The sequence below is a fragment of the Pseudahrensia aquimaris genome, from assembly GCF_042676045.1.
In the GTDB taxonomy this organism is placed as follows: domain Bacteria; phylum Pseudomonadota; class Alphaproteobacteria; order Rhizobiales; family Rhizobiaceae; genus Pseudahrensia; species Pseudahrensia aquimaris.
In genome coordinates this window covers 288358-344321 of sequence record NZ_JBHTJV010000002.1, presented here as the reverse complement: position 1 = coordinate 344321, position 55964 = coordinate 288358, and the positions used below count along the sequence as shown (strand labels likewise).

59 protein-coding genes (2 of these 59 only partly in view) are annotated in these 55964 nt (G+C 56.6%); 26 read left to right on the top strand and 33 right to left on the bottom strand.

From position 1 onward, the window contains the following. Nucleotides 1-583, bottom strand: the 5' portion of a protein-coding gene (locus ACFQ14_RS01490) for a J domain-containing protein (RefSeq protein ID WP_377210926.1). It extends 38 nt beyond the left edge of the window; only the first 583 of its 621 coding nucleotides appear in the window; it begins with the start codon at nt 581-583; its stop codon lies beyond the left edge, outside the window. Between the two features lie 133 nt (nt 584-716). Here ACFQ14_RS01490 and ACFQ14_RS01485 point away from each other — a divergent pair, with 133 nt between their 5' ends. Together ACFQ14_RS01485 and ACFQ14_RS01480 are read left to right on the top strand one after the other, a co-directional pair. Beyond that, entirely contained in the window at nt 717-1016 is a 300-nt protein-coding gene (locus tag ACFQ14_RS01485) for a BolA family protein (protein ID WP_377210925.1), read from the top strand. Beyond that, a complete protein-coding gene (locus ACFQ14_RS01480; RefSeq protein ID WP_377210924.1) occupies nt 1017-1388 on the top strand; it encodes a GFA family protein in 372 nt (123 codons plus the stop codon). Here the strand turns inward: ACFQ14_RS01480 and ACFQ14_RS01475 are convergent. Together ACFQ14_RS01475 and rpmB are read right to left on the bottom strand one after the other, a co-directional pair. After that, complete coding sequence (locus tag ACFQ14_RS01475; RefSeq protein WP_377210923.1) at nt 1385-2062, bottom strand: queuosine precursor transporter; 678 nt, start codon at nt 2060-2062, stop codon at nt 1385-1387. The two genes, ACFQ14_RS01480 and ACFQ14_RS01475, sit on opposite strands and share 4 nt — an antisense overlap. A gap of 152 nt (nt 2063-2214) precedes the next feature. Further along, nucleotides 2215-2508 carry a 50S ribosomal protein L28 gene (gene rpmB / locus ACFQ14_RS01470; RefSeq protein ID WP_377210922.1) on the bottom strand — a complete coding sequence of 98 codons (294 nt, stop codon included), beginning with the start codon at nt 2506-2508 and terminating at the stop codon, nt 2215-2217. A gap of 329 nt (nt 2509-2837) precedes the next feature. Here rpmB and ACFQ14_RS01465 point away from each other — a divergent pair, with 329 nt between their 5' ends. From ACFQ14_RS01465 to ACFQ14_RS01430, 8 genes are all read left to right on the top strand, one after another. After that, the gene (locus ACFQ14_RS01465; RefSeq protein WP_377210921.1) at nt 2838-3650 is read left to right on the top strand and encodes a DUF3108 domain-containing protein; all 813 of its coding nucleotides are present in this window, start codon (nt 2838-2840) and stop codon (nt 3648-3650) included. Nucleotides 3651-3764: 114 nt separating this feature from the next. After that, nucleotides 3765-6632 (top strand): helicase-related protein, encoded by a 2868-nt coding sequence (locus ACFQ14_RS01460; protein WP_377210920.1) that lies wholly within the window; start codon nt 3765-3767, stop codon nt 6630-6632. Then, nucleotides 6625-7071 (top strand): RNA-binding S4 domain-containing protein, encoded by a 447-nt coding sequence (locus tag ACFQ14_RS01455; protein ID WP_377210919.1) that lies wholly within the window; start codon nt 6625-6627, stop codon nt 7069-7071. The genes ACFQ14_RS01460 and ACFQ14_RS01455 overlap by 8 nt, the downstream gene beginning before the upstream one ends. Nucleotides 7072-7192: 121 nt before the next feature. Next, complete coding sequence (gene fdxA / locus ACFQ14_RS01450) at nt 7193-7531, top strand: ferredoxin FdxA (RefSeq protein ID WP_377210918.1); 339 nt, start codon at nt 7193-7195, stop codon at nt 7529-7531. A gap of 420 nt (nt 7532-7951) precedes the next feature. Then, nucleotides 7952-8527, top strand: a complete 576-nt coding sequence (locus tag ACFQ14_RS01445) for a CarD family transcriptional regulator (RefSeq protein WP_377210917.1) — start codon at nt 7952-7954, stop codon at nt 8525-8527. Between the two features lie 24 nt (nt 8528-8551). After that, nucleotides 8552-9535, top strand: coding sequence for a class I SAM-dependent methyltransferase (locus ACFQ14_RS01440; RefSeq protein ID WP_377210916.1), 984 nt, complete (start codon nt 8552-8554; stop codon nt 9533-9535). Between the two features lie 103 nt (nt 9536-9638). After that, a complete protein-coding gene (locus ACFQ14_RS01435; RefSeq protein WP_377210915.1) occupies nt 9639-10592 on the top strand; it encodes an acetyl-CoA carboxylase carboxyltransferase subunit alpha in 954 nt (317 codons plus the stop codon). A 198-nt stretch (nt 10593-10790) separates the two neighbouring features. Next, a complete protein-coding gene (locus ACFQ14_RS01430; protein WP_377210914.1) occupies nt 10791-11861 on the top strand; it encodes a L,D-transpeptidase family protein in 1071 nt (356 codons plus the stop codon). Nucleotides 11862-11937: 76 nt separating this feature from the next. Here the strand turns inward: ACFQ14_RS01430 and ACFQ14_RS01425 are convergent, their stop codons facing one another. The 5 genes from ACFQ14_RS01425 to ACFQ14_RS01405 form a co-directional block, all read right to left on the bottom strand. Then, nucleotides 11938-12267 (bottom strand): hypothetical protein, encoded by a 330-nt coding sequence (locus tag ACFQ14_RS01425; protein ID WP_377210913.1) that lies wholly within the window; start codon nt 12265-12267, stop codon nt 11938-11940. A 77-nt stretch (nt 12268-12344) separates the two neighbouring features. Then, nucleotides 12345-12761 carry a (deoxy)nucleoside triphosphate pyrophosphohydrolase gene (locus ACFQ14_RS01420; protein ID WP_377210912.1) on the bottom strand — a complete coding sequence of 139 codons (417 nt, stop codon included), beginning with the start codon at nt 12759-12761 and terminating at the stop codon, nt 12345-12347. Beyond that, nucleotides 12754-13539 carry a GNAT family N-acetyltransferase gene (locus ACFQ14_RS01415; protein WP_377210911.1) on the bottom strand — a complete coding sequence of 262 codons (786 nt, stop codon included), beginning with the start codon at nt 13537-13539 and terminating at the stop codon, nt 12754-12756. The genes ACFQ14_RS01420 and ACFQ14_RS01415 overlap by 8 nt, the downstream gene beginning before the upstream one ends. Beyond that, on the bottom strand, nt 13539-14771 hold the full coding sequence (argJ, locus tag ACFQ14_RS01410) for a bifunctional glutamate N-acetyltransferase/amino-acid acetyltransferase ArgJ (RefSeq protein WP_377210910.1): 1233 nt from the start codon (nt 14769-14771) through the stop codon (nt 13539-13541). The genes ACFQ14_RS01415 and argJ overlap by 1 nt, the downstream gene beginning before the upstream one ends. Nucleotides 14772-14795: 24 nt before the next feature. Then, complete coding sequence (locus tag ACFQ14_RS01405; RefSeq protein WP_377210909.1) at nt 14796-15635, bottom strand: peptidylprolyl isomerase; 840 nt, start codon at nt 15633-15635, stop codon at nt 14796-14798. A 401-nt stretch (nt 15636-16036) separates the two neighbouring features. On the opposite strand from ACFQ14_RS01405, the gene secA reads away from it, so the two are divergent. Then, complete coding sequence (gene secA / locus ACFQ14_RS01400; RefSeq protein WP_377210908.1) at nt 16037-18781, top strand: preprotein translocase subunit SecA; 2745 nt, start codon at nt 16037-16039, stop codon at nt 18779-18781. A gap of 11 nt (nt 18782-18792) precedes the next feature. Here secA and ACFQ14_RS01395 read toward each other — a convergent pair whose 3' ends face one another. Further along, nucleotides 18793-19644 carry a class I SAM-dependent methyltransferase gene (locus ACFQ14_RS01395; RefSeq protein ID WP_377210907.1) on the bottom strand — a complete coding sequence of 284 codons (852 nt, stop codon included), beginning with the start codon at nt 19642-19644 and terminating at the stop codon, nt 18793-18795. Nucleotides 19645-19744: 100 nt separating this feature from the next. On the opposite strand from ACFQ14_RS01395, the gene ACFQ14_RS01390 reads away from it, so the two are divergent. From ACFQ14_RS01390 to ACFQ14_RS01375, 4 genes are read left to right on the top strand one after another with little or no spacing between them, the layout of a single operon-like run. Continuing rightward, nucleotides 19745-20524 carry a ComF family protein gene (locus ACFQ14_RS01390; protein ID WP_377210906.1) on the top strand — a complete coding sequence of 260 codons (780 nt, stop codon included), beginning with the start codon at nt 19745-19747 and terminating at the stop codon, nt 20522-20524. Nucleotides 20525-20563: 39 nt separating this feature from the next. Continuing rightward, nucleotides 20564-20821, top strand: coding sequence for a glutaredoxin 3 (grxC, locus tag ACFQ14_RS01385; RefSeq protein WP_377210905.1), 258 nt, complete (start codon nt 20564-20566; stop codon nt 20819-20821). Nucleotides 20822-20830: 9 nt separating this feature from the next. Beyond that, nucleotides 20831-21673, top strand: coding sequence for a carbon-nitrogen hydrolase family protein (locus tag ACFQ14_RS01380; RefSeq protein ID WP_377210904.1), 843 nt, complete (start codon nt 20831-20833; stop codon nt 21671-21673). After that, the gene (locus ACFQ14_RS01375) at nt 21670-22098 is read left to right on the top strand and encodes a DUF1178 family protein (protein ID WP_377210903.1); all 429 of its coding nucleotides are present in this window, start codon (nt 21670-21672) and stop codon (nt 22096-22098) included. The genes ACFQ14_RS01380 and ACFQ14_RS01375 overlap by 4 nt, the downstream gene beginning before the upstream one ends. 9 nt (nt 22099-22107) lie before the next feature. On the opposite strand, the gene ACFQ14_RS01370 is transcribed toward ACFQ14_RS01375, so the two are convergent. From ACFQ14_RS01370 to ACFQ14_RS01335, 8 genes are all read right to left on the bottom strand, one after another. Then, a complete protein-coding gene (locus ACFQ14_RS01370) occupies nt 22108-22827 on the bottom strand; it encodes a DUF4167 domain-containing protein (protein WP_377210902.1) in 720 nt (239 codons plus the stop codon). A 393-nt stretch (nt 22828-23220) separates the two neighbouring features. Beyond that, nucleotides 23221-24081, bottom strand: coding sequence for a peptide chain release factor N(5)-glutamine methyltransferase (gene prmC, locus ACFQ14_RS01365; RefSeq protein WP_377210901.1), 861 nt, complete (start codon nt 24079-24081; stop codon nt 23221-23223). Next, the gene (gene prfA, locus ACFQ14_RS01360) at nt 24074-25156 is read right to left on the bottom strand and encodes a peptide chain release factor 1 (RefSeq protein ID WP_377210900.1); all 1083 of its coding nucleotides are present in this window, start codon (nt 25154-25156) and stop codon (nt 24074-24076) included. Before prfA ends, prmC begins: the two co-directional genes overlap by 8 nt. Nucleotides 25157-25174: 18 nt before the next feature. After that, nucleotides 25175-27436 carry a phosphoenolpyruvate--protein phosphotransferase gene (gene ptsP / locus ACFQ14_RS01355; protein ID WP_377210899.1) on the bottom strand — a complete coding sequence of 754 codons (2262 nt, stop codon included), beginning with the start codon at nt 27434-27436 and terminating at the stop codon, nt 25175-25177. A gap of 23 nt (nt 27437-27459) precedes the next feature. Then, a complete protein-coding gene (locus tag ACFQ14_RS01350) occupies nt 27460-28734 on the bottom strand; it encodes an aspartate kinase (RefSeq protein ID WP_377210898.1) in 1275 nt (424 codons plus the stop codon). Nucleotides 28735-28826: 92 nt separating this feature from the next. Next, entirely contained in the window at nt 28827-30080 is a 1254-nt protein-coding gene (locus tag ACFQ14_RS01345; protein ID WP_377210897.1) for an HlyC/CorC family transporter, read from the bottom strand. 87 nt (nt 30081-30167) lie between these two features. Then, the gene (aroB, locus tag ACFQ14_RS01340; protein ID WP_377210896.1) at nt 30168-31304 is read right to left on the bottom strand and encodes a 3-dehydroquinate synthase; all 1137 of its coding nucleotides are present in this window, start codon (nt 31302-31304) and stop codon (nt 30168-30170) included. After that, nucleotides 31301-31918, bottom strand: coding sequence for a shikimate kinase (locus ACFQ14_RS01335; RefSeq protein WP_377210895.1), 618 nt, complete (start codon nt 31916-31918; stop codon nt 31301-31303). Before ACFQ14_RS01335 ends, aroB begins: the two co-directional genes overlap by 4 nt. 305 nt (nt 31919-32223) lie before the next feature. Here ACFQ14_RS01335 and ACFQ14_RS01330 point away from each other — a divergent pair, with 305 nt between their 5' ends. Then, on the top strand, nt 32224-32367 hold the full coding sequence (locus ACFQ14_RS01330; protein ID WP_377210894.1) for a histidine kinase: 144 nt from the start codon (nt 32224-32226) through the stop codon (nt 32365-32367). Nucleotides 32368-32403: 36 nt separating this feature from the next. Beyond that, nucleotides 32404-33324 (top strand): site-specific tyrosine recombinase XerD, encoded by a 921-nt coding sequence (locus tag ACFQ14_RS01325; RefSeq protein ID WP_377210893.1) that lies wholly within the window; start codon nt 32404-32406, stop codon nt 33322-33324. Between the two features lie 86 nt (nt 33325-33410). Here ACFQ14_RS01325 and ACFQ14_RS01320 read toward each other — a convergent pair whose 3' ends face one another. From ACFQ14_RS01320 to ACFQ14_RS01290, 7 genes are all read right to left on the bottom strand, one after another. Further along, nucleotides 33411-34640, bottom strand: a complete 1230-nt coding sequence (locus tag ACFQ14_RS01320; RefSeq protein ID WP_377210892.1) for an aminopeptidase P family protein — start codon at nt 34638-34640, stop codon at nt 33411-33413. A gap of 187 nt (nt 34641-34827) precedes the next feature. Beyond that, nucleotides 34828-36675, bottom strand: coding sequence for a signal recognition particle-docking protein FtsY (ftsY, locus tag ACFQ14_RS01315; protein WP_377210891.1), 1848 nt, complete (start codon nt 36673-36675; stop codon nt 34828-34830). A 9-nt stretch (nt 36676-36684) separates the two neighbouring features. Further along, nucleotides 36685-37980, bottom strand: coding sequence for a tRNA (N(6)-L-threonylcarbamoyladenosine(37)-C(2))-methylthiotransferase MtaB (gene mtaB, locus ACFQ14_RS01310; protein WP_377210890.1), 1296 nt, complete (start codon nt 37978-37980; stop codon nt 36685-36687). After that, a complete protein-coding gene (dapF, locus tag ACFQ14_RS01305) occupies nt 37977-38849 on the bottom strand; it encodes a diaminopimelate epimerase (protein WP_377210889.1) in 873 nt (290 codons plus the stop codon). Before dapF ends, mtaB begins: the two co-directional genes overlap by 4 nt. Nucleotides 38850-38896: 47 nt before the next feature. Further along, on the bottom strand, nt 38897-39562 hold the full coding sequence (locus ACFQ14_RS01300) for a GNAT family N-acetyltransferase (protein WP_377210888.1): 666 nt from the start codon (nt 39560-39562) through the stop codon (nt 38897-38899). Next, nucleotides 39526-40617 carry an MBL fold metallo-hydrolase gene (locus ACFQ14_RS01295; RefSeq protein ID WP_377210887.1) on the bottom strand — a complete coding sequence of 364 codons (1092 nt, stop codon included), beginning with the start codon at nt 40615-40617 and terminating at the stop codon, nt 39526-39528. Before ACFQ14_RS01295 ends, ACFQ14_RS01300 begins: the two co-directional genes overlap by 37 nt. Before the next feature lie 96 nt (nt 40618-40713). After that, a complete protein-coding gene (locus ACFQ14_RS01290) occupies nt 40714-40899 on the bottom strand; it encodes a hypothetical protein (RefSeq protein ID WP_377210886.1) in 186 nt (61 codons plus the stop codon). A gap of 337 nt (nt 40900-41236) precedes the next feature. On the opposite strand from ACFQ14_RS01290, the gene ffh reads away from it, so the two are divergent. The 9 genes from ffh to ACFQ14_RS01245 all read left to right on the top strand — a co-directional run bounded on the left by ffh (nt 41237) and on the right by ACFQ14_RS01245 (nt 46687). Next, entirely contained in the window at nt 41237-42748 is a 1512-nt protein-coding gene (gene ffh / locus ACFQ14_RS01285) for a signal recognition particle protein (RefSeq protein WP_377210885.1), read from the top strand. Beyond that, on the top strand, nt 42745-43296 hold the full coding sequence (locus tag ACFQ14_RS01280; protein ID WP_377210884.1) for a GNAT family N-acetyltransferase: 552 nt from the start codon (nt 42745-42747) through the stop codon (nt 43294-43296). The genes ffh and ACFQ14_RS01280 overlap by 4 nt, the downstream gene beginning before the upstream one ends. 8 nt (nt 43297-43304) lie before the next feature. Then, a complete protein-coding gene (locus ACFQ14_RS01275) occupies nt 43305-43595 on the top strand; it encodes a chorismate mutase (protein ID WP_377210883.1) in 291 nt (96 codons plus the stop codon). A gap of 35 nt (nt 43596-43630) precedes the next feature. Further along, nucleotides 43631-44122, top strand: a complete 492-nt coding sequence (rpsP, locus tag ACFQ14_RS01270; protein WP_377210882.1) for a 30S ribosomal protein S16 — start codon at nt 43631-43633, stop codon at nt 44120-44122. A gap of 94 nt (nt 44123-44216) precedes the next feature. Next, entirely contained in the window at nt 44217-44753 is a 537-nt protein-coding gene (rimM, locus tag ACFQ14_RS01265; RefSeq protein ID WP_377210881.1) for a ribosome maturation factor RimM, read from the top strand. Then, entirely contained in the window at nt 44753-45289 is a 537-nt protein-coding gene (thpR, locus tag ACFQ14_RS01260) for an RNA 2',3'-cyclic phosphodiesterase (protein WP_377210880.1), read from the top strand. The genes rimM and thpR overlap by 1 nt, the downstream gene beginning before the upstream one ends. Before the next feature lie 45 nt (nt 45290-45334). Next, complete coding sequence (locus tag ACFQ14_RS01255) at nt 45335-45649, top strand: 4a-hydroxytetrahydrobiopterin dehydratase (RefSeq protein ID WP_377210879.1); 315 nt, start codon at nt 45335-45337, stop codon at nt 45647-45649. Then, nucleotides 45646-46098: a hypothetical protein gene (locus tag ACFQ14_RS01250; protein WP_377210878.1), complete on the top strand. Its 453-nt coding sequence runs from the start codon at nt 45646-45648 to the stop codon at nt 46096-46098. The genes ACFQ14_RS01255 and ACFQ14_RS01250 overlap by 4 nt, the downstream gene beginning before the upstream one ends. Further along, entirely contained in the window at nt 46079-46687 is a 609-nt protein-coding gene (locus ACFQ14_RS01245; RefSeq protein ID WP_377210877.1) for a tetratricopeptide repeat protein, read from the top strand. The genes ACFQ14_RS01250 and ACFQ14_RS01245 overlap by 20 nt, the downstream gene beginning before the upstream one ends. A 3-nt stretch (nt 46688-46690) precedes the next feature. On the opposite strand, the gene ACFQ14_RS01240 is transcribed toward ACFQ14_RS01245, so the two are convergent. The 9 genes from ACFQ14_RS01240 to ACFQ14_RS01200 form a co-directional block, all read right to left on the bottom strand. Continuing rightward, the gene (locus ACFQ14_RS01240) at nt 46691-47476 is read right to left on the bottom strand and encodes an SDR family NAD(P)-dependent oxidoreductase (RefSeq protein WP_377210876.1); all 786 of its coding nucleotides are present in this window, start codon (nt 47474-47476) and stop codon (nt 46691-46693) included. A 69-nt stretch (nt 47477-47545) separates the two neighbouring features. Next, a complete protein-coding gene (locus ACFQ14_RS01235; protein ID WP_377210875.1) occupies nt 47546-49033 on the bottom strand; it encodes a M48 family metalloprotease in 1488 nt (495 codons plus the stop codon). Beyond that, nucleotides 49005-49535, bottom strand: a complete 531-nt coding sequence (locus tag ACFQ14_RS01230) for a thermonuclease family protein (RefSeq protein WP_377210874.1) — start codon at nt 49533-49535, stop codon at nt 49005-49007. Before ACFQ14_RS01230 ends, ACFQ14_RS01235 begins: the two co-directional genes overlap by 29 nt. A gap of 240 nt (nt 49536-49775) precedes the next feature. Then, a complete protein-coding gene (locus ACFQ14_RS01225; RefSeq protein WP_377210873.1) occupies nt 49776-50402 on the bottom strand; it encodes a 2-dehydro-3-deoxy-6-phosphogalactonate aldolase in 627 nt (208 codons plus the stop codon). Continuing rightward, the gene (locus ACFQ14_RS01220) at nt 50399-51319 is read right to left on the bottom strand and encodes a 2-dehydro-3-deoxygalactonokinase (RefSeq protein WP_377210872.1); all 921 of its coding nucleotides are present in this window, start codon (nt 51317-51319) and stop codon (nt 50399-50401) included. The genes ACFQ14_RS01225 and ACFQ14_RS01220 overlap by 4 nt, the downstream gene beginning before the upstream one ends. After that, on the bottom strand, nt 51319-53466 hold the full coding sequence (locus ACFQ14_RS01215; protein WP_377210871.1) for an alpha-galactosidase: 2148 nt from the start codon (nt 53464-53466) through the stop codon (nt 51319-51321). The genes ACFQ14_RS01220 and ACFQ14_RS01215 overlap by 1 nt, the downstream gene beginning before the upstream one ends. 6 nt (nt 53467-53472) lie before the next feature. Next, on the bottom strand, nt 53473-54339 hold the full coding sequence (locus ACFQ14_RS01210; RefSeq protein ID WP_377210870.1) for a carbohydrate ABC transporter permease: 867 nt from the start codon (nt 54337-54339) through the stop codon (nt 53473-53475). After that, complete coding sequence (locus ACFQ14_RS01205; protein WP_377210869.1) at nt 54339-55340, bottom strand: carbohydrate ABC transporter permease; 1002 nt, start codon at nt 55338-55340, stop codon at nt 54339-54341. The genes ACFQ14_RS01210 and ACFQ14_RS01205 overlap by 1 nt, the downstream gene beginning before the upstream one ends. Before the next feature lie 72 nt (nt 55341-55412). Next, nucleotides 55413-55964: the end of an ABC transporter substrate-binding protein gene (locus ACFQ14_RS01200; RefSeq protein WP_377210868.1), read on the bottom strand. 687 nt of this gene lie beyond the right edge of the window; only the last 552 of its 1239 coding nucleotides appear in the window; its start codon lies off the right edge, out of view; its stop codon occupies nt 55413-55415.

Genomic DNA, 55964 nt, shown 5'->3' with positions numbered 1-55964 from the left:
CCAGAATGACCTGCAGCCGCTGCTCGGAAGAGCGGTCGCCGCCGTTGGCGTCGGGGTGGTTCTGCTTCACCAGCAGCTTGTATTTGCGGGTGACTTCTTCCTTGCTTGCCGATTCCGGCAGGCCAAGGTCGCGCATGGCTTTTGCGTCAAGCCGCTTTAGTTTGCGTGGGCCGGTCGTGCCGGTGGGAATGCGCTTGCCGTCGGGCGTATAGCGAGTGCGCACGTTCTTGTGCCATGTCGGTTTGGCGCGCAAAGTTGATTCGTCCACCTGCTCCCCCACGCGCCGTGTGCTCATCGGCTTGGTCGGGCGGTTCCCGGTGAGGCTCTCTTTTTGGAACTTGGCGATCTGCTCGTCAGAAAGACCGGAGAAATAGTTGAAATTCTTGTTGTAGAGACGAACGTGCTCCAGACAAAAATTGATGTAGTGCCCTTCGCGGTTGCGGCCCATCGGTGCTTTATGGGCACCGGGCTTGTCGCACCCTTCCCAAGCGCACTCATTGGCGGCTTTTTCTTCTTCCTCACGCTTCTTCGCCCCGCGCGGTTTGATGCGTATTTTGTCGAAAATATCGGAATTGGAAGCCATGGGCTGAACAGATGACCTTTACGGATTGCATCCCGGTTGCAGGATGCCCAAATTGGTGTCTTGAAGGGGCGATCATGTTTAGACCACCAACGGCCAAAAGACCAGACCGCAGCCCTCGACATAAGGAGCATTAATGACGCAGCAAGATGCCACCGCGCCAACCAAAGGCCCACTCGTTCTGCAAATGGAGCGCAAGCTAACGGAAGCCTTCGCGCCCACGTCGCTGGAAGTGATCAACGAAAGCCATCTCCATGCGGGCCACCAGCCCGGATTTAACGGCCAAGGCGAGAGCCATCTACGGATTCGAATCGTGGCCGATGCCTTCAACGGCCAAAACCGCGTCGCCACACATCGGGCGATTAATGCACTGATGAAAGAAGAATTCGACGCCGGCCTGCACGCGCTGGCCATCGACGCTAAAGGCACAGCTTAAATGGTACAGGGCGGCTGCGTTTGCGGAGCCGTCCGCTTCACAGCCGACGGCAAGCCCGATCGCGTCGGCCTGTGCCATTGCCTCGATTGCCGAAAACACCACGGCGCGGTTTTCCATGCGTCTGCCGTTTTTGCGCAAGACTTGGTAACAATCGAAGGCAAAACCCATCATCACGAGCAGCGTCACTTCTGCCCGACATGCGGATCATCGGTTTTTTCACGATCGGGCAAAGAGATCGAAATTCATCTTGGCGCTCTTGATGCGCCAGACCAATTCAAGCCCACCTACGAACTGTGGACCATCCGACGTGAATCGTGGCTCAGCCCCTTGCCCGGGGCGCTACAATTCGAGCGCAATAGACCCGAAGACTAGGCTACGGCGGGGCGACGCGCGATGACCCCGTATGGGATGAGCAGCGCCAAACCAACCAGCACCTTCACACCGAAATCACCCACGGCCCAGGAAATCCAGCGCGGTGCTTCGATTGCAAACAGGCCGAGGAACGGTGCGGCTTCCGTCGCAAACTCATCGCCAGCGCCCAAGAAAGCAAAGCTGGTGGCGAAGGCGAGCGAAAAGAACAGAACCGTATCCAGCACTGAACCGACGAAGGTGGAGAACAACGGCGCTTTCCACCACTGGCCGCCGCGCAGGCGGTCAAACACAAACACGTCCAACAATTGCGCAATCAGAAAAGCGGTGCCCGATGCAATCGCGATGCGCAGCAGACGTCCGCTTGTCATTTCAAAGGGAAACAGACCCAGCGAGAACAGCAGCGGCGGAATGGTCGCTGAGCAGATCACAGCAAGCACAAAGCCAAACCCGACAACAATGCGTGCCTTGGAGGGGCCAAAGCGGCGATTGGTCAGATCGTTGACGAGAAACGCGATCGGATAGGTGAAAGCGCCATAGGTCAGCAGGTCAGCAAGATTGTAGGAGCCAATCATCGCCTGCACAGGAAACTGCACAAGCACATTGGAGACAACGACCACGAAGGCCATGGCGGCGATAAATGCAACGAGAGTAGAACGGGAAACGGCTGCGGTCATGGCGCAAAGTCCTTTGCTGTTGGGGTTCGGTTAGGCATTTGCGAAGCCGGTGAGGCGAAAACGCAAATGAGGTCTGTCCAACAAAAAAGGCAGCAATTGCCGCCTTCTCTATGTCTTGTATGGGTCAGGCCAGCATCTGGCCCGAAACCACATTAAGCAGCCTGTTCAGCGGCTTTCTTTTGAACCTGACGGCGCAGAATTTTCGCTTTTGGCGAAAGATCGTCTTCTTTTGCTTTGATCAGGAACGCGTCCAAACCGCCGCGATGCTCAACCGTGCGAAGAGCAGCAGCTGCAACGCGAAGGCGGATGCGCTGGCCCAGCGATTCCGAAAGCAACGTCACATTGACGAGGTTCGGGAGGAAACGGCGGCGCGTCCGGTTGTTAGCGTGGGACACATTGTTACCGGTCATAACGGCTTTGCCGGTCAGTTCACATTTGCGGGACATGATGGTCGTCCTTCGGTTATCGTCTATCAAAAGCACGTGGTCCTGAAAGCCGTTCATGCGTCATTCATATGGCACATGCAATTTTCACGACGATCCTCCAACGCCTCGAGAAAGGCTTTGAACGGCCATCGCGGCCAACAGTTTCGCCAGTGCGGGAAATTGTGGCGCTGTCCTAGGCGCGAAGAGCCATTTCGTCAAGGGCTGACGCGCAATCACAAATGTGACGCAGGCGCAAAAATTGGCACCTTCCTAGTTTCGCCCTATTGCTTGGCGATGTGAATACGGACAACGGCGTGTGTTGCAAACCACAAAAGGCAGAAAGTCCTCCCATGAAACTGATGAAACAAAGGCCAAAACGCTCCGCAGCATCATTGCTCACGGCAGTTCTGGTATCGTCACCCATTATTGCAAATGCAGCGGATGCGAACCTTTCCAGCACGTTTTCAGTCTATTTCAAGGGCATTCCCGTTGCCACAATGAAGAACAAGATCGTAATCAACGGCACGCGCTATAAAATCGACGGCTCTGCACGGACGAACAAGGCGATGGCTATCATTGCGAGTTCCAAGGGCTCAATGAGCGCGAGCGGCAAGATATCAGGCACCAAAGTAATTCCCTCCAGCCAAAATGCATCGTTTCGACGCGGCAAAAAGAAGGGGGAAACGCAGCTTACATTCGCCGGTGCCAATGTCGTGAAAATTGCCTACAGCCCAAAGATCAAAATCAAGCCGGACACGATACCGCTGAAAGACAGCCACTCTAAAAACGTACTGGACCCCGTCAGCGCTCTGATATTCCCCGTGGCAGACGGCGGCAAAACCAACGGCAAAGAGGTCTGCAACCGCAGTGTGCCTGTATTTGACGGGAAAGTGCGCATGAACCTGGAATTCAGCTACAAGGGCGAAGGCACAGACCGCCCTGCTGGATACAATGGACCAGTTTACCGATGCGCAGTAAAATACGTACCTGTCGCTGGCCATCGCAAGTCCAACAAGGGCACTAATTTCCTCAAGACGCGAAAAGACATTGAAGTCCAGATGGGCCGCGTCGGTTCTACCGATGTCTTCAGCCTCGTCGGCTTCAAGGTGCCAACACGCTTCGGCATGATAGAGGGCAACGCCACTAAACTCGCCCTACGCTAAGCGCTTGGTGTTCATCTTTTTGGGGGTGGACCTTTAGGCGCGGTTTGCAATCCGCCACACAATGCTAACACTGGCACTTGAAGCCCCGCGCCTGCGGCGGCAAGGATATTTGCCATGAACCGCAACACCAGACCCGAACTAAAAAGGCGCGAAAGCCGCCTTGGGGCCGGGCGCGGTGTCACCGCCGTTCTCGGGCCGACCAATACAGGCAAAACCCACCTCGCTATTGAACGTATGCTCGGCCACCAATCCGGCATGATCGGCCTGCCCCTGCGCTTGCTGGCGCGAGAGGTTTACAACCGTGTCATCGAACGGGTGCCTGCAAACCAGGTCGCGCTGATAACCGGCGAAGAGAAAATTCGCCCGCCTGGTGCGCGTTTCCACATCTGCACGGTCGAGGCCATGCCGCCGACCACTGATGTTGCCTTTCTCGCCATCGACGAGGTGCAACTGGCTTCCGATCTGTATCGCGGCCACGTCTTTACCGACCGATTGCTTCATTTGCGCGGCACCAACGAGACAATGCTTCTTGGCGCCGCAACGCTGCGCCCTGCGCTGGAGGCCTTGCTGCCCGGCATTAACGTCGTGACACGCCCACGCCTCTCGCAGCTTCAATATGCGGGCCAGAAAAAGATCACCCGCCTGCCTCGCCGTTCCGCAATCGTCGCCTTCTCGGCTGATGAAGTTTACGCCATCGCCGAACTCATCCGCCGACAAAGGGGCGCGGCTGCCGTCGTTCTCGGCTCGCTATCGCCGCGCACCCGCAACGCGCAGGTGGAGCTGTATCAATCAGGTGATGTGGATTTTCTTATCGCGACGGACGCGATTGGCATGGGTCTTAATCTTGACGTTGATCACGTAGCTTTCGCTCAGCAAACGAAATTTGATGGACACCAAATGCGCCGGCTGCACCCTGCGGAATTCGGACAGATCGCTGGCCGCGCCGGACGCCACACCAATGACGGTACGTTCGGAGTAACGGGAAATGTCGATCCGTTCGAAGACGAATTGGTCAGTCGTTTGGAAACCCACGAATTCCCGCCCGTGAAAGTTATGCAATGGCGCAGCCGCGATCTGGACTTTTCATCCATTGAAAGCCTTGTCGTCTCGCTGGAAACCCCATCAAAAGATCCGACCTTGGTCAAAGCCCCGATGGCCATCGACCAACGGGCGTTCACCGCGATGGCGGGGCTGCAAAGTGTCAAAGACAGAGTGCTGGAAGCCGCGCACGTGGAACAACTTTGGCAGGTGGCACAAATACCGGACTACCGCCGCGTCTCGCCGGCAAACCATGCCGATCTGCTGTCGTCTATCTACCTTGATCTGGCAGACAACGGCTATATTGACCCTGACTGGTTTGCCCAGCAAATGAGCCAGTGCGATGATACACGAGGCGAGATTGATGCGCTCTCAAACCGGATTGCACACATTCGCACATGGACCTTCGTCGCGCACCGCGATTCATGGCTGAAAGACGCCACGCATTGGCAAGGAGAAGCCCGCGCCATCGAAGATCGCCTGTCCGATGCCCTGCATGATCGCTTGACGAAACGCTTTGTTGATCGCAGGACATCGGTGTTGATGAAGCGCCTTCGGGAAAACTCTATGCTTGAGGCCGAAATTTCGCCGACCGGAACGGTCACCGTTGAGGGACACCATGTTGGTGAACTCGTCGGTTTTCGATTCACGCGCGACGCGACGGCCGATGGCCCGGACGCGAAAGCCACACGCCTTGCAGCGCAAAAAGCGCTGGCGAGCGAAATCGAAGCCCGTTCCGAACGTCTTGCCGCTGCGCCCAATTCAGACATCATCGCCGACAGCGATGGAACGCTGCGCTGGATTGGCGCCCCCGTAGGCAGGCTTGCCGCCGGAGATGCGGTTCTCAAGCCCCGCGTTATCCTGCTGGCCGACGAACAACTGACCGGCCCAGCGCGCGATAAGGTTGCCGCACGCCTAGAACGCTGGATCGGTTTTCAGATCGAAACTCACCTCAAGCCACTTCTCGATCTTTCCAATGATGAAGGCGTCGACGGTCTCGCTCGTGGCGTCTCCTTCCGCATTGTTGAAAGCATGGGCGTGGTAGACCGTCGTGACATTGCAGACGACGTGCGCGGCCTCGACCAAGACCAACGCGCCCAGCTTCGCCGCAAAGGCGTACGCTTTGGCGCTTATCACATCTTTGTGCCAGCCCTCATCAAGCCTGCACCGGCAGCTCTGTGCGCCAAGCTGTGGGCGCTCAACAACAACAAGATGGAAGCCGCAGGTCGCGAAGAGATTGTCACCGCTCTTGCCGCTGGACGCACGTCCATGCCGGTCGACGAGACATTCGACCAAGCCTTCTACCCGCTCGCCGGTTTCCGCGTGCTGGGCCAAAAGGCCGTGCGTGCCGATATTCTGGAACGTCTGGCAGACCTGATCCGCCCCGCAATTTCGTGGCGTGCCGACAAAACCGAAGCCCGCCCCGGCGGTGCTTGGGACGGGGTTGGATTTTACGTCACCCCGGACATGCTCTCGATCCTCGGCGCAACCCATGAAGATATGGCGGCGGTGCTAAAAGGCTTGGGCTACAAAAACGACAATATGGCGGCTGCCGACGTCGAAGCCAAAGTCGCTCAATGGGACGCTCCGAAAACGCAAGGTGACGCGCCCAAAACGGAAGAAGCAACCCCAGAGGCTGAAATTGTTCCCGCTGAAGCGTCTTCTGCCGAAGCAACCTCTGAAGAGCCTGAAGAAGAAAAACGCATCGACATTTGGCGGCCCGTTCGAGCCGGCGGCAGGGGGAAACCGCGCGGCGCAGAGCAAAATGCCCCGCGCAAAGGCCGTTCTGATCGGACGAAACAGGCCAGAGGCCAAGGTAAAGACCCCAAAGCAGGCGGCAAACCGGCCCCCAAGCGCCAAGAAAAGCCAAAAGTCGCCGATCCGGACTCGCCTTTTGCAGCTTTGGCCGCGCTGAAAAATTCGCTCAAAGGTGGAAATGGCTGACGACGAAGAAGAACCACCGATCCTGCCGGAAATTGTCGGCGATCCGACCTCCAAGATGCGGGTCGACAAATGGTTGTGGTACACACGCACAGTCAAAACCCGCTCGCTCGCTCAATCCCTCGTCAAATCGGGCAAAATCCGCATCAACACAGTCCGCATAGGCTCACCCAGCCATACTGTCGTGCGCGATGACGTGTTGACGGTCACACTCGACCGGCAAATCAAAATCCTCAAAGTTCGCGCACCTGGAACGCGCCGCGGCCCAGCCCCAGAGGCGCAGTTGCTTTATGAAGACCTTTCCCCACCGCCGGTGAAGCGCGATCCAACCGGAAGACCGCTGAAACAGGCGGTGCGCGAAGAAGGTGCAGGCCGCCCGACCAAGAAAGAGCGTCGCGAATTATCCCGTTTTCGCTCTCAAGCTGGCGAACAATTCGATTGAACACCTGCGCCATTTGAAAGCGGCTTCCAAGCCTTGTCAGCGCCCAAACCACGCGCTACCACATCCCCAAATCTGACTGCATCAAACTGACAGTCGCACCTGTTGAACGGACTTTACATCTATGACCTACCTCGTGCTCGATAACTGCATAAAATGTAAGTACATGGACTGTGTCGAGGTATGCCCAGTCGACTGTTTCTACGAAGGCGAAAACATGCTTGTCATCCACCCGGATGAGTGCATCGATTGCGGTGTATGCGAGCCGGAATGCCCCGCTGAAGCCATCAAACCCGACACCGAACCGGGTCTCGACAAATGGCTAAAGATCAACACCGAATACGCCGAGAAATGGCCCAACATCATCGCCAAAGGCACACCGCCCGAAGATGGCGAAAAATTTGACGGCGAAGAAGGCAAGTTTGAGAAATATTTCTCGCCGGAACCGGGCGAAGGCAGCTAAGCCACTGGCATTAAGGAGCGCAAAAGCACTTCTAACCCCAGAATTCCGCACGAAATCTATCCACGTTGAAAATTGCCCTTTTTTAGTGTATGCTGTCACGATTGAAGCGTTTTGAACGGGGCCAACAGCGAAAAACACATTCGATTATCGCCAAAGGCTTCACACAGTCCTCCTGATACAATGTCTTTCAAGTGCCCCTGCGGGTGGCCTTGGCATTTGTCGGTCTGGCAAACGGGATAGCGGCGGCAATTCAACTGTCCGCGCACTTTCCCTCTAAAGACGCAACGAACCATCCGACCATTGGGTCGATATTAAAAAGCCGGTCTGCTTTCGTGTTCCGGCGATAACAAGAGTTTGTCACCGCGCAACGCAAACAACGCGAGCATAAAGACAGACCACGCAACTAGGAGCGCAGTCCACATGGCAGCCAAAAAAGCAGTTCAACGTCAGGGTTTTAAAACCGGCGAATTCGTTGTTTATCCCGCACACGGCGTTGGCCAGATTGTCGAAATCGAGGAGCAGGAAGTCGCTGGTTTTTCGCTGGAACTGTTCGTCATCAGCTTCGCCAAAGACAAAATGACCCTGCGGGTGCCTGTGCCTAAAATAGAATCCGTTGGCATGCGCAAACTGGCTGAACCTACGCACGTTGAAAAATCGCTCAAGACAGTTCAAGGCCGCGCCCGCGTCAAGCGCACCATGTGGAGCCGCCGCGCACAGGAATACGATGCGAAGATCAATTCGGGCGATCTTATCCAGATTGCAGAAGTTGTCCGCGACCTGTTCCGTTCAGACACGCAGCCCGAACAGTCTTATTCCGAGCGTCAGCTTTATGAAGCTGCTCTGGAGCGCATGGCGCGTGAAATCGCGGTTGTGAACAAAATCAGCGAGACGGAAGCCGTCAACCTGATTGAAGCCAACCTCGCAAAAGGCCCGCGTCGCGGACCGAAGACGGATGAAGAGGACGGCGAGGGCGAAGCGGAAGAAGCCGCCGCCTGATCGCGCGCGCCCGTTTGATACCCCATGGACAGACCGTCCATCAAGACACTGATCCTGCCGTTCCAACGGCAGGATCGCCCCTACCCAGATGCGAGCAAACCGTGGGCCTTTTTCAACGCTCACCCCTTGCCAGATGCATCGAACTGGAAGATTGGCCTTGTATGCCAACAAAGTTTCCGCCCTCTCTATCTCGACCTCACGGATACAGGCTTTGTCACATCGCCAACGCTGGAAAAAGGCGGACTGGCGGGAGCATTGGTCTTAACTGACCGCGCAAAGGCGGTGAACGAACGCAACATCGCTCACGCGCTTTTATCGGTATCAGAAGGGGCGCCCATTTTGGTGTGCGGAGAAAAGAACACCGGCATTGTCCCTTTGAAAAAGTGGGCCGCACGGTTGGGAACGGTCGTCGATACTTTTTCCAAATATCACGCCCAATGCTTCACCCTCATCGCCACAGACATGGCCCGTCGCACGGTCTCGGCCTTGCCTGTGGACGCCAATGCAGGCCTTTTTGCGAAAGGAAAAATCGATCGTGGCTCGGCGGTGCTGGCCGCAACGTTTGATGAGAGCCTCGCAGGCGATTGCGCCGATTTTTGCGCTGGAACAGGCCATCTGGCGCGCGCGCTTACCGAACAATCCAAGCCAAATTCGCTCACCTTGCTTGAGGCTGAATTTCATGCCGTTGAAGCCTCAAAAGCTGCGCTTGACGATATCGCCATCCCAATGTCGTTCCACTGGCTAGACCTGATCCGTGAAGCGCCGCCCGCGCGCTACGACACGATCGTCATGAACCCGCCTTTCCACACCGCCCGCGCAGCAGAGCCGCAGCTTGGACAAGCCCTCATACGCGCCGCCGCCAAGGCCCTGCGTCCCGGCGGTAAGTTGCGCATGGTCGCCAACCGCACGCTGCCTTATGAGCAAACTCTTCAATCCGTTTTCGGCTCGTTTCACGAATTAACAGTCGAAGACGGCTTCAAAGTGCTGCAAGCACGCGCAAATAAGTGAATAGGGCAAGCGCCCGCATTGCGAAGACCGCCTGCGTCACCTAAATGCTGCAAGCCGGAGGTTTTCAGACGGCCGCTTTTTCAATCACGCTCAGGATACGCAGATGCAGGCCTATCTCGAATTTGAAAAGACCGTTTCCGACCTTCAAGGCAAGGCTCGCGAATTGCGCGATATGCAGTCCGCTGACGCCAGCCTCAACGTTGCCGACGAAATCAACAAGCTGGAAGCCAAAGCCGGGCAGACGCTGGACGAGCTATACAAAAAGCTGGACGCTTGGCAGAAGACGCAGGTCGCCCGCCACCCGGATCGCCCCCATTTCAAAGATTTTCGCGAAGCGCTGATCGACGATTTCCAGCCGCTTGCAGGCGACCGTGGCTTTGCTGACGACCACGCTATTCAGTGCGGCCTTGGTCGTTTCGAAGGTCAGTCGGTTGCCGTCATCGGCCACGAAAAAGGTCATGACACACAATCTCGTCTGCATCACAATTTTGGCATGGCGCGACCAGAGGGTTATCGCAAAGCCATCCGATTGATGGAAATGGCCGACCGTTTCGGCCTGCCCGTCATCACACTCATTGATACAGCGGGCGCATATCCCGGCATCGGCGCGGAAGAGCGCGGACAGGCGGAAGCCATAGCGCGCTCGACGGAAGCCTGTTTGAACCTGACAACGCCCATGATCTCGATGGTTATCGGCGAAGGCGGCTCCGGCGGGGCCATCGCCATCGCTTCGGCCAACCGCGTTTTGATGCTCGAACACGCCATCTACAGCGTCATCTCGCCGGAAGGGGCTGCCTCGATCCTCTGGCGCGATTCCACACGGGCCCGCGAAGCGGCAACCAGCATGAAGATCACGGCCCAAGATTTGTTGGCGCTCGGCATCATCGACGAAATCGTGCCGGAACCCAGCGGAGGCGCACACCGTCACCGCAAGGAAACATTCGCAGCCGCTCGTACAAAGCTGAAAGCGAACCTCATTGAGCTTTCGAAGAAATCACCGGACGCGTTAAAGCGCGAACGCCGCGAGAAATTTCTTGCCATCGGGCGCAATCTCTAGGTTCGCGCCGCCAAAACCCCTTCACGCAAGTGTTTCAACAACAACAAACATGTGACTGACAATCGCGTGAACGCACCCACAGCTTGCTTGTGTCAACACAAAGTCAACTTTAACAGTCTATGAACATGAGCGTAGGCGGCGCTTCGTATTTCCCCGCCGCATAGTATCGCGTTCATAAATGTTACGGAGCCGCCCCGCTTGACCGTTCGTTCATCAGCAAAAATGCGCACATTCCGCGCCGGCCTTTTGGGCCTGGCCGCATTTGCGCTCGTAGGATGCCAAAATGTGTTCGACGGCATCGATTCAAACCGTGGCGAAGTTCCACTGCCAACAAAGCTGAAAGCCAAAATGTCGGCTTATGGCATGAAGGCATCATCGCCAATCATGATCAGAATCTTCAAAGACGAGAACGTTCTGGAAGTCTGGAAGCAAAAAGACACGGGCCGTTACGCGCTTCTGTCTGAATATGAAATCTGTAAATGGTCCGGCAAATTCGGCCCAAAATTCAAAGAAGGCGACAAGCAGGCTCCTGAGGGTTTCTACACCGTTGCCAAACATCAGTTGAATCCGAAGTCGCAATATCATCTGTCGTTCAACATGGGCTTCCCTAACGCCTATGACCGCGCCCACGGCCGCACAGGCTCGCACCTGATGGTTCACGGCGCTTGCTCTTCTGCCGGCTGCTATTCAATGACGGATGACCGGGTGGAAGAGATCTATGCACTGGCCCGCGAGGCGCTTCGCGGCGGCCAGAAGGCCTTCCAGATACAAGCCTTCCCTTTCCGCATGACGCCGGAAAACATGCACAAACACCGCGATCACAAGCACGCGGAATTTTGGAACATGCTGAAGGAAGGCTACGACCATTTCGAGATTACCCGCACGCCGCCCAAAGTGGATGTGTGCGGCAAGCGCTATCGCTTTAACACCGTCGGCAGCGGCAAGTTCGTGCCGACACAGGCTTGCCCAACGATGGCGATGCCTGAATCGCTCGCAGTTGCTTACACAAAGCGGCAGGAAGATTTTACCAAACGCTTTGAAGCATTGGTTGCAAAATCCGAAAACCGCGAACCGCGCGCGCTTGCTCCCATGACACCTCAAGAGGCGCTTCCAGGTATCAACATCATCGTGCCCAAGCCCGAAGTCGTAGAACCGCCGAAACAGCCTGAACCGACACAAACCGTAACCACGGCACCCGCAACCGCTCAAAATGCAGTTGCACCAGTCACGGCGACCAGCAACGAGGCAACAGGCACCGTCGCGCAATAGTACTAGCTCTTCCGGGCGTGCTCGGAGACTCAACCCTATACGGGGCGTATTTCAACTCATTTAAGGTCGCTTACCCTCAGCATTCGCCTTCGCGGCGTCCACTGACGTAAATTCTGCAAGAACTATCGCGGCTTTTCTGGAGCACAGAACGTCGCAAGATATAGCGTTTGGGACCAGCTTGCGGGGCGGGTCTAACGCTGGCTGTTGTCATTGGATCGACGGGCCCAAGCCCCGGACCGATGACTTTTGCAACCAGATTGTCAGCAGAAGGCCCAATCGAAAGCGCCAAAACCACTGCTAACGCAGCAAAGCCAAGCGAAAGCCTGACTGCCGCTGAATCCCAAAGCGACGTTTCCCGCAAATTGTTGTCTTCATCCCGCATCGCTTGTGCATCCGTTGCGCCCATCCGAAACCTGTCAGCACGTCTTTGCGCGCCAGCAGTCGGCAATTGTCGTTATGCTTAAGGGAACGTTACCCGCGTGCCTATAAAATTTCGGTTAATGCAGGGATGAGCGGAATGTCGGCATCAGGCATAGGATAGTCCCGCAAGTTTTTTGCCCGCACCCACTTCAACGTCTGCCCTTCCGTGGGCCGCACCACGCCCCACCAACGGCGGCAGACATAGAGCGGCATGAGCAAATGAAAGTCGTCATAGGAATGGCTGGCAAAGGTTAGCGGGGCCAAACAGGTAGCCTTCGTCTCAATGTCCAGTTCTTCGCGCAATTCGCGGATCAAGGCTTCCTCCGGCGTCTCGCCCGGATCAATCTTGCCGCCGGGAAATTCCCAAAGCCCGGCCATTGCCTTACCTTCCGGCCGCTGGGCCAACAGCACGCGCATGTCAGCGTCAATCAACGCACAAGCAACCACTGTAACGATCTTTTTCGGCGCGGGGTCAGCCATTGTGCGCCTCCGGCGGACGGCGATAGGCGTAGCGATAAGCTTCGGTGAAGCCAGTTTCTTCGTAGAGTTTCACGGCGCTCTCATTGTCTGCCACAACTTGAAGCCAAGCCCTTTTGCTGCCCTTTGATTTGGCCCAAGCCATCGCATTGTTGACCAAACGTTTGGCCAAACCTTTGCGCCGATGATCGGGATGGGTGACGACCTCAAACAGGCCAGCAAGGTCGCCAAACCGCACCATCATCGCAGCGCATCGCGCTTCGCCCTCGCGCACATCGCCCAAAAACAGTGCCACTTCGCCGTGCACACGGTCGATCAACTCAGAAAGTCCCGGCTTAACGTCCGGCGCGAACGCTCCCATTGCCATGCACTGATCCAACCAGCGCCCAACATTGCCTACCGGCGCACTGGTCAGATCTCTCGGTGGAACAGTGCCATCAAGATCACGCAGCATGACGATGGTTTCGTCAAACCGCATCCAACCACGGGCATCAAGACGGTTCTCAAGCTCAGCGGGCGCTAGCGGGCTTTGGCGAAACACCAGAGGTCGCCCAAAAGCATCGAAGATGCGGGTGGCACGGGAAATGCGCTCGTCGATATTGTCGTGATCGGCAGGGTCCAGCGGATTGACCGAGTTGAGCCGTTTGGCCGGATGACCGGCGGTGAGCCGTATCGCCCAAGTGCCGTCAAACCGCGTGCTGGCAGCAGGCCAAGAGCGGAAGGAGACAGCTTCCAAGCGCCGCACTTCCGGCAGGCTGATATGAGACTGCGATGGCGTCATCAGCTTCGGTAATCGCCGTTGATCGCCACATATTCCTTTGTCAGATCGCAGGTCCAAACCCGCGCTTGACCGTCGCCCAAGCCGATATCGACACCAATAGTGATTTCATCACGCTTCATGACAGCGGTTGCAGCGTCTTCGGAATAATCCGGGTCACGCTCGCCATCAACCGCCACGCGCACATCGCCAAACCAGATCGCAAGCCGATCGCGGTCCGCAGGCTCGCCGGCTTTGCCGACAGCCATTACCACACGCCCCCAATTGGCATCTTCCCCAGCCACAGCGGTCTTGACCAGTGGTGAATTGGCAATCGAAAGCGCTATGCGCCGCGCAGACGTGTCGCTGTCTGCGCCACGAACATGAATTTCCACCTGTTTGGTGGCACCTTCTCCATCGCGCACAATCTGGATGGCCAAATCGTGCATCACGATTTCCAGCGCACCGCGAAAAGCGCTCGCATCATCGCTGTCGGCAACAACAATCGCCTGATTTCCCGCCGTGGCAGTTGCTGCAAGCAAAACCGTATCGCTGGTCGACGTATCACTATCGACCGTCACTGAATTGTAGGTGGAAGGTGTTAATCCAGACAGCATGGCCTGAAGTACAGGCTGGTCTATGGCCGCGTCTGTTACGATGAAGGAAAGCATGGTCGCCATGTCCGGCGCGATCATGCCAGAGCCCTTCGCAATACCGTTGATCGTCACCCGCTTCACGCCCAGATCAACACTGGCGGTCGCCACTTTCGGATAGGTATCCGTCGTCATGATCGCTTTGGCCGCATCCAACCAGAGATCAGTTTGAGCAGCAGGCGCCATATCAGCCAGCAAGCCTTCGAACCGACTGGCATCGAGCGGTTCGCCGATCACACCGGTTGACGCCAGCAGAATATCGCTCGGATTACAGCTGATAGCCTTGGCGGCAGCTTGCGCAGTCATCTGCGTGGCTGCAGCACCCTTTTTGCCGGTGAAAGCATTTGCATTGCCTGAATTGACCACAAAACCACGGGTCGTCGCCCCGGCGTCTGCCAAAACACTTCGGCACCAATCCACCGGCGCACTGGCGCAGCGGCTGGTCGTGAAAACGCCCGCAACAGCGGCTGGTGCATCAAATACCATAAGCATCAGATCCGCGCGGTCAGCATATTTAATGCCCGCCTTTGCCACAGCGATGCGCACCCCATCAAGCGGCGGCAACACGGTATATTTCTTTGGCGCGAGCGGGGAAATGCCCATGATGTGCCCCCTAACCGACAGCGTTTAATTTTCTTCCGGCAGCTTCAGGCTCTCATCCAGAACCTCAATACCCAACGAAGAGCGTCCGGACTTCACCGCTGCCGCATACGCTTCGGAAAGCAGCAACTGCTCAATCTGACCTTTCGATTGCTCAAAAGTCGGAAGTGCGACATCGCGCACCTCATCAACTTTAAGGACGTGGAACCCGAATTGGGTTTTCACGGGCTCTTTGGAGTATTCCCCAGCCTTCATGGCAAACGCGGCTTGTTCAAATTCGGGGACCATGCGTCCTTTGCCGAAGAAGCCAAGATCACCACCTTGTGGCCCGCTTGGGCCGGTGGACTTGGTCTTGGCCAGCTCAATGAAATCAGCACCACCATCGAGTTCCGCAATGATGGCCTTGGCCTCTTCCTCGGTTTTAACCAGAATATGACGCGCTTTCACCTCTTGCTCAGGGGTAGCGGCAGCGACCTGTTCGTCATAACGGGCTTTGACTTGCTCTTCGGTCACGGAAGGGCGAATTTTGTCGCTGAAATAGGCATTGTGCAGCGCCTGAATGCGCAGATATTCAAGCGTCTTTTTCACAGCATCGGTATCAGCGACACCAGACTTCTCCGCTTCAGCCGCCAGCACGGAAAAATCAATCAAGGCGTCAAGGATACGCGCCCGACGCTGTTCTTCCGGCACATTGGAAAATTGCTGGCCAAGGCGATTGACCGCTTCGTCAAGGTCGGACGTGGTGATCACGCGATCACCCACTTTGGCAACCGGCTTGTCCTCTTGCGCGAAAGCGCTGCCTGCAAGCGAGACAACAACAACACCAGCGGCCAAAAGGCGCGAGAACGGAGAAAGAATGGAGGGCATTTAATTTTCCTTACGACATGCACTTGTGGCCACAACGGGCCTGAACCCTGCATGTGGTGCGCTGAATTTGTTTCACTCTTATCGCCACTTCATTGCAGCGTCCAGCCGCAGCAAAGCGCGCGATGTGTGGTCAGCAAACAGCTTTTTCACGCCTATTGCCCGAACACAAACAAGAAACGCACCCGCAACCGTTGTGGTTTCGCTGCGAAAACGGCAAAACGGGCGCAGACGGCGCAAATCCATGTTGTCTTCGGTCGTTCTTCACGCCTCGGTAAATTCCGCGTTAGGCGGAAATGCGCCGTTGTATCGTGAACATAATGGCATACATGGTAAGGAAAATTTTGACGGTTCGTGGACATTTGGTCCGCAGATCGGACATTTGAGAAAAACGAGAGAATTTCATGGTTAGTTTTGGCGGTATAGCGCGCAAACTCTTCGGCTCCGAAAACGAACGGCAGGTGAAGAAATACCGCCCCCGTGTGGACGAGATAAACGCGCTTGAACCAGAAATCGAAGCGCTTTCTGACGAGGCGCTGAAAGCCAAGACCGACGAGTTCCGTGCGGCGCTGGAAGCTGGCCAAACGCTGGACGATCTTTTGGTGCCTGCCTTTGCCGTGGTCCGCGAAGCCTCGCGCCGCACGCTCGGCATGCGCCCGTTTGATGTGCAGTTGATTGGCGGCATGATTTTGCACGAAGGCAAGATCGCAGAAATGCGCACCGGCGAGGGCAAAACCCTTATGTCCACGCTCGCCTGTTACCTCAACGCCCTTCCCGCCAACGGCGTGCATGTGGTGACGGTCAACGACTATCTGGCCAAGCGCGACTCCGAATGGATGGGCCAGATTTACAGCTTCCTCGGTCTCACCACCGGCGTGATTGTTCACGAGTTGGACGATGACGAACGCCAAGCCGCGTACGATTGCGATATTACCTACGCCACCAACAACGAATTGGGCTTCGACTACCTGCGCGACAACATGAAGCTCGATGTGGAACAGATGGTTCAGCGCGGCCACAATTTCGCAATTGTCGACGAAGTGGACTCAATCCTCATCGACGAAGCCCGCACGCCACTCATCATTTCTGGCCCCGTGGACGACAAGTCCGATCTCTACGTGGCAGTCGATCAGCTGATCCCGCTCATTGCGCCGGAAGACTACAAACTGGATGAAAAACAGCGCACCGTTACCTTCACCGAAGAGGGCAACGAAAAGCTGGAAACGATGTTGGAAGAAGCTGGGCTGCTCAAAGGCGGCTCGCTCTACGATGTAGAAAATGTTTCGGTCGTCCACCACATCAACAACGCGCTGAAAGCCCATAAGCTGTTTGCGCGTGATAAAGACTACATGGTCGTAAATAACGAAGTCGTCATCATCGACGAATTCACGGGCCGCGCCATGCAGGGCCGCCGCTATTCCGATGGCCAGCATCAGGCTTTGGAAGCCAAAGAAGGCGTGCAGATCCAGCCGGAGAACCAGACACTCGCCTCCATCACATTCCAGAACTACTTCCGCATGTACGACAAACTGTCGGGCATGACCGGCACAGCCATGACGGAAGCGGCGGAATTCGGCGATATTTACAAATTGGATGTCGTGGACGTTCCGACAAATAAGCCGGTTGCTCGTATCGACGAAGATGATGAGGTTTATCGCACGGTTGAAGAAAAATACCGTGCTATAATCAACCTCATTAAAGACTGCCGGGAGCGCCGCCAGCCTATTCTCGTTGGCACAACCTCAATCGAAAAGTCAGAATTCTTGGGCGAGAAACTGCGCGAGGCAGGAATCAATGACTTTCAGATCCTCAACGCCCGCTACCACGAACAGGAAGCCTATATCGTTTCGCAAGCCGGTGTGCCTGGTGCGATCACCATTGCAACCAATATGGCAGGCCGGGGCACCGACATTCAGCTCGGCGGCAACCTCGACATGCGCCTTGAGCGCGATCTTGAGGGTCTGAAAGGCAAGGCGCTGGAAAAGAAGCGCGAAGAAATCATCGCCGAACACGCCAAGATGAAAGAAGAAGCGATCGCCGCCGGCGGCCTCTATGTGTTGGCGACAGAACGCCACGAGAGCCGCCGCATCGACAACCAACTGCGCGGCCGTTCGGGCCGTCAGGGCGACCCCGGCAATTCGAAATTCTTCCTGTCCCTGCAAGATGATCTTATGCGGATTTTCGGTTCCGACCGTATGGACGGCATGTTGACGAAACTGGGCCTGAAAGAAGATGAAGCCATCGTCCACCCTTGGATCAACAAGGCGCTTGAAAAAGCCCAGAGCAAGGTGGAAGCCCGCAACTTCGACATTCGCAAGAACCTGCTGAAATACGATGATGTGATGAACGATCAGCGCAAGGTGATCTTCGAACAGCGCATCGAAATGATGCAGTCCGAGGACCTGTCATCCTATATCGACGACATGCGCAGCGAGGTTGTCCAGGGGCTTGTGGCGCAGACCATACCGGAAAAAGCCTATGCTGAGGAATGGAAGCTGGACGAGCTGAAAGCAGGGGTGGAGCAGTATCTTAATCTCGATCTTCCCGTCCACGAATGGGCACTGGAAGAAGGTATCGATGAAAACGACGTCACAGAGCGCTTGATGGAAGCGGCGGACAAAGCAGCCGTTGAGCGCCGTGAGCGCTTCGGCCCGGATGTGACATCATACGTCGAGAAGTCCATTTTGCTGCAAACGCTCGACCATCTGTGGCGTGAACACCTGGAATCACTCGATCATTTGCGTTCCGTGGTCGGTCTGCGCGGCTATGGCCAGCGCGATCCGTTGAACGAATACAAGCAGGAGAGCTTCGCCCTTTTCGAAACCATGCTCGCCAGCATGCGCCAGGCCGTTACAGCCCAAATGATGCGCGTGGAACTGGTCCAGCAGGCGGCAGATGACGACAGCTTCGGCGATCTGCCCGACATGGAAGAGATGCACTTCGATTATGACGAAGACGGCGACATGATCGAATATGAAGACGGTCAGGCAGGCGACTACGGGAGAGCGATTGTCACCCCGCAAAGAGCGCAGGCACAGGAAGAACGTGATCCGCAGAACCCTGAGACCTGGGGCAAGGTCGGCCGCAACGAGCCATGTCCATGCGATTCAGGCAAAAAATACAAACACTGCCACGGCGCTCTCGTTTAAACTCCGCCGAGCTAGAGTTTACGTTCATCGGTCTTGAGCGCGTCCGCCAGACGCGCTTTTGCCGAACCGGGCTTTAGCGGCTTTTGTTGGCTTGCGTCCGGCGCCCATCCGGACAGCGAGACAAGCTGAAACGTAGCCCGAACCCGCCCATCTGCATCGGCAAAATTCTCCGAGTAGTGCGAAATCGCCTGCGCAACGGCCTCGCGATTCAGCCCGGGGCCGCGGCCAGCCGTGGACACACCACTTGCCCCCATGCGCCGTAAATCCGCGATCAACTTCGTCATGTTATCGTAGCGCACGGTGACCGTTTCGCTGTCCAGCACAGGCAAAGCAAAGCCCGCGCGCTGCAAAAGCCCGCCCGCGTCGCGAATATCGGTAAACGCATCCACGCGCTGGGCCGCGCCACCCGTAACCGCGCTTTCCGCCTGCAAAAGGCTAGCGCGCAACTCAGCCAGCGTCTCAGGCCCCGGCAGCATGGCAAGCAACAAACCGTCAGGCCGCAGCGCACGGCGCAGTTGCACAAAGGCACCGGGCAGGTCTTCCAGAAAATGCAGCGACAATGGTGCGACAATCAGATCGAGCGATTGATCGGTCAGACCGAAATCATTCAGATCAGCCAGCGCATCAATCTCCAACCGCGTCACAGAGCCGACCCGTTCATGTGTAGCCAATTGCGAAGCCAAGTATTCTCCGCCTGCAAACAGCGCCAGCGCCTCGCCAAAATGCCGCTCAATACCAGCCAGTCTTTCCAGCATTTCATCAACCGCGAGTCGGACTAGAAAATCATCCCCCTCACGGCAAATGCGCTTCGCCCTGGCCAGCCGAGCTTTAATACGTTGTGTGGCAGTTGAGTTTTCGCTCATGGCTTATGCAAAATCGACCCTGTGACATTCCCAATGGCTTGTGCCACCGATTTCACTTGGTGGCTATCGCCTACACGAATTGTGCGGCAAACTGCCTGCCATGAACACCGCAACCGCCCTATCCAAAGCAAAGCAATCCCTGCGCCGAGCCGCTGGCCGTGTGCAGGACGTTGTGTTGCCACCGGTATGCCTGGCTTGCGAAACAGGCGTCGATGCGCGTGGAACAGTCTGTTCGCAGTGTTGGTCTGGCTTGCGCTTTATTGAACCGCCATTTTGCGCTGTGCTTGGCACGCCTTTCGCCCGCGATTTGGGCACAGGCGCAAAAAGCGCTGCCGCATTGGCTCGACCGCCGTCATTTGATCGCGCCAGAGCAACTGTTTTTTACGATGATGTCGCCCGCCAATTGGTGCAAGCACTGAAATTCTCTGATCGCACAGATCTTGCGCCGTGGATGGCGCAATGGATGGTTGAAAGCCTGCATCGAACCGGCGAGGGGCTGCTGGACGCCAATCCCATCGTCGTCCCCGTTCCGCTCCACCGTCGCCGCCTGATTTCTAGGCGCTTCAACCAATCCGCTGAACTGGCGCGAGCGTTGGCACGAGCCGCACACCTTTCTTACGCACCAGACTTTTTGCACCGCATCCGTCCCACCCGCCAGCAGGTAGGGCTGGATGCCAGCGCACGCCATTCCAACGTGCGCGGCGCGTTCCGTGTGCCCACAGAACACAAACCCCAGTTGGCCCAGAAGCGCGTGCTTTTGATCGATGACGTTCACACAACCGGCGCGACGCTGGAAGCCTGCTCAAGAGCATTGCGGCGAGCGGGAGCTGCGCAGATCGATTGCATAACCTTTGCGCGGGTTGCGCCAGACAAGGTTTGATCCCTATATCCTTGCTGAAATGTCGAACAGGGGGCCAACATGGCTGACACAACCATCTACACCCGCCAAATGTGCGGCTATTGCACAGCGGCCAAAAAACTCTTGGCCAAAAAGGGAGCAAACATCACTGAACACGATGCAACGTTCGACCCTGAACTGCGCAAGCAGATGATCTCGCGCTCAGGCGGTGCATCGACTTTCCCGCAAATCTTCATCGGTGATATCCATGTTGGTGGTTGCGACGACCTATTCGAACTCGACCGTGCGGGAAATCTGGATGCGCTGTTAAACAGTTAGGCCAAGCCCATGTCCCGCTTCACCGCAGCTGTCGTTCAAATGCGCTCCACAGCGCAACCGCACGTTAACATTGCGGCAATGGATGATTTGGTGCGCGCAGCGGCTGCCCAAGGCGCACACTATGTTCAGACGCCGGAAATGACCGGCATTGTGCAACAAAGCCGCAAAGAGTTTTTCTCTACCCTCAAAGACCAGGCTGAAGACCCGGTGGTTGCCCACGCGGCCAATCTGGCAGCAGAATTGGGCATTCATCTGCATATCGGCTCCACGCCCATAGCAGCGGGAGACGGACGCGCCGCCAATCGAGCTTTTGTTTTTGGCCCCGACGGCACACTTCTCACCCGTTACGACAAAATTCACATGTTCGACGTCGATCTCGACAACGGTGAAACATGGCGCGAATCTGCCGTATATCAACCGGGCAACGAGACATGCATCCTAGAAGCACTAGGAGCAAAGTTTGGAATCGCCATCTGTTATGACGTGCGCTTTCCCCATCTTCATGATGCCTATGCCCGCGCTGGCGTGAACGTTCTCACCGGCCCATCGTGTTTCACCCGCCAAACCGGCCAAGCTCATTGGCACGTCTTGCTGCGCTCGCGAGCCATCGAGACAGGTTCCTTCATGATAGCAGCCGCACAGGGCGGCGATCACGAAGATGGGAGGGCTACCTTCGGCCATTCAATCATAGTCGACCCGTGGGGGGTGGTGCTTGCGGAGGTCGCAGGCGAAGAACCAGGCCTTGCACTGGCTGAAATCGACACCACATTGTCGCAAACGGCACGCGCAAAAGTGCCAAACCTTTCAAACAGACGTGATTTTAACCCACCCAAGGCAAAGCAAACGACATGATCCGATTTTCGCTAGTTTGTGAAAATGAACACGACTTTGATGGATGGTTCGGCTCGTCCGAAGATTATGAAACCCAGCGCAAACGCGGGCTTGTGACCTGCCCCTCATGCAGCTCCGCCAAAGTGGAAAAGGCGCTCATGGCACCGCAAGTTTCCACCTCCCGCTCTCGCGAAACGGTGCAGATGGCAAGCCTCGCTTTAGAGCAAAAACAAGCGCTGGCCGAGTTGAAAAAGATGCGCGACGCCATCGTGAACGATTCGGAAAATGTCGGCAAAGGCTTCGCCGAAGAAGCCCGCAAAATTCACTACGGCGAGGCACCAGAACGCGGCATCATTGGTGAAGCCAACCGCGAGGAAGTCGTCGAATTGCTGGAAGAGGGCGTCGAAATCGCCCCCCTTCCCGTATTGCCGGGCGATGCTAACTGATTCTTTAAATCAGTCTTCTGCACCACCAGAAATAAACGCCGGCAATTCTGCCTTTGTCTCGGCCACCGCAGCCGGCACATCGTCTTCGGTGTTCTTGCGCGGACGTCTTGACGCGCGCTTGCGGGGGGCAGGCTTTTCATCATCAGATGAACTGTCAGTGTCCACCGCAGGCTTTTCTCGCAAAGCCACTTCAGCGGGCTCGCCCTCTATGGTCGGCTGAGGGCCGGAACCGTTGGATTTGCGCTGACGGCCCCTGCCACGGTTGTCGTCATCATCGCGATCGTCATCGTCGTCGTTGTCGCTATCGGAATCATCGGATGCTTTACGCTCGCCACGGTTCTGATCACGGTCGCGGTTTCTGTTCTTGTTACGATTGCGACCACCACCCTCGCGGTCATCATCATCGCCCTGCTCATCGTTCTGCTGAGCATTACGGGCTTCGCGCTGAGCTTCAATAGCGGCCTGCGCAGCAGCAATCAGACGGTTATAGTGTTCACAATGCTGCCAATAGCTTTCAGCCGCCACGCTGTCTCCAGCGGACTGCGCATCGCGCGCCAGTGTTTCATACTTTTCCGCAATGTGCGCCGCCGTGCCGCGAATGCGAACATCCGGCCCGTTGCTTTCCATCGAACGGTTTAGGTTATGACGGTTATTGTTGTTATTATTGCGGTTGTTATTGTTGCCGCGGCCGCGCGAACGCTGCCTGTTTTGCGGTTGTCCTTGTCTCATCAAAAACCCTTGGTCTTCTTTTGAAGAGCGGCCTTGCTCGGCCAGCCAGCGCCCTTATGCGGGCAATTTGGAGCGATACGCCCCAGTTCAATCGCGCACCATAGGTGCCTGCGATGGTCTCAATTGTGTAAACACACCCCTGATCATTGGTCCGCCACGCGGCATGAGGCACTTGCCCCGATCATGCCGATTTCCCCACCGGCACAACGCGCCGGAACGATCCGAATAATTTTCCCATCCATGTCGGTTCTACCAACGGTTAAGGACCAAATTTTTCGGAGGCGGAAAGCACTTTTGTGCTGTTCGTACCCAAGAGGTAGCGCAAAGAATGAAAATTGCAAGCTATATTTTCCTTGCTCAATGCAGGACGCCACCCATGCACAGATTTCGCATCTAAGGGCGCGTAAACACCAACGCTCTCTCTCGCTCGCCCAAATCCTGCAATGCCAAAGCGAGAGTCCAGCCATGTTCAAGCCCAAGAAGGGGCACGCTTTCGCGCTGATCGTATCCAATTTCCACTGCCAGAAATCCGCCATTATCGACAAAAGCAGCGCCATCACGCAACAATACACGATAGGCATCAAGGCCATCCTCTCCCCCATCAAGAGCCGCCCGCGGGTCGTGCGCCAGCACCTCACGATCAAGCGAATCAACCGTGCGCGAGGGAATGTAAGGCGGGTTGGAAACGAGAAAATCGAATTTGCCGCAAAGAGGCTCGAACCACGAACCATGTACGGGCTCAAAACGATCACCAAAACCACAAAGCACTGCATTGCGCTGCGCTGTTTTAAGCGCGTCCTGGGAAACATCGCTTGCCACACATGAGGCGTTTGGCAATTCGCTCAAAAGCGCCAGGGCAATGGCTCCACTACCCGTTCCAAGATCAGCAAATCGCACGGACGCAGTGCGATCCTTTATCATCGACAGCACCCCATCCACGAGTGCTTCGGTGTCGTCTCGCGGTTCCAGTGTCTCCGACGATAACTGTAAATTCAAACCATGGAACTCGCGTCCGCCAATAATGCGAAAAACAGGTTTTCCCGCTTCTCGTTGGGCAATCATCGTTTGATAAGCATCGATAACTGACGCATCGGCTATGTCAGCATCACGGACCAGCAGTCCCGCACGATCAAACCCGCTGGCATGTTGAAGCAGCAAGCGCGCCTCTGTGTTGCGTGTGCCATCGTCGCCCAGCGCCTGAACCAAACGCGATGTGGCCGCCTTGAGCAGCACACCATAGCTCAGATCACTCATCTGCCCCATCGCCCAAAGCAGCCAGCTGGCTGGCTTGATAATCGGTCATCAGCGCATCGAACAATTCATCCAACCCCTCGCCCTGAATCATACGATCAAGTTTGTAAAGCGTCAGGTTGATACGGTGGTCGCTCACGCGGCCTTGGGGGAAATTGTAAGTGCGGATGCGCTCTGAACGATCCCCGGAACCCACCTGCCCTTTGCGCGAAGCGGCCCGCTCTTGATCGGCTTTCTGCCGCTCCATGTCGTAGAGCCGCGTGCGCAGCTCTTTCATCGCATTGGCACGGTTCTGGTGCTGCGACTTCTCTGCCGACATGACCACAAGGCCCGAAGGAATGTGTGTAATGCGGACGGCAGAATCGGTCGTGTTGACGTGCTGACCACCCGCACCAGACGCCCGCATGGTATCAATACGTATGTCTTCGTTACGGATTTCGATATCCACATCTTCGGCTTCCGGCAAAACGGCCACGGTTGCCGCCGATGTATGAATACGCCCACCAGACTCCGTCTCTGGCACACGCTGCACGCGGTGAACGCCCGATTCGAATTTCAATCGTGCAAACACGCCGCGACCGTTGATTGCAGCGACGATCTCTTTATAGCCGCCCACTTCGCCCTCGCTGGCAGATAGAATTTCCACCTTCCAGCCGTGGGTCTCTGCGTGGCGCTGATACATGCGGAACAGATCACCGGCAAAAAGCGCTGCTTCAGAGCCGCCTGTGCCCGCACGCACTTCGAGAATCGCGCTTTTGTCGTCGGCTGCATCTTTTGGCAGTAGCAAAAGCTGCAATTCGCTTTCCAGCCCTTCCAGCCGCTCTTTCAAATCGGGCAACTCCGCCTCGGCTATTTCACGCATTTCGCCGTCGACTTCCTTGTCCGCCAGCAATTCTTCCAGATCGGCAATTTCCGACTGCACCGAACGCAAGTCATGAACCTTTGCAACCACGGGGCCGAGCTCGGAAAATTCCGACGCCAGTTTGACGTAAGTTTCAGGGTCAGGGTTCGCCATCATCTGTTGCTCAATGCTTGAATGGCGGTCGAGCAATTGGGTCAGCTTTTCTTGAGGCAGCATGAGGTTTCCTGAAATGGCTTAAAGAGGGATGCCGTGTTGGTCGGCATAGTCGATCAAGATTTCACGCAGGGTCAGCATAGGCTCGGTATCATCCAGCGCATCCCGCACGATTGGAGAAAGCGAACTGACATCGAGCGTGCGCAACATTTCCTTCACCGGCCCGACAGATCCCGGCGGCATGGAAAGCGCGCGATAGCCAATGGCCAGCAAGGCCATCGCGCTCAACGGCTGGCTCGACATTTCACCGCAAAGGTGAAGCGGCGTGTTGTGGCGTTGCGCGGCTTGCACTATCTGCCGCAAAACCCGCAGGAATGGGCGTGACAGGCTGCTGTAGCGGTTAGCAAGATAAGTGTTTCCGCGGTCACTGGCCGAGATGAACTGGAACAGATCATTCGTGCCGACAGATACGAAATCCGATACCCGCATCAATTCATCAAGCTGCCAAAGAAGGCTGGGCACTTCGATCATTGAGCCCATCAGAATTTCTTTAGGCATCGTGTGGCCAAAACGCTTCTGCGTGGCGATTTCACGGTTCAGCAGATGACGCACTTCGACAACTTCAGCGACGGTCGTGACCATCGGCAGTTTGATCCGTAGGGTGCGACCCGCAGCAGCGCGAAGCAACGCACGCAATTGCACGCGCAAAAGGCCGGGCCGGTCGATAGCGATGCGGATAGCCCGCCAGCCCATCGCGGGATTTTCTTCCTTTACGGTTTGCAGATACGGCAGAACCTTATCGCCACCCACGTCTAGCGTTCGGAACGTTACCGGCTTGTCGCCAACCGCCTGCATAACCTCGCGGTAAAACTGCTCCTGCTCGCCCAGCTTCGGCAGTTTGCTGGCAATCATGAATTGCAGCTCTGTGCGGAACAGGCCGATGCCGACCGCTCCACACCGCTCCAATTGCTTTAAATCGATAGCCAAGCCAGCATTGATGAGCAGATCGACAGCAACACCATCACGGCTTTCATTGGGCAATTCGCGCAATTGCTCAAACCGCGCTTCACGCTCGGCCAGCGTGCCAATACGTTCGGAATAACTTTCAGCAAGATCATCCACGGGACGAAGGTGAAGTGAGCCATCATCGCCATCAACGATAATCGCATCGCCGTTCTCAGCCCGCGCCACCGCGCCATCGCATTGAACCACTGCGATGCCAAGCGCGCGGGCGACGATGACCACATGGCTGGATGTGGTAGCCTCTTCCAGCACCAACCCAACAAGATTGTCGCTGTCATAGTCCAGCAGTTCAGCCGCTGTCATGGAGCTGGCAACAACAGCAAATTTGCCGTCAGTGATCTGATGCTCGCCGTCCGGTTTGCCCACGAGCTTGCGCATCAACCGCCGTGCAAGATCGTCAAAATCGTTCAGCCGCTCGCGGATATACGCATTGGGCGAGCGTTGCATACGCGCACGGTTTTCCTGAGCGACTTTTTCCGTAGCCGCTTCCGCTGTCAGCCCATCAGAAATCGCAGCCTCAATACGCCGCACCCAGCCTCGGTCATGGGCAAACATCCGCAGCGTTTCCAGCACATCCACATGGTCGCCGTCGCCCGCCATCTCGCCCCGGTCAACCATCTGGTCAAACGATTCGCGCAAACTTTGAATGGCACTTGCCAGTCTGCGCAACTCGTCCTGCGCATCATCGTTGAACAGCCGCGTTACCAACACACGCGGCTCGTGAAGTACGACGCTCCCGATGCCAATACCACGTGAGAGACCGGTGCCGTGCAGGCTGATCGGGCGGGTCAGATCCAAACCTTTGCCCGATTGTGTCAGGCCAATCAGATCGCCAGACGCCACCAGATCGGACAAAACCATCGCCGCCGTTTCCAGCGCTTCGACTTCCTCGATAGGATACTTCGCGGTCGCCTTGCGTTGCACCACCAACACGCCCATAGGCCGCCCGGCACGCTTCATCGGCACGCCGAGGAAAGCGTGGAATTCGTCCTCGCCCACTTCCGGCAGATAGGTGAAAGCTGGATGTTTGAAGGCATCCTCGACGTTCAAAGGCCGCCCGATGCGGGCGATCTTGCCCACGAGGCCTTGGCCTACCTTCAATTGTGATTGGTGCACCGCATCGGCATTGAGGCCATGGGTGGCGAACAGTTCCAACACGTCATCATCGCGCAGCACGTAGACCGAACACACCTCTGCCGACATCGCGCTAGCAATTTGCTGCACAATACGATCGAGCCGCTCTTGGGGCCCGATGGGTTCCGCCATCGCTTCACGTAGATGTTTTAGCAGAACCCGCGGGCCGGTGGTCACACCTGGCATCGGGTTGTCCTTCTTCAGGTCCGCTAATCTTTATCCAGCCCATAGACCGAATGCAAAGTGCGAACGGCCAGCTCGATATAATCTTCATCGATCAAAATGGAGATTTTGATCTCCGAAGTTGTGATCGCTCGAATGTTGATGCCCTTGGAGGCCAGCGCATTGAACGCCGAAGCCGCAACACCCGCATGGCTGCGCATGCCGATGCCGACGACAGAAACCTTCACCAAACCACCGTCGCTTTGGATGACCTCGTAACCGATCTGTTCCTTCGCGCCTTCCAGCACCTTGGTCGCTTTGTCCAAATCGCTCTGCGGCACGGTGAAGGTCATGTCAGTAACAGAACCGTCTTCAGAAATGTTCTGGACGATCATATCGACGTTCACATGCGCCTCTGCGAGCGGCCCGAACACGGCAGCCGCGACCCCGGGCTTGTCTGCCACACGGCGCAGCGAAATCTGGGCTTCGTCTTTGGCATAGGCGATGCCAGTTACAACCTGCTGTTCCAAAATCTCTTCCTCGTCACAAATCAACGTTCCGACCGGGCTTGCGCCTTCGCTGGAATCGATGGAATCGGGGTCATCAAACGATGACCGCACAAAGGTCGGCACGCCGTGCACCATAGCAAGCTCAACCGACCGCACCTGTAAGACTTTCGCCCCAAGAGACGCCATTTCCAGCATTTCTTCAAAAGCAATTTTGTTCAAACGCCGCGCCGCCGGTGCCATTCGCGGGTCTGTTGTGTAAACGCCATCCACATCGGTATAGATATCGCACCGATCCGCCTTCACCGCCGCCGCCAACGCCACAGCACTGGTATCAGACCCACCACGGCCCAGCGTAGCGACGCGGTTATCAGGGCCAATGCCCTGAAAGCCGGCCACAACGGCGACCTGCCCACGCTCCATGCGCGATATAATGTCAGAGCCGTCCACATCCGCAATCCGCGCTGCGCCGTGGGCACCATCGGTTTTCAGCGGAATCTGCCAACCCTGCCAGGAACGCGCCTCAACGCCCATGCTTTGGAGCGCAATCGCCAGCAGCCCCGCAGTCACCTGTTCACCGGAAGCAACGACAGCGTCGTATTCGCGTGCATCGTAGATTGGCGCATTGGAACCACTAACCTTTGGCATTTCCTGCACCCAACCAACCAATTCGTTTGTGCGCCCTGCCATAGCGGATACGACCACCGCAACCTGATGCCCCGCTGCCGCTTCACGTTTGACGTGACGCGCAACGTTGAAGATGCGGTCAAGATCGGCAACGGAAGTGCCGCCGAATTTCATCACCAATCGGGACATGGATCATAGGGTTCCAGGCAGGCTGCCCAAATGGGCAAAGAGATTGCGCGCCTTTTATGCCAAGCCGCGAAGGGGGGCAAGGTGGTGGTGGCTCATGATCGAATGCGCAGCCGCGTGATGCGGTTGCGATCCCGCGCCAACACGACAAAACGCTTGCCGTGGAAGGTGAAGGTTTGTTTCTCTTCAGGGATCATTTGCGACTCATGAATGACAAGACCCGCAATTGTTGTCGCTTCTTCGTCGGGCAAATCCCAATCCAGCGCACGATTCAAATCGCGTATCGGCAGCGACCCATCCACGATAACGGAACCATCAACCTGCTGTTCCAGCCCCGACAATTCCTCGTCATGTTCATCGGCAATATCACCGACGATTTCTTCCAGAATGTCTTCCAGCGTCACCAGTCCCTGCACTTCGCCATATTCATCCACCGGCAGCGCGATATGCGCTTGACGGCGCAGAAACGCGTTGAGCTGGTCCCGCAGCGACGTCGTTTCCGGGACAAACCAAGGTTCGCTCATCGTCTCGCGAATATCGAACCGTGAAACATCGTAATCAAAGGCAGCCAGCGTTCGCAGCATGTCTTTAGAATGGATAACGCCGATAATATTATCCGTATCCTCTGACCAGACTGGCAGCCGTGTATATGGGCTTGCCAGAATCTCCGCCACGATGGTTTTCGGGTCGTTGTCAGCATTGACCGATACCATCGAAGTTCTGTGTATCATGATGTCGGATATCTCCAACTCGTGAAGGTCCAAGACGCCACCAACACGGTCTCGGTCATGCTTCTCCACCACGCCTTCGCGGTGGAGCACATCGACGGTGCCGCGCAATTCATCATGTGCGCCCAGAGCCGAAACATTGTCGTCCAGATCAACCCCGATGCGGCGCAATAAGAAGCGCACGATGTGGCTAACTGTAGCCGTGATAGGCCCGAACACGATGACAATGATGTTGACTACAGGTGCAACAAAGAGCGCGAATTTATCTGGATTGGAAATCGCCCAGCTTTTTGGAAGCACTTCCGCAAAAATCACAACCAGCACCGTCATTACGATGGTGGCATAGACGACGCCAACTTCCCCGAACGCATTTAAAAACAAGCTGGTGGCCAGAGCAGATGCGAGAATGTTCACAAGATTGTTCGACAGCAGCAGCGCGCCTATCAGCCGTTCCCGAATATCGATGAGATGGGAGACCAGCTTTGCCCGCTTGTTTCCGCTCATTTCCATCGAGTGGATACGCGCTTTCGATACCGCAGTCAGCGCAGTCTCAGAACCTGAGAAAAAACCCGAAAGCATGATGAGAAAGATAATGGCAAGAAGCAAAAGCCAGAGAGACATGGGAAGTTTCCGGTCGGTAATTGAGCAGATTGTTGAGGGTATGCGGGACCTATATAGGGCAGCGCAGACGCAACGACCACCTCATCGCTATCGCGCGGCCAGCTTGTCGCGCAAAAAGGCGGCCACAGCATCGCGAGGCACATCTTTAGAGACAAAAGACTGGCCAATTCCCCGGGTCAAAATGAACGTCAAAGCCCCGCGCTGCACCTTTTTGTCCTGCGCAATTGCGTTCATCAACGTATCGGGATCAAAGTCCGCGCCTGCCACATCCTGCATGCGTGTTGGCAAGCCAACATCCTTCAAATGCGCCACCACACGCTCCGCCGCTTCCGGCCCGCAATGGTTCATCCGGTGCGAAAACTCATGCGCCAGCACCATGCCGATTGCCACGCCTTCACCATGCACCAAACGCGTCGCGTCATAACCGACCGACGCCTCCAGCGCGTGACCGAATGTGTGGCCCAGATTGAGCAAAGCACGAGCGCCGTTTTCGCGTTCATCGGCTTTCACCACATCAGCCTTGGCCCGGCATGAAGTCGCCACCGCATAACGGCGGGCAGCACCACCTGCAAAAACAGCAGCGTGGTTTTTCTCAAGCCAAGAAAAAAACTCGGGCTGATCAATCAATCCATACTTGGCAACTTCAGCATAGCCCGCCCGCATCTCACGCTCGCTCAGCGTATCCAGCAAAGCCGTATCGGCCAGAACCAGGGCCGGTTGGTTGAATAAACCGACAAGATTTTTGCCCTTGGGCGAATTGATGCCTGTCTTGCCGCCAACGGAAGAGTCCACCTGAGCCAACAGACTGGTTGGAATCTGCACGAAGGGCATGCCACGCCGCACGACACCGGCAGCAAAGCCTGCCAGATCACCTACGACGCCACCGCCAAATGCGATCAGAACATCGCCACGCTCCATGCCAGCTTCTAGCACGGCCTCGCAGACCGATTGTAACGTGTCATAGCTTTTGGATTTCTCGCCCGCAGGCACAGCGAATGTGCTTTGAGCAATTCCCGCACTGTCGAGACTGACCCGCAGGGCGTCGCCATGATGGCTGTTTACCGTCTCATCCGTGATGATGATTGCGCGACTGCTCGGCAGCAATTCAGCGATGCGCGTTCCAGCTTGCGCCAACACGCCAGCACCTATCACTATGTCATAGGATCGTTCATCCAAATCAACACGGATGGTCTCAAAGTCATCCGCGCCGTCAGTCGCACTCACTTCCAGCCCCGTGCCTCGGCAATATCTGGCAGCGCTTCAGCCAGTAGATCGACAACTTCCGAAGCGATCACATCACGGCTCACCGTGCGGCTTTCAATTTCTAGGTCAGCCAATGCATAAACCGGATTGCGCTCGTCCAGCAGCGCTTTCATCGTCGCTTCCGGATCTTCGGTTTTCAGCAGCGGACGGTCCGAACGGCGTTGAACGCGCTTCATCAACACGTCGAGATCGGCTTTGAGCCAAATTGAAACACCGCGCTCCTGAATTTCATCGCGCGTTTCTTCGTTCATGAACGCACCACCACCGGTCGCCAGAATTTTCTGCCCTTCATCCAGCAAGCGCCGAATAACCTTTTTCTCGCCAGTGCGAAAAGCTTCCTCGCCAAACTGATCAAAAATATCGGTCACAGACATGCCAGCTGCTTTCTCGATTTCCTTGTCAGCATCGACAAAAGGAATATCAAGATATTGTGAAAGCCGCTTGCCGATTGTGGACTTACCAACGCCCATAATGCCCACCAGAACGATAGAGCGATTGTTGAGCGAGCGGCGGATTGTGCTCGCGCGGTCAGCGATGACGGCGCGGTTCAGTTCCTGAGAGGATGCAATATTCACGAGCTTTGTTTTTTCTGTTTCTTGTTTTGGATCGAATGAATGTCAGTTGCCAGTGCAGCCCCAAACACCGCAAATCGACGCAAACGTCAAGGTTTTGCATGCGCAGTGCGCAACTTTGCGCTCAAACGTCACTGTTGCGCGTTTGCACAAGCGGCAATCCGTCTTCTCTCATCGCCGCTTTCTCTTGCCAATAGATGACAGGTTAGACATAAAAGTTGAGCGCGTGCGGTGGCGCAGGAAAGACTATCAGTTGCGGGGCTGCCCTTTCCAACCATCTATAAAACGCGACGTTCGAGGAGAGTTTTGTGCCAAGTCTTATCCGGTTCCTAGTTTTGTGCGGCGTTCTGGCCGGGCTGGTTTATGGTGGCATGTTCGCACTCGCCACAATGGTAAAGCCCGAAGAGCGCGAAATCACAGTGCGCTTGCCATCAAAAATTCTCGACAAATAACGGTTCCTTCATGGGAGCGCGTCTATTGTGTTGCCCATGCGCGACGATCTTCTCATCGATTCATGGTTGGAAATGCTGAGTGCCGAACGCGGCGCTTCGCAAAACACGCTCGCGGGCTACAGCCGCGATCTGATGACATTCTCAGACCATTGCCGCGCCAACGGCGACCGCCTGCTTGACGCCAGCACCGAGCGTGTTCGCGCTTTCATCATGAGTCTAAGCGTGGCTGGCCTTGCCCCTGCTTCGCAGGCGCGAAAGCTCTCGGCTATTCGACAATTTTATCGCTTCCTCTTCAACGACGGGTTGCGCACTGACGATCCGACCGGCCCCATCGATTCTCCCCGCACCTCTCGCCCCTTGCCAAAAGTCATCAGCGAAGCGGATGTCGACACCCTTCTGCTGCGGGCCGAAGAAGAGGCGACCAACACCAAAGCAAGCAATGCCAAACAACTCAGCGCTGCCCGCACTCATGCCCTGCTGGAGCTACTCTACGCATCCGGTTTGCGCGTATCAGAGCTAGTTTCCCTGCCGACGAACATCACCCACAACGATGAACGATTTTTGATGATTCGGGGCAAAGGTAATAAAGAACGTCTGGTTCCGATCAGCCGAAAGGCGCGGGAGGCGCTGCACCACTACCGCGCCAAGCTAGGCGAGACGGCCTCGCCCTTCCTGTTTCCATCGCGTGGAGACAGCGGCCACATCACGCGCCAACATTTTTCCCGCGACCTTAAGGCGCTTGCCGCCCGCGCTGGCCTGCAAGCCTCGAAACTATCGCCCCACGTGCTGCGCCACGCCTTTGCCAGCCATCTGCTGCAAAACGGGGCAGACCTTCGCGCCGTGCAGCAACTGCTCGGCCATGCCGATATTGCAACGACGCAAATATACACCCATGTGCTGGAAGAGCGCCTGCGCGAACTGGTGGAAACCGCCCACCCGCTCGCGCAAGCATCTTGATACGCGCACAAAGGCGGCGTAGAGCCGCCCGACACCAATGTGTCGCCCCAGCGGAGCGAAGGCAGTAAAACTGCCGACAGCGTGAGCTATAAAGTGTTGTGCTGCGGCCCACAGGGAAAATGCGTGATGTTCTCCGCATCCTTCTCGCCAACCACCAGAATATCATGCTCACGATAACCGCCAGCGCCCGCCATGCCTTCGGGGATGAGCAGCATCGGCTCCATTGAAACCACCATTCCCGCTTCCAGCACCGTGTCCACATCCTCGCGCAGTTCCAGCGCTGCTTCGCGGCCATAATAGTGCGACAGCACACCGAACGAATGGCCATAGCCAAAGGAACGGTATTGCAGAAGGTCGCGCTCGGCGAACATGTCGTTCAACTCGGCCACAATCTCACGGCACACCGCGCCGGGTTTGATGAGTTCAATGCCGCGCTCATGGACAGCTACATTGGCCTCCCAGATTTCCAGCGACCGCGCATCCGGCTCGCCGAGAAACAGCGTGCGCTCCAGCGCCGTGTAGTAGGCGGAAATCATTGGAAACGTGTTGAGCGAGAGAATATCGCCCGTTTCCAGTTGGCGCGTGGTGACGGGATTGTGTGCGCCATCTGTGTTCAAGCCGGACTGAAACCAAACCCATGTGTCGCGGATCTCGCTATCAGGAAAAACGCGGGCGATTTCCAACTCCATTGCATTGCGCCCGGCCATGGCAACATCAACCTCGCGGGCACCGACAGAAATCGCATCGCGGATCGCTTCGCCGCCAAGATCAGCAATCCGAGCGCCTTCTTTGATGAGCGCAATTTCAGCGGCTGACTTGATCATCCGCTGGCGCATGGAAGCGGCGGAACAATCGGTTAGTTCAGCATCCAACGCGTCGCGCATTTTGGCGAACATTTCCATCGACAAATGGTCAAACTCAACGCCCACGCGCCCGCCGGTTCCGATCAGCGAGACGATGGCGCGCAGATAATTGTCGCGCTTCCAATCGGTATAGATGAGGTTATCGCCATAGCAGCGCCGCCAGGGCTGCCCGGCATCAATATTGGCCGAGACAGTCGTGCAGGAATCTTGCGTGACGACGCAGGCATAGGGCCGTCCAAAACTGCAAAACAGAAAGCCGGAATAATAAGCAATCGTCTGCATGGAGGTGAGGACGACAGCACGTTGACCCGCCTGTTCCATAGAGCGGCGCAGGCCGGTAAGACGCGCCTCGTATTCGCTTTCAGAAAACGGCAGCACAGCCTTTTCGCCGTTATGCAGCACGAAATGGTCGACACGGGTGCCGGTGAAGATATTGGGAGTTTGGATGTTCATTTTGCGATCTCCGCTTCCGTCCGGGATCGCAACACGCTTGCCCGGACATCAAAAGAAATCCGGGCGTTCAGGACAAAGCCGGAGAGGATCCGGGCACGACAGGAGTGTCAAACCTCCCCAGACGACGCCATCGCCTGATGAGTGCAAGACGTTGATAGCACGGCTTTTGAAACCGAGAAAGTTCGGTTTACGACAAACCAGCGATCGAACGCGCAAAATCGCGGGCCTCGAACGGCTCAAGATCGTCCACACTCTCGCCAACGCCCAAAAAGTAGACGGGCAATTGGTGCTTGGCCGAAATCGCCACCAGAATGCCGCCCCGCGCCGTGCCGTCGAGTTTGGTCATCACCAAGCCGTTCACGCCAGCAACGTCCTTGAAAATATCCACCTGATTAACGGCGTTCTGGCCCGTGGTCGCGTCGAGTGTCAGCAGAACCGTGTGGGGCGCTGTCGGGTCTTGCTTGCGGAGCACGCGGATGATTTTTTCCAACTCATCCATCAACTCTTTCTTGTTCTGCAAACGTCCCGCTGTATCCATCAGCATCACATCGCGCCCCTCTTCGCGGGCCTGATCGTAAGCATCGAACGCGAGGCCCGCAGCATCGGAACCGAGAGGACGCGAGACAACGGGGGACTGCGTACGCTCACCCCAGATTTTGAGCTGCTCAATGGCCGCAGCGCGGAACGTATCGCCCGCCACCAGCAGAGTAGAGAAGCCCGCGTCATAGAGCTTTTGTGACAACTTACCGATGGTCGTGGTCTTGCCCGAACCGTTCACCCCAACCACCAAAATCACATGCGGCGTGTGATCGAGATCAAGTTCGAGTTCAGCCGCGACGGGTGTCAAAACTGTCTCGATCTCAGCCGCCATAAACTCACGCACTTCCTCGTCGCTCACGTCTTTGCCCATGCGTTGGCTGGCGAGTTTGTCGGTCACGTTCATGGCCGTCTCGACGCCCAGATCCGCCTGAATGAGTATGTCTTCCAGTTCCTGAAGCGTGTCTTCGTCCAGCTTGCGCTTGGTGAAAACCGCCGTGATGTTTTCCGTCAGGCTGGATGAGGATCGCGTCAGCCCGTCCTTGAGGCGCTTGAACCACGTCTTCTTGGGAGCAGGCTCATCGCCCGTTGACGCCGCCACAGGCTCTGGCTCTGGCTCTGGCTCTGGCTCTGGCTCTGGCTCTGGCTCTGGCTCTGAAACAGCCGCATCTTCTGCCTCGGCAGCCAAGCGCTCATTCTCTGCCCGTTCGGCCTCGGCAAGCTCCGCAGCCAAGCGTTCTTCCTCTGCACGCTTGGCCTGTGCCGCCTCCTCGGCTAGACGCGCCTGCTCAGCACGCTCAGCCTCTTGCGCAAGTTTCTCTTCCTCAGCTTTACGTGCCTCTTCCGCCCGCTTCTCTTCAGACAGCTTTTCCTCAGCAGTGCGTTTTGCAGCCTCTTCCTTCTTTGCCTGCGCGCGCTCCAAGCGTTCGGCCTCGTCAGCCTTTTCCTTCTCCGCCTTTTCCTTGGCAGCGTCCTTCTCAGCCTTTTCCTGTTCGGCCTTTGCTTTGGCCGCTTTTTCTTCAGCCGCCTTTTCCTCGGCAACCCGCTTAGCCTCAAGCTTCTCGGCCTCAGCCTTTTTAACAGCAAGACGCTCCGCTTCTTCCTTTGCCCTTTCGTCCGCCTCAGCAGCCGCTTTCTCAGCAGCGGCCTCTTGAGCAGCGAGTTCTTCCTGCGCGATGCGCTCGGCTTCCAGCGCCTGCGCTTCAGCCGCTTCCCGCTCGGCCTTCAGCTTTGCAAGACGTTCCGCCTCGGCAGCAACTTCATCAGGACCGGGAACATCCTTGATCGGCGTGATGCCCGCGTCGCCGGTCAGATCAGCGCCGGCCTCTTCGTCGGTGATGACAGTGCTGGCGGCTTCCGCATGGGCCACCACAGGCTCGTTCGGAGCGGGCGCCAGCGCGGTGTCTGAAGTTGCGTCCTCAACCTCCTGAAGCGGCGGCTCCTCGTCTTCCTTCTTCTTCTTTCCAAACTTGAAGAGCCGTTTAAGAAAACCTGCCATTTTGTCCCCTTACGCCGCTTGTTCGGCGTCGATGATGTGTGCGGTCAAACGCTTGCCGTCGTGGCCATCCATTTTGGCCATCACGAAGTTGCCCGCCTCGGCACCTTCCAACACAACCGGCGTAAACTGCTCGGTGCGCGCCAGCGACCCGCTCTCCACCAAGACCCGCTGCGTTTTGCCGATCTGGCTGTCGAGAAACGCGCCCAATGCTTCGCTGCCCTTGGTGCGCAAAATTTTCGCCCGCTCTTTAACCAAGCCACGGTCCAGTTGCGGCATCCGCGCTGCGGGAGTGCCTTTGCGGGGCGAGAAAGGAAAGATGTGCAAATGGGTCAATCCAGCTTCATCGATGATGTCAACAGAACGCGCGAACATCTCATCGGTTTCCGTTGGGAAGCCCGCGATGATGTCGGCGCCGAACACCATATCCGGTCGCGCCGCGCGCATGTCTTGGCAAAAGCGGATCGTGTCATCGCGCAAATGCCGCCGCTTCATGCGCTTCAAAATCATGTCGTCGCCGGATTGCAACGAAAGATGCAAATGCGGCATCAGGCGCATATCGCCCGCAATCGCCTCGGTCAGCGGTTCATCCACTTCGATAGAATCAATCGACGACAGCCGCAGCCGCGCCATGTCCGGCACGCCTTTGAGAAGCGCCTGCACCAATCTTCCCAAAGATGGAGCACCGGGCAGGTCGCCGCCCCAAGAGGTCAGATCAACACCAGTGAGCACGATTTCGCGGTAGCCATTGCCGACCAGTTTCTTCACCTGCTCCACCACTTCGCCAGCGGGAACCGAGCGGGAATTGCCGCGGCCATAAGGGATGATGCAGAACGTACAGCGGTGATCGCAGCCGTTCTGAACCTGCACAAAAGCCCGCGTGCGCCCTTCGATGGATTCCACCATATGAGACGCCGTCTCCCGCACTGACATGATGTCGTTGACCCGCACTTTTTCAAATTGGTTGACGCCAAAGTCCGGCAGCGCCCGATAATTGTGCGCGTGCAGCTTTTCCTCATTTCCGAGAACCAGATCAACCTCGTCCATCAGCGCGAAGTCATCAGGGTCCGTCTGCGCTGCACAGCCGGAAACGATGATCCGCGCCTGCGGGTTTTCCCTCCGCGCACGGCGGATGGCAGCCTTGGCGTCGCTCACCGCCTTGCCCGTCACCGCGCATGTGTTGACGATGATAGCCCCGCCTTCGAGGCTCTCAAGGCCTGCCACCTTCGCTTCGCGGCGCATGACTTCGGATTCATAGGCGTTGAGCCTGCACCCGAATGTCATCACATTGACAGGCCGCCCGCTCATGCCGCCTGCTCCCATGCGCCGGTGGCTGGGTTAAACGTGCCGGAGAATTCATGTTTTGCGCCGCCCGTCATGATGACGAAATTATCCTCACGCCATTCGATGATCAGATCGCCACCGGGATTGCGCACTTTCACCACGCGTCCGGTTCGCCCCGTCCGCGCCGCGTTCACCGCAGCCGCGCACGCGCCAGAGCCGCAGGCCAATGTTAGGCCCGTGCCACGCTCCCATGTTCGGATGGTGAGTTCGTTTTCGCCTGTCACCTGCGCTAGCGTGATGTTGGCGCGGTCTGGAAAGATCGGATGGTTTTCCAAAAGCGGACCAAAACGGTCCAGCGCATAGGAATTGACGTCTTCTTTCACCCAAAACACAGCGTGGGGATTGCCAATGCTCATCACCGAGGGCGTGTGCAGAATTGGATTATCAATCGGGCCGATCTGCAATTCGATGTTGCGCGTGTCGTAAAACTCCTCCGCCAGCGGGATCTGGTCCCACTCAAAGCGCGGTACGCCCATATTGACGCTGATCATACCGTCTTCGCCAATTTGCGCATCTATGATCGCACCGGAAATCTTGAACTTGAACCCGGTCGCTCCCGTCTCTCCAGCCAGCCACGAGACAACACAGCGTGTGCCGTTTCCGCACGCTCCGGCAGTCGAGCCATCGGCGTTGAATATTTCGATATCCGCATCCCGGTTTGGGTTGAGCGGCGAATAGACTGCCATGAGTTGATCAAAATGGGTTGCTTCGTCACCCGCCAGCGCAATCGCCGCTTCGGGCGTCACCCTGTCCGCACGCCCGCGCATATCGGCAACGATGATCTTGTTGCCAATACCATTCATTTTAAAAAAGGGTGCGTGTGTCTCGCTCATAACCGGCACTATATGGCGAAAGCTGGCGGCAATTGCCAGATGGCGCGTCAGCTTTGCCGCGCCAGCGGAATTTGGCTTGCAGCGGAACGCTTAATCGTGCCTTGCAGGCGCGGGTCGGGATAGACGAGATCTTCGTGCCCGATCACCGCAAAGCCGCGCTTGAGATAGTTTTGCAAAGCCAGAGGGTGGTCGAGCGAGCACGTGTCCAAGGTAAGTGGCACGCTTGCCCGCTGGGCAGCGTAGCAGATGCAGGCGTTCAGCAGATAGCGCCCCAGTCCGCCGCCCACGAAATCCGGTAGCAAGCCGAAATAATTGATGTTGGTGGAAGCCTCATTGGCAAAATCCAACTCGAAGTAACCTGCCGTTTCGCCGCCAACTTGGAGAACGACCAGATGGATCGTCTCAGGCGCGATGGCCGCCGCAAGCCTCTCGTCACTCCAGACCCGCCGGTCGCCCCATAAATAGTCTTCACCAACGCCGTTGTAGAGTGAGCGGTAGAGTTCAACGCTCGGGTTTTCGATCCGCTTTAAATGCAGATCATCGCGCGGAGTGCAAAGCGGCTCCACGTCCTGTGGCCGGTCCATGCGCAGATACCAGCGGTGGACCGGCAGATGGCCCACCGGCACATCGTCGCGCGCCCATTGCCGTTCCCATTCGCGCTCGTAGTCTGAAGTCACTAGGTCGATACCGTCTTTTTCTTCGGTATCTCCCAAACTTCGCCCGGCTGGAGCGCGCGGAAGGCATCTTCCGCCACGCCATGCTTTTCTCTTGCAGCCGCAAGATCAGAAAGCTGGTCTTCGATGCTCTCATTGGTCAGCTGGAACGTGCCCCAATGGTGGCCAAGCGTATAAGCTGAGTCGCAAAGCATATGGCCCAAAACCGCTTCGTCGGGATTTTGGTGCTGATGTTGCATGAAGCCACGGGGCTCGTAGGCACCGAATGGCAGAATGGACAGCCGAAACCCACCATACTTTTCCTTCATCGCGCGGTAGTTGATGCCATCATGAAAGCCGGTATCACCCACATGGTAGATCAAGCCGCCAGGGGTGTTGACCACAAAGGCAGCCCACAGCGCGTTGCGCCGGTCTGCAATACCCCGCGCAGACCAATGGTGTGCAGGCTCGAAACTCACTTCCGCGTTATTGGCCAGCGAGATCGTATCGCCCCAATCGCCGATGGCAATCTTGAAGGCCGGATCATGCCCCTTCAAAATCGCATCATTGCCCAATGGCGTGACGATGAGTGGGTCAAAAGCCGCTTTCAGCTTCGAAAGCGTGATCAAATCAAGATGATCGTAATGATTGTGGCTCAGCAGCACGGCATCAATCGGCGGCAGGTTGTCGAAATCGATCCCGGGCGGGTTCACCCGCGCCGGTCCGGCCCACTGAAAGGGGCTGGCCCGCTTTGACCACACGGGGTCGGTCAGGATGTTCAGACCAGCCGTCTGCACCAAAACAGTTGCGTGGCCAACAAAGGACACCCGCATGTCGTCACCTTCAACCCGCTTGGGCGGTGTATCATTGAACGGTGATGGGTACGACGAAGGCCACTTCTTACGACCCCCACCCAATTGCCATTTCACAAGGTCCACAAAACCCTTTGGCTCGTGACCATCAGGATTGAAAAACCGAACGCCATCGAAATGATCGCTAACCGGTCCGTCATAGTATGAATTTTGAGATCGGGCAGCTGTAACGCCCATCGTGGTAGCGGCTGCGCCACCCAGACCAACAAGGCCAGCGCCCTTGAGAAATTTTCTTCTTTTCATGGGCGTCTGTTTGCGCTGCAAGCGGTCAAAGTGTCAAACGGAACGATGCCGCAGCGTTTGAAGAGACCTAGCCATACAAAACAGCGAAATGGTCTATCAGTAGGGATAAACGTCCAGCGCGACAGTCGGTGCCGGAGAGACTTCGACGGGGCCAACCGGACCAATCTTGGCTTTAATATCGTCGCTGCGTCTGTAGCCGATGGCAGCTGACAGTTTTCCACTCTTGTAGACGCTCGTATCCGCGAGAGCAGCGTTTTGCATCTTTCTTTCATAGTCAGACATGATTTTCTTCCTCGAACTGCGTTTCACTTGACGTGTCCCGCCCCGGAACAACTCATCTGTACGTCGATTGTGGCAATTCGACAGTGCGCAATATCACATTGCCGAGAACGCTGTGTGACTTGACACTTTCCCGCGCCTGCTCTTTATAGCGCCCACCAGACAATACCTTTTGTCAAAGAGCCACCGACCGGTCCCTCGCCCGCATGGGAGTTTCGAGCCACCGGAGGTCACCACCCGCCAGCGATATTCGCCCGCGGGTGCTTTTTGCGTATGGTTTTTGAACGGTCCGTGCCTATCTCGATAGGGTTGGCATCAGAATGTGAAACTGGAAGACGCAATGTTTGAATCCCTTTCCGATCGCTTGAGCGGTATCTTTGACGGCCTGACCCGCCGCGGTGCCCTGTCGGACAAGGACGTCGGCACAGCGTTGCGCGAAGTGCGCCGCGCACTCATCGAAGCTGATGTGGCGCTGGAAGTGGTGCGCCAGTTCACCGAAGCCGTGCGCGAAAAAGCTGTTGGTGCCGAAGTCGTAAAATCCGTGACGCCGGGCCAGATGGTCGTCAAAATCGTCCACGACGAGCTTGTTGCAATGCTGGGCGAAGAGGCGGAACCGGTTTCACTGAACGCGCCGTCCCCCGTCTGCATTATGATGGTGGGCCTGCAAGGCTCCGGTAAGACGACGACAACCGGCAAACTCTCGCTTCGGCTGCGCGAAAAGCAGAACAAAAAAGTTTTGATGGCCTCGCTCGACGTGCGCCGCCCTGCTGCTCAAGAGCAATTGCGCCAATTGGGCGAACAGACGGGTGTGGAGACACTGCCCATCGTTGAGGGCCAAAGCCCTGTCCAGATCGCCAACCGCGCTATGCAGGCAGCAAAACTCGGCGGCTTTGACGTGGTCATGCTGGACACAGCAGGCCGCACGCACATTGACGAGCCGCTGATGGCCGAAATGGCCGAAATCCGCGATGCGGCCGACCCCCATGAAATTCTGCTGGTTGCCGACAGCCTGACCGGCCAAGACGCCGTGAACCTCGCCGAGAGTTTCAACAAGCGCGTTGGCGTGACCGGTATCGTGCTTACCCGCATCGACGGCGATGGCCGTGGCGGTGCCGCGCTTTCCATGCGCGCGGTGACCGGCAAGCCAATCAAACTGATGGGCACCGGCGAGAAAATGGACGCGCTCGAGGATTTCCATCCCAAGCGCATCGCCGATCGCATTCTCGGCATGGGCGACATCGTTTCGCTCGTTGAAAAAGCCTCTGAAACCATCGACGCCGAACAGGCCGAAGCGATGGCCAAGAAGATGCAGAAGGGTCTGTTCGACCTTGACGATCTTTCCCAGCAGCTCGGCCAGATGGCCAATATGGGCGGCATGGGCGGCCTCATGGGCATGATGCCCGGCATGAAAAAGATGAAACAGGCCATTGACGGCGCGGGCATTGATGACAGCGTGTTCAAAAAGCAGCAGGCGATTATCTCGTCGATGACACGCCATGAGCGCAAAAACCCCAAGGTTCTCAACGCTAGCCGAAAAAAGCGCATCGCCGCCGGGTCGGGTTCATCGGTTCAGCAGGTCAACCAATTGCTCAAAATGCACCGCCAGATGGCCGACATGATGAAAGCCATGTCCGGCAAAAAAGGCAAAGGCATGATGGGTAAAATGGCAGCCGCCATGGGCATGCCGGGAATGGGCGGCATGGGTGGCCTTCCAGACGCTTCACAGATGGACCCAAAACAGCTTGAAGAAATGGCTCGCCAGATGGGCGGTAGCGGAATGCCCAAACTCCCCGGACTTGGCGGCGGCAAACTGCCCGGACTTGGCGGTGGCTTCGGGGGAAAGAAAAAGTGACTGCTTTTCCTACCCTTGAAACCGAGCGCCTTGTTCTTCGCGGTTGGCGCGAGAAAGACTTGAAAGCGATTGTCGAAGTCTTCAGCGATGCACAGCATGCCCGTTATATCGGCGGCAAGCTCAGCGAGGAAACTTGCTGGCGCATGATGGCGAAATTCATTGGCCATCAGGCACTACGAGGCTTCTCGCTCTATGCGGTCGAAGAAAAGAAATCGAATATCTGCATCGGTTGGGCAGGGCCTTGGTGTCCCAAAGGCTGGCCGGAAAACGAAATTGGCTACACCCTCGTTCCATCGGCCACCGGTCAGGGATATGCCCGCGAAGCAGCGGGGCGCGCATTGCAGCACGCGTACAATGATTTGGGCTGGACCACTGCCATAAGCTTGATTGATTCTCATAATGAGGGCTCAAAGACCGTAGCGCGCTCTTTGGGCGCCATCCATGACGGCGATGCCACCGTGCACGGCGAAGAGCGCTTTGACGCTCAAGTGTGGCGTCACCTTCCGCCGGATGCCTTCCGCAAACGCATGGAAGGATCGCTTCATTGAGCACGCATATGACCCCGCTTGAACAACTCACCCAGCACCGCAAATCCATCGACAATTTCGATGCGATCCTTATCCACACGCTTGCCGAGCGCTTCCGCAAGACCAAGCAGGTCGGATTGCTGAAAGCCGAACACGATCTTCCAGCGTCTGACCCCAGCCGCGAAAAGCAACAGATCGAACGCCTTCGTGCATTGGCCGAACAGGCCGATCTGGACCCCGATTTTGCCGAAAAATTTCTCGAATTCGTCATTCGCGAAGTCATTCAGCATCACAAACAAGCTGCCGACCGGCAGTCGTAAATTCAACGAACATGAACACCTAAGGAACTAAACTCATGGCTACCAAAATTCGTCTCGCCCGTGGCGGCTCAAAAAAGCGCCCCTATTACCGCATCGTTATCGCAGATGTGCGCTCGCCCCGTGACGGCCGTTTCATCGAAAAAGTGGGTTCTTACAACCCGCTTTTGCCAAAAGACAACGCAGAGCGCGTAACGCTGGTTGAAGACCGCATCAAGCATTGGCTCGACAACGGCGCGCTGCCGACCGACCGCGTTGCCCGTTTCCTCGACGAGGCAGGTATCATGAAGCGCGATGCTCGCGACAACCCGAAGAAAGCCCTGCCCGGCAAGAAGGCGCAGGAGCGCGTTGAAGAGAAGAAACAAAAAGAAGAAGACGCCAAGGAAGCCGCGGAAGCTGCCAAGGCCGAAGCTGAAGAAGCAGCGAAGGCCGCAGCCGAAGCACCGGCAGAGAAAGCTCCCGCTGCTGAGGAAGCTCCAGCGGAAGAAGCGCCAGCCGAAACTCCTGCTGAAGAAACTCCTGCTGAATAAGCCTCTTTTCTGCACTACATTCGAGAAGGGCGGTGGCTTTGAAGCCATCGCCCTTTTTCTTTGTCTCATCGCTCGCTATTGAGAACCCATGGAAATGAAAAAACCCATCCTGATGGCCCAGATTGGCGCGCCACACGGCGTGAAGGGAGAAGTGCGCGTCAAACCATTCAACGAAGACCCACTCGCTCTGGACGCCTATGGCTCGCTTTACGACAAGGACGGCCGCAAGTTCAAAATCATGCGCCTTCGGGCACAAAAGACGATGCTGGTGGTGAAATTCAAGGGCGTGAGCACCCGCGAAGAGGCCGAAGCACTCAACCGTGTGGAACTCTTCATCGACCGTTCCATGCTGCCCGACGTAACGGAGGAAGACGAATTCTACGTTCAGGACTTGATCGGCTGCGATGTGCTGGAAAATGACGGAACACGCGTTGGTAACGTCATGGCTGTACCGGATTTTGGTGCGGGGGACTTGCTGGAAATCGCCCCGTTAATGGATGGCGGTGGACTGGGATCAAACACTTGGTTTTTGGAATTCACGCAAGCCAATGTTCCGGTCGTTGACCTGGAGAACCGCCGGATCATAATCGCTCCACCAACTGAAATCTCAGAGCGTGACCCGGACGAATAATGCCTCGCCTATTCACCGGCATTGCCTTGCCCATGATGCACAAAACAGCACTGTCAATTCTACAATCGGGCGTGCCAGAAGCACGCTGGATTGACACTTCCGACATGCATATCACGTTGCGCTTTATCGGGGATGTGACGCCCACCTTGGGCAATGAAATCGCTGAAGCTCTGGCCCGCGAGACGTGGGCGGCACCCAACATTGTGCTCACCCGGCTGGACAGTTTCGGCAAAGGAAAGCCACGCTCGCTCCATGCAGCTGTTGCCAAGGATGAGGCATTGACGCGCTTGGCGCGCGTCCATGAAACGCTGATGCAGCGACTTGGCCTTCCACCGGAGACGCGCAATTTCATGCCCCATATCACGCTCGCCCGCGGTCGGGGCTGGAGCGCCTACGATGTAGAGACGTGGCTCGCCACAACCGCCCTGCCCGCACTGCCGCCGTTTCAGCCGGACCACTTCAATCTCTATTCAGCCCGCGAAAGCCGCGGCGGCGGACCCTATGTTATAGAAGCGCGCTACCCTTTGGCACCTTGATCGGATGCGCCTCCTATCCCATCTTCAGGCCCCATGGAGGAACGAATGGCAAACAAACTCACAGAAGACGAACGCAGAGCGCTCACAGAAGACGAACGCAGAGCGGCCTTGGCCGATCTATCGCAGTGGAGCGCCGTTCATGGCCGCGACGCGATCCACCGCAAATTCGTATTTGGCAATTTTGTCGAGGCATTCGGCTTCATGACGAAGGCAGCGATCCATGCCGAGAAACTGAACCATCATCCAGAGTGGTCAAACGTCTACAAGACCGTGGAGGTGACACTCACCACTCATGATGTTGACGGTCTTAGCGATCTGGATGTGAAACTGGCGAAGGTTATGGATGGTTTAGCGTCATGAAGCGCCGCTCGTTTCTGCAAGCCATTGGCGCTGCGGCCTTACTACCTGCCATGCCAAAAATCGCGAGTGCCAAGCTCGCGCCAACACACGCAGCAGTCGATCCAGCACTCTACAAATGGGCCGAAATGATCGTGCGTGCGCACAATCAAAGCAGCACAGGAATGTTGCAGCGCCTGCTGCATATGGAAGCCGCGAACGCGAACGCTATGCAAGCCGAACTCATCAAGCAGGGCGTTCTGGTGCCGAAAGCAAACGCCTTCGGCATCCATACGGCCGTCAAACCGCTCTACGAAGGCGCCTTCGTGAAGCCGCACAATCCAGAGCCCCAATGGGCCAAGGCGCAGATCGAGCAAGAGGAAGCGGTTGATCCTTCAATCGAGGCAGACGAACAGGCCATGATTGCCATGTTGGCGGCTGTGGACGCTCATGATGCCCGCGAACTTAGCTAAACCAAAAGCAGTACACGCTTTTCCCTCGACGCTGCTCGCGCTCTTGGCCGTCCTTGTTCTCATCGCCATCACAACAGCCCAGAGCGCCGATCCAGCCCGCCCAATACCCGATGGTTTTGACCGAGAGGCGTCGCTCAACGCCGTATTTGCGGAAATGGGCAAGGCCAGCAACGAGACCCAAGGCAACGTCGCGTCGGAGAAAATGTGGGCCGTCTTCATGCTCACGCCGGATGCCACCAGCGCGGCGATTATGAACCGTGGCCTGCGGGCTCGTGAGCGGTTCGATCTGGAAGTCGCATTTGGTTTTTTCTCGCAAGTCATCCAAAGCCAACCGAATTATGCGGAGGCCTGGAACCAACGGGCTTACATCCATTTCGTTCGCAAGCGCTACGACGAAGCACTTGCCGATTGCACGAAAACGCTGGAATTGGAGCCACGGCACGTCGGTTGCATGGCCGGCATTGCACGGATCCATCTGATCCGAAAAGACTATGCGCGGGCCGACACTTTCATCCGCCGCGCTATTGCTCTGCACCCGTGGATTGCGGATCGGGTCATGTTGAAAGAAATTCCGCTTGAAAGGCTCTAGCTTCTATTTAGGCGCCATGCGGATCGCGCCATCGAGGCGGATGCACTCGGCATTCATCATGGCGCTTTGACAGATGAACTCGACCAACTCGGCATATTCCTCCGGCTTGCCCAAGCGAGAGGGAAACGGCACCGACGCGGACAATGCCTTAACGGCATCTTCCGGCAGACCTTCGAAAAGGGGGGTTTTGAACAGACCGGGCAAAATCGTGTTCACCCGAACACCTTCACGTGCCAGATCGCGGGCAATCGGCAAGGTCATACCCTTCACGCCACCCTTTGACGCGCTGTAAGCCGCTTGGCCGATTTGACCGTCTTCGGCGGCAACGGAAGCTGTGTTGATAATCACACCACGCTCACCGTCCTCCGTGATCGGCTCTTCGCCAACCATGCCTGTTGCCGCATGGGCGATGCAGTTGAAGGTGCCGATCAGATTGATCTGGATAACCTTTGCAAAAGCCGCGAGGTCGTGCATTCGGGCAGCCCCGGTTTCCCGGTCGCGGGAGACGGTCTTCATCGCAACGCCAATGCCAGCGCAATTCACCAGGATGCGTTCTTGGCCGTGGGCAGCGCGGGCGGCCTCAAAGCCATTGGCGACGCTGTCCGTGTCGGTCACATCAACATGACAGAACGAGCCGCCAATCTCCTTGGCAACGCTTTCGCCGCGCTCATCGTTCAAATCAAAAATCGTAACCCGAACTCCGTGAGCCGCCAGCATACGTGCGCTTGCTTCGCCAAGGCCGGAGGCTCCACCGGTGACAACGGCAGAAAGGGGACAAGACAATTTCATGGGGGCGCTCCGCGCAAAGGAAATGGTAGAGCCACCAACTAATCAAACGCACACCACCCTAGCAAGGGCTTAGCTGTCGGAAATGATTTTGACCAAAGTGCCCGCTGTAATCCGCTCGTTGGGCGACAATCCATTCAGCGCACGGAACAACAACTCAGGCTTTGACACGCCTTTCATTCGCCGTGCGAGACTGTTCACCGTATCGCCCGGCTTGGTCTCCACAACGCGCACTTTCAGCGGCTTCAACGCAGCCTTTTGTGCATCGGTCAATCGACGGAAGGAGCCGGCAATTTGGGCTCCAAGCGCGGAAATATCAGGCTGGGATTTCGGCACCGCAAGAATGAAGCGGAACATGCGACCTTCTTTTGCAATCACCGTGACAGCAAACTGCCAGTCGCCTGCGATCGCACGGCCAAAAGCTGCCGGTTGCCCATCAATGGAAAGCGGACGAACGCTAGCGGCCTGCAAACCATTGACCCAACCGGATTTCAGATAAGCCACGGGGTCAACCCGTCCGTTAGACGCAACAGCATCAAAGCGAAGCGCTCGTTCACCGGGAGCAGATGCCAGAACTGCCGTTGACTGATTGACCAACTCAAATGGCTCTGGAACCTCAAACGTGATGCCCAGCTTCACATGCGAAAACCGCTGGCCCCGCACATAGCCCTCGTTGGCCGTGTCACCATAGACCAGCCCGTCCAGCCCGCGCAGATAGCGTTTGCCATTGCGCTTGCCCGTTCCAACAGGCCCAATAGCACGGGCGTGGCGACGCGCCAATTCCACCCGTTGTGGAGTTGATGGGTGCGAACTCGACATATCATCGCCGCTGTTGTTGGAAGCCGAGCGCCACGATGTATACCGCTCCATATTTTCCAAAAACCGCGCCGAGGCAAACGGGTCGTAGCCCGCCTTGCCCAACAGCTTGATGCCAACAGCATCAGCCTGCAATTCCTGCGTCTGGGAAAAACTCGCCATGCGGTTGGACACACGAACCCGCGCCAGTTTTCCCGCCACTTCGTTGGAGACAACATCGTTGACGACCCGCTCCGCCACCTCGTTGGCCTGCGCCTGCTCGCGGCGTTCAATGCCGTGATTGCTGGTCACATGGGCGATCTCGTGGGCTAGCACTGCCGCCACCTCTGCCTCGTCGTTGGCCAATGCCAACAATCCGCGTGTGACGTAAAGATATCCACCCGGTAAAGCGAAGGCATTCACTTGGGGCGAATCCAGCACCGTGATGTCATAGGCGCGGGCATTGTCGCCGGAGCTTGAAACCAAGGCGCCGGCTACAGGAGCAAGCAGTCGCTCCATCGCGGGCGATTTGAAAGCACCGCCATGAGCGGCAAGAATTTTGGGATGCTGTTTTGCACCCAGCTTCGCTTGCGGATCTTTCGCACGCTGGCTTTCGAACGATACAGGCGCCTCGCCAGAAACCGCAGCCTGAAGATCATCGGCAGAATCCAGCGTGGTGCACGCGCCCAAAAGCAGCAGGCCTAGCAGAGCTGCGCTGCGCGCAACAAATTTGCAGTTAGTCTTCAATGCTGATCTGCGCCTCATGAAAAATCCGAATCATCGGGCCGCCGCTTTCCTCTAGCACACCACGAATACGGATGCGCTTTCCCTTCAACGCCACCAATTCGTTGATATCGCCCCGATACGCTTCCCGCCCCTTTCGGCGCACAAAGCCTGTGAAGTCCTCCGACCACTTTTGACCGAAATTGAGGTAAAGACGTGACGAGCGGTCGCCAATACTTTGCACAACTCCTTCTACCAATACCATTTGCCCACTTTTGGCAGAAATCGCAGCGACATCTTGGCTTTGAAAAACCTTCATTTTCCCGCTCCAGACACCCTTTTTTGCTGCAATCGCCTCACGTTCCAGCCGCATCATTTCATCCACGCATTCGGACCGCCCCGCCTGCCCGTCGAAAATCGCCGCGCCGGCTTTCAGCGCCTTGCCCTGAACCCAACGGTCTTTGATGAAAACATGTGCGCTGTAGCGCTTGTAGCGGTCGGGCTTTTCGGAAATCCCGTAAAGCTCGACGGTCGAACCAGACATTAGAAAGTCTTTGCCAAGACGACTGGAAAATAACCTGACGTTTTTCAGCGAGAAAAGCCGTGCATCGCCCTCAATTGAAAACTTGAAAGGACTGCCTGAAACAATCTTCCCGGTTAAAGGCTCACCCGTTTTGCAAGGCTGCGAATACGCATTGCCACAGGCAAAGAGGAGAAAAATGATAGAGCGGAGCAGCGTCATCAGATGATTGTGGCAAAGCCGCTCGCCCGATGCAAAGCCGCACTAGCCGACAGCAGCGTCATAGGCCGCTACAAAGGCGCGGGCGTGTTCGCCCACCTGTTTCGCACCCCAGCCCGGTTTGAAGATATTGGAACCGATGCCAAAGCCATTCGTGCCTGCCGCCAACCACTCACCAATGGTCGGCACGCTCACACCGCCGACGGCATAAACAGGGCAATCGGGCGGCAAGACAGCCTTGATCGCCTTTATTCCATCAGGGCCATGGATGCTCGCGGGAAAGAACTTCAACCCATGGGCACCAGCATCCAGAGCGGCGAAGGCTTCGGTCGGTGTGAACACGCCCGGGAAGGATACCCCGTCGCGCTCCACCGTGCGGCGGATCACGTCTTCACGCATATTGGGCGAGACGATCAGACGGCCTCCAGCCTCGAACACTTCATCGGCTTGCTCGACAGTTAAAACCGTGCCGGCGCCAATCAACGCCCGCTCGCCCATCGCATCGGCGAGCACGCGAATGGATTGCAGCGGTTGCGGCGAATTGAGCGGCACCTCGATCATGCCAATGCCAGCATCCCAAAGTGCTGCGCCAATGGCGACAACATCGTCAGGCTTGACCCCGCGCAGAATAGCAACAAGCGGACGGTGCTGAGCGGTAGCGGGATGTGTCATAGGTTTAATTCCATTAAATTGGCCGCCTGGGCAATCGAAAACAGCGCAGGCCAGACAAGATCAGTGCCTTTGTAAACGGTCACCTCCCACGCCAAAACCTGTGCGCCCGCAGCATACAGCCTTCCCAATTCGCCTGAAGCGATGATGGTCAGACTCAAGTCGTCAAAGCCGTCTTTTACAGCTGCGGCAAATTCAGCTCCAATCAGTGTGCCGGAGAGTTTAGCTGCCCCTTCACCCAAACCTTCACCAACGATCAATTGCCCCGCACGAATGCCAAAAAACCGCGACCAGTCGCTTCCGTTGGTGAAAAACACATCGCCGAAAGCGACTCTGAACGCGGTGTCATCCAGAGGCGCTCCACTGTCGTCAATCGAGTGGCTAAGAATCGTGTGCTTGGACAGCGCGGAATATATTTCGCCGGTCATATAGGTTTGAAAATCGACAATCCGCCCGCTGTCCAGCCGCGCCCATTTTGAATGGGTGCCGGGCAACACAACAGTGCCGGAGAAATCCGGTTCGCGGGCGATAAGGCCGGCAAGCTGCGCCTCCTCACCGCGCATAACGTCATGTCCGGAAGCCTTGTGACGGACCGTCAAGCCTGGAACGATAGTCACAAGGCGTTCACCCACTTTGAAGCTGCTCAACGCACCAGCCAACTCATCGGTGGATGCAGGACACTCCAGATACTTCGCCTCATGCCAGCCTTGGCGGCTGCCGACCATGCCGCATGCTACCGCTGGAACATTCGGCCAGCCCTCGGTCAATTCATCAAACCGCGCTTCGAATTCAGCCGCCGTGAAATGCCCGACACCACTTTCGCCGTTGCGCTCTTCGAGCGCCTGCCCGTCAGCACCCAGAAGCGCGGCGCGCACATGCGTCGTTCCCCAATCGAGAGCAATAAGGACGCCGGACCCCATCACACCGCCTCCACCGCCAGCGCCACGCCGGTTTGCGCGTAGAGAACGGGAAGCTGCACTCCTGCTGCGCTTAACACCGATCCGCTCAACACCAGTTTCCCATCGAGCAACGGATTATCGAATTTGCGGCTTGCATGAAGAGCCACATGATCTGGCGTTTGCAGGGTCACCGCATAGTTCAATTCGGGGTCCAAACCTGGTATCGCAATCGCAGGCGGCACCACGGCGCGGGGACGGTCAATCTGCATCATGACAACCCGCGCAGAACGCTGGTCAGCGCTCACCACCGCTGCGCCCAGCAAATCTGCATCGACCGTGTCGATGCGGTGGAATGCGCCACCGTGCCAAAGCCCACGGTCCTGTTTGTAGCGTTCCACAGCGTTTTTGAAGATTGCCATATCGTCGGGGTCAATCTTCGTCAGATCAAGCTCCAGGCCCATATGCCCATAGCTCGCCACCAGTGCACGGAAATGCGGGTGAAAACCGCGGCCCGATGTGTGGCACCAAGCGGGGCCGATATGACTGCCCATCACTTCCGGCGGGAGAAAATAAGAAAAGCCGGTTTGGATGCGCGTGCGCTCCACGGCATCGTTGGAATCCGACGTCCAGAAACGGTGGGTACGCTTCAGGATTTCATAGTCGATGCGCCCGCCCCCTGATGCGCAGCTTTCGATTTCCACATGGGGAAAGGCCGCGCGCAGCCGGTCAATCAGGCGGTAGAGTTCGCTCGTCTGCCGATGCACCGCCGCGTTGCCGGAACGATCGCCCGGCAGAACAAGATCGCGATTCATGTCCCATTTGAAATAGGAGATGCGGTATTCGCTGAGCAGGCTGGAGAGCCGCTCATACAGATAATCGGTCACTTCCGTATTGGTCAGATCGAGCACGAATTGATTGCGGCCCGTCATGGACGGATACGGGTCAACCCTCAAAATCCAGTCGGGATGCGCGCGGTAAAGGTCGCTGTCCGGGTTGACCATTTCCGGCTCCACCCAAAGGCCAAACTCCATGCCTTTCTTATCGACCACATAGTCGACAATCGGGTGCAGGCCGTTGGGATATTTCTTCTCGTCGGGATACCAGTCGCCCAGCGAAGTCGTGTCGTCGTTGCGTCCTTTGAACCAGCCATCATCCAGCACATAACGCTCGGCACCGACCTCCTGCGCTGCATCGGCAAGCGCTTTAAGGCGGTCGAGGTCATGATCGAAATACAGCGCTTCCCATGTATTCACCGTCACGGGGCGCGGCTTATTCGGGTCGGGGAATCTAAGCACATTCTCGCGCACATAAGCGTGAAACTTCTGGCTCATATCGTTCAGGCCATGATCGGACTGGGCAACGTAAATCTCTGGCGATAAAATTGTCCCACCCTTAGGCACGATGCCTTCGCGAGAGAAATGCAACACGCCCATCTGAAGCTGGCACTCGCCCGTAGTCATACGCTCCAAGACCATCCGGTGATTGCCGCTCCAGCCCATATGGACGCCGAGGCAACGACCGGATTCCTCGTCCGTTGTCGGCGTCAGCATAACCGTGCCGGGAAACGCCTCATGGCTAGTGCGCCCGCGCCGGTTTTCGCTTTTGACCAGACCCATAGGCACCGCGCGACGGTCGATGTGAAATTCCGCGCACCAGCGGCCATGAAAGTGCAAATATTCGCTGTAAAGCTGCGGCACGGGAATGATCGGCGCGCTCATCCAGTCCACGACGATATCGCTCTCACCATCGTTCATCAGCTTGTTTTTGAACACCGCCACCCCTGAATGGGAGCAGAGCCGGCAGGTGATTTCCAGCACCAGACCGCGATGCTGATCATAGCAGCGAAATTCCACCCCGCCGTCGATTTCGCTCATCCGCGAAAACAGAAACTGCCCTGCCCAACCGGCCTGCACTGAACCCCGCCGGTGAGCGATCAGGCCCGGATGGCCCATGAAGCCACGCGAGATTTCCGGCTGCATGGAAATCGGCGCGTGCTCATCCAGCGTCGCGTGACCGCGCGGCCGCGAGCGCGAGCGGGCAAACATTTCCAGATCGAGATCATCGGAAAGCCGCGAGCCAAAATAGATAATTTCCGGAACGCCCTCGGTCCAGCCAAACAGAATCGTGGTCGCCTCGCTGTCGAGACGATGGGTGTAGACTGCGCCCATCGGCGTTTATCCCTTCGTGGCGCCGAGCGTCAGGCCCGCGATAAAGTGCTTTTGGGCGATGAAGAACATGATGACCGGCGGAATGGCCGCCATCAGTGCGGCAGCGGAGTAGAGGCTGTAGCGGGTCAAATATTGGCCCTTGAGCGATTCCATGCCCGCTGTGATCGGCTTTGCTTCATCGCCGTTGGTCAGCACCGTCGCCCAGAAGAAATCATTCCAGATAAAGGTAAAGATCAGCACAGCCAAAGCCGCCAAAGCCGGGCGTACGAGAGGCAAAACGACATGCCAGAAAATCTTGAATTCACCGACACCCTCAATGCGCGCAGACTCAATCAACTCAAAGGGCAGCGCCTTGATAAAATTGCGCATGAAGAGCGTGCAGAAACCAGTCTGAAACGCAGAGTGAAAGAGGATCAACGCCCAAACGGTGTTGTAGACGCCGATATTTTCCGAGAACTCGCGAACCGGCACCATGAGGATTTGAAACGGCACGAAATTGCCAGCCACGAACAACATAAAAAGTGGGATGGAGAGGTTCTTCCCAAAGAACGGCACTTTATAGATCGCCAGCGCGTAGCCAGCGAGACAGGCAAGCGACACAGACAGGATAACTGTAGGCACCGTTACCAAAAACGAGTTGATGAGATATTGCAGCGCCTTCGTCTCGCGGAAAACTTGGGCATAGTTTTCAATCAGCAGAAAATCAGTCGGCCAGCCAAAGACATTGCCCGAAGTGATGTCTGTCTCCGGACGTATCGATGTCATGAAAATCGCGATCAGCGGAAGCAGCCAGATGAACAACGCTACCGGAACGAGAACGTTGTAGCCTATCTGCCAACCTGTCGATGACTTCTGTATCTGAGTGGGAAACATCAGTGCTCTCCCTTCTCGTCTTGATACATCCGCCACAGAAAATAGCTGATGTAGAAGAGCATGATGAGGAACAGCACTGTCGCAATCGCAGCACCATAGCCGTAGCGGAAGCCAAACTCGGATAGCGCCACTTCATACATGTAGTAGGCCAGCACATTGGTGGAGCCGACACCCGGTCCGCCTTGCGTCATGATGGCGATCATATCGAACGAGCGCAGCGCACCGATTACCGTCACAACAACAGCGATGAATGTAGCGGGGCGCAATTGCGGCAGGATGACATACCAAAGCATCCGCCAACCCTTTGCGCCATCAAGACGGCCCGCTTCAACCTGATCGGGCGAAACGTTGTTCAGACCGGTCAGATATAAAATCATGCAATAGGCGATTTGCGGCCAAAGACCTGCGGCGATGATGCCGTAAGTTGCGTATTCTTCGCTCGCCATCAGCGCAGGCGGATCAACTGAACAACGGGTCGATAAATTGCCAACAATGTTGACCACCTGCTCGCAGAAGAAAAAGCCCCAGACTTTGCCAACGACCCCGAATTCTGGATTGTAGAACCAGAAGAACACCAATCCAACAACGACCTGCGAGATCACGAAGGGAAAGAAGAACAGAGATTTGTAGATGCGCATTCCGGGGGTTGTCTGGTTCAGGAACAATGCGATGAAGAGGCCGGCAGGCACGGCCAGCATGAACAGCAACAGCCAAAGAATGTTGTTCTTTAACGAGGTCCAGAATTTCTCGTCGTCCAGCAACCGCTCATAATTGGCCATGCCGACCCACTCAGCCTGTTCCGCAACAAGACCGTCCCACTTGTAGAACGAAAGCGAAATCGAGCCGAAAATTGGAATAATCACGTAGATCATGAAGAAGATCAGCGCGGGCGCAAGAAACAGCCACGGCGCGATTTTCAAACGGTTGCGGGCGTAGAAGCTGCGCGTATCAACAGCGCGTTCAACGGGTGCGCGCGCATCGGTTGCTAGTGCTGTGGTCATGATCTTAGCCACCTCCCCGCAGCGTAAAATTGTTGGGCGCGCTGGATTACCCAACGCGCCCAAAAGCTAGTTCTATTTGTACACTTCTTCCTGAACCTTATCGAGGCGTGCCAGAATTTCTTCCAACTTGCTCGGATCGTTCATGAACTGCTGGAAGCCTTCCATGCCAGCTTTGGCCATAGCGGCAGGTGCATCGCGGTCGTAGAACTGGGCGAGACCTGCAGCAGTAGAAACTGTTTCCATGCCCTGTTGGATAAACTTGTCATCCGACACTTCGGCTTTCGAGTTCGGCGGCAATTGGCCAATCGTTGCATTCCACTTGGACTGCACTTCCGGCTGCGCGACAAAGGACAGGAATTTTTTGGCGTTCTCTTTGTTCTTCGCGTTGGCCGGGATGAAGAAAGCATCCGCAGGTGCTTCTTCAGCGCGTGGCATACCGGGCGTGATTTCCGGGAACGGGAAGTAATCAATCTGATCTTCCGTCAAGCCAGCATTCTTGAAACCGTCAACGGCGAAGTTGCCCATCACATACATAGCTGCATCGCCGTTGGCGAAAGGCGCGATAGCATCCTGCCATGACATTGAAGCATGGTTGTTCACAAAAGCGCCCATATCCACAAGCTG

Excerpts from the sequence above, each read along its gene's own strand:
- ACFQ14_RS01210 (WP_377210870.1), bottom strand. The coding sequence starts at position 54,339 with ATGTTTCCCACTCAGATACAGAAGTCATCGACAGGTTGGCAGATAGGC.
- ACFQ14_RS01290 (WP_377210886.1), bottom strand. The coding sequence starts at position 40,899 with ATGTCTGACTATGAAAGAAAGATGCAAAACGCTGCTCTCGCGGATACG.
- ACFQ14_RS01475 (WP_377210923.1), bottom strand. The coding sequence starts at position 2,062 with ATGACCGCAGCCGTTTCCCGTTCTACTCTCGTTGCATTTATCGCCGCC.
- ACFQ14_RS01230 (WP_377210874.1), bottom strand. The coding sequence starts at position 49,535 with ATGTCTGGTTCGACCGTCGAGCTTTACGGGATTTCCGAAAAGCCCGAC.
- ACFQ14_RS01240 (WP_377210876.1), bottom strand. The coding sequence starts at position 47,476 with ATGAAATTGTCTTGTCCCCTTTCTGCCGTTGTCACCGGTGGAGCCTCC.
- ACFQ14_RS01235 (WP_377210875.1), bottom strand. The coding sequence starts at position 49,033 with ATGAGGCGCAGATCAGCATTGAAGACTAACTGCAAATTTGTTGCGCGC.
- prfA (WP_377210900.1), bottom strand. The coding sequence starts at position 25,156 with ATGCTGCCTCAAGAAAAGCTGACCCAATTGCTCGACCGCCATTCAAGC.
- ACFQ14_RS01225 (WP_377210873.1), bottom strand. The coding sequence starts at position 50,402 with ATGACACATCCCGCTACCGCTCAGCACCGTCCGCTTGTTGCTATTCTG.
- ACFQ14_RS01295 (WP_377210887.1), bottom strand. The coding sequence starts at position 40,617 with ATGAAAAGAAGAAAATTTCTCAAGGGCGCTGGCCTTGTTGGTCTGGGT.
- ftsY (WP_377210891.1), bottom strand. The coding sequence starts at position 36,675 with ATGGCAGGTTTTCTTAAACGGCTCTTCAAGTTTGGAAAGAAGAAGAAG.
- mtaB (WP_377210890.1), bottom strand. The coding sequence starts at position 37,980 with ATGAGCGGGCGGCCTGTCAATGTGATGACATTCGGGTGCAGGCTCAAC.
- thpR (WP_377210880.1), top strand. The coding sequence starts at position 44,753 with ATGCCTCGCCTATTCACCGGCATTGCCTTGCCCATGATGCACAAAACA.
- ACFQ14_RS01485 (WP_377210925.1), top strand. The coding sequence starts at position 717 with ATGACGCAGCAAGATGCCACCGCGCCAACCAAAGGCCCACTCGTTCTG.
- ACFQ14_RS01445 (WP_377210917.1), top strand. The coding sequence starts at position 7,952 with ATGGCAGCCAAAAAAGCAGTTCAACGTCAGGGTTTTAAAACCGGCGAA.
- ACFQ14_RS01390 (WP_377210906.1), top strand. The coding sequence starts at position 19,745 with ATGAACACCGCAACCGCCCTATCCAAAGCAAAGCAATCCCTGCGCCGA.
- ACFQ14_RS01220 (WP_377210872.1), bottom strand. The coding sequence starts at position 51,319 with ATGGGGTCCGGCGTCCTTATTGCTCTCGATTGGGGAACGACGCATGTG.
- ACFQ14_RS01255 (WP_377210879.1), top strand. The coding sequence starts at position 45,335 with ATGGCAAACAAACTCACAGAAGACGAACGCAGAGCGCTCACAGAAGAC.
- ACFQ14_RS01350 (WP_377210898.1), bottom strand. The coding sequence starts at position 28,734 with ATGTCCCGATTGGTGATGAAATTCGGCGGCACTTCCGTTGCCGATCTT.
- ACFQ14_RS01250 (WP_377210878.1), top strand. The coding sequence starts at position 45,646 with ATGAAGCGCCGCTCGTTTCTGCAAGCCATTGGCGCTGCGGCCTTACTA.
- ptsP (WP_377210899.1), bottom strand. The coding sequence starts at position 27,436 with ATGCCAGGTGTGACCACCGGCCCGCGGGTTCTGCTAAAACATCTACGT.
- ACFQ14_RS01405 (WP_377210909.1), bottom strand. The coding sequence starts at position 15,635 with ATGCCCTCCATTCTTTCTCCGTTCTCGCGCCTTTTGGCCGCTGGTGTT.
- ACFQ14_RS01415 (WP_377210911.1), bottom strand. The coding sequence starts at position 13,539 with ATGACGCCATCGCAGTCTCATATCAGCCTGCCGGAAGTGCGGCGCTTG.
- dapF (WP_377210889.1), bottom strand. The coding sequence starts at position 38,849 with ATGAGCGAGACACACGCACCCTTTTTTAAAATGAATGGTATTGGCAAC.
- ACFQ14_RS01425 (WP_377210913.1), bottom strand. The coding sequence starts at position 12,267 with ATGGGCGCAACGGATGCACAAGCGATGCGGGATGAAGACAACAATTTG.
- ACFQ14_RS01455 (WP_377210919.1), top strand. The coding sequence starts at position 6,625 with ATGGCTGACGACGAAGAAGAACCACCGATCCTGCCGGAAATTGTCGGC.
- ACFQ14_RS01440 (WP_377210916.1), top strand. The coding sequence starts at position 8,552 with ATGGACAGACCGTCCATCAAGACACTGATCCTGCCGTTCCAACGGCAG.
- ACFQ14_RS01370 (WP_377210902.1), bottom strand. The coding sequence starts at position 22,827 with ATGAGACAAGGACAACCGCAAAACAGGCAGCGTTCGCGCGGCCGCGGC.
- ACFQ14_RS01480 (WP_377210924.1), top strand. The coding sequence starts at position 1,017 with ATGGTACAGGGCGGCTGCGTTTGCGGAGCCGTCCGCTTCACAGCCGAC.
- rpsP (WP_377210882.1), top strand. The coding sequence starts at position 43,631 with ATGGCTACCAAAATTCGTCTCGCCCGTGGCGGCTCAAAAAAGCGCCCC.
- argJ (WP_377210910.1), bottom strand. The coding sequence starts at position 14,771 with ATGGGCATTTCCCCGCTCGCGCCAAAGAAATATACCGTGTTGCCGCCG.
- ACFQ14_RS01320 (WP_377210892.1), bottom strand. The coding sequence starts at position 34,640 with ATGAACATCCAAACTCCCAATATCTTCACCGGCACCCGTGTCGACCAT.
- rpmB (WP_377210922.1), bottom strand. The coding sequence starts at position 2,508 with ATGTCCCGCAAATGTGAACTGACCGGCAAAGCCGTTATGACCGGTAAC.
- ACFQ14_RS01245 (WP_377210877.1), top strand. The coding sequence starts at position 46,079 with ATGCCCGCGAACTTAGCTAAACCAAAAGCAGTACACGCTTTTCCCTCG.
- ACFQ14_RS01325 (WP_377210893.1), top strand. The coding sequence starts at position 32,404 with ATGCGCGACGATCTTCTCATCGATTCATGGTTGGAAATGCTGAGTGCC.
- ACFQ14_RS01465 (WP_377210921.1), top strand. The coding sequence starts at position 2,838 with ATGAAACTGATGAAACAAAGGCCAAAACGCTCCGCAGCATCATTGCTC.
- ACFQ14_RS01345 (WP_377210897.1), bottom strand. The coding sequence starts at position 30,080 with ATGTCTCTCTGGCTTTTGCTTCTTGCCATTATCTTTCTCATCATGCTT.
- grxC (WP_377210905.1), top strand. The coding sequence starts at position 20,564 with ATGGCTGACACAACCATCTACACCCGCCAAATGTGCGGCTATTGCACA.
- ffh (WP_377210885.1), top strand. The coding sequence starts at position 41,237 with ATGTTTGAATCCCTTTCCGATCGCTTGAGCGGTATCTTTGACGGCCTG.
- secA (WP_377210908.1), top strand. The coding sequence starts at position 16,037 with ATGGTTAGTTTTGGCGGTATAGCGCGCAAACTCTTCGGCTCCGAAAAC.
- prmC (WP_377210901.1), bottom strand. The coding sequence starts at position 24,081 with ATGAGTGATCTGAGCTATGGTGTGCTGCTCAAGGCGGCCACATCGCGT.
- ACFQ14_RS01460 (WP_377210920.1), top strand. The coding sequence starts at position 3,765 with ATGAACCGCAACACCAGACCCGAACTAAAAAGGCGCGAAAGCCGCCTT.
- ACFQ14_RS01380 (WP_377210904.1), top strand. The coding sequence starts at position 20,831 with ATGTCCCGCTTCACCGCAGCTGTCGTTCAAATGCGCTCCACAGCGCAA.
- fdxA (WP_377210918.1), top strand. The coding sequence starts at position 7,193 with ATGACCTACCTCGTGCTCGATAACTGCATAAAATGTAAGTACATGGAC.
- ACFQ14_RS01275 (WP_377210883.1), top strand. The coding sequence starts at position 43,305 with ATGACCCCGCTTGAACAACTCACCCAGCACCGCAAATCCATCGACAAT.
- ACFQ14_RS01205 (WP_377210869.1), bottom strand. The coding sequence starts at position 55,340 with ATGACCACAGCACTAGCAACCGATGCGCGCGCACCCGTTGAACGCGCT.
- ACFQ14_RS01215 (WP_377210871.1), bottom strand. The coding sequence starts at position 53,466 with ATGGGCGCAGTCTACACCCATCGTCTCGACAGCGAGGCGACCACGATT.
- ACFQ14_RS01435 (WP_377210915.1), top strand. The coding sequence starts at position 9,639 with ATGCAGGCCTATCTCGAATTTGAAAAGACCGTTTCCGACCTTCAAGGC.
- rimM (WP_377210881.1), top strand. The coding sequence starts at position 44,217 with ATGAAAAAACCCATCCTGATGGCCCAGATTGGCGCGCCACACGGCGTG.
- ACFQ14_RS01395 (WP_377210907.1), bottom strand. The coding sequence starts at position 19,644 with ATGAGCGAAAACTCAACTGCCACACAACGTATTAAAGCTCGGCTGGCC.
- ACFQ14_RS01375 (WP_377210903.1), top strand. The coding sequence starts at position 21,670 with ATGATCCGATTTTCGCTAGTTTGTGAAAATGAACACGACTTTGATGGA.
- ACFQ14_RS01420 (WP_377210912.1), bottom strand. The coding sequence starts at position 12,761 with ATGGCTGACCCCGCGCCGAAAAAGATCGTTACAGTGGTTGCTTGTGCG.